The sequence below is a fragment of the Brachybacterium sp. AOP43-C2-M15 genome, from assembly GCF_052446295.1.
Lineage (GTDB): Bacteria > Actinomycetota > Actinomycetes > Actinomycetales > Dermabacteraceae > Brachybacterium.
On sequence record NZ_JBQSWB010000013.1, the window covers coordinates 1 to 56,114 of the forward strand.

Below are 56,114 nucleotides of genomic sequence, written 5' to 3' on the forward strand. Positions count from 1 at the left end.
ACTCCCGAGCCGGCCGCTCTCGCGGCTTGACTCAGAACATAGGGACACCCCCCCGCCTGACGCGACCGCCCCCAGCCCACGCGACTGCCCCCGCCTGACGGAACCACCCCCGCCCCACGCGACTGCCCCCGCCCCACGCGACTGCCCCCACCTGACGCGGGCGGGGCAGAGTTGGGGGAATCCAGCCCTCATTCCCCCACCTTTGCCCCGCTGACGCAGTGGACAGGTGCCGACAGGGGCTCCAGGGGACAGGTGCCGACAGGACGTCCAGTGGGCGGGAGCCGACCACGGGCTCGGTGCGGACGGCGGGACCCCACGCGCGGAAGCCGGCTCTCTCGCCCCACGAGACCCCGCCTCCGGGCCCACGAGACCCCCACCCCACGCGAGCGGGGCGGAGTTGGGGGTATCGGCCGTCCATTACCCCAACTCTGCCCCGCTCACGAATGGAGGGGAGGCGGCGGGACGGTCGCGGCTCAGCCCATGAAGATGCCGTTGCCGGGCCCGATCGGCAGGTCGAAGAAGAAGAAGATCGCCAGGATCGTGGTCCACACGATCCAGAACGGGATCACGAACGGCAGCATGCGGGCCATCAGCGTGCCCAGGCCGGCCTCGGGCTCGTACTTCCGCAGCATGCCCAGCAGCACGATCATGTACGGGTTCATCGGGGTGATGACCTGGGTGGCGGAGTCGCCCACGCGGAAGGCGGCCTGGGTGAAGGCGGGCTCGTAGCCGATCAGCGCGAACATCGGCACGAACACGGCGCCCATGATCGCCCACATGCCGGAGCCGGAGATGATGAACAGGTTCAGGACGCTGGCGAGCATGATGAAGCCGATGATGGCGCCGAAGCCGGTCAGGCCCGCGCCTTCGAGGGCGTCTGCGCCGGTCACGGCGATCCAGGTGCCGATGCCGGACCAGTTGAACAGAGAGATGAAGTTGCCCAGGATGAAGGCCAGCACGATGAACGGCAGCATCTCCTTGAGCGCGTCGGACATCATCTGCACCGCGTCGCGGGTGCTGCGCAGGGTGCCGACGATCGCGCCGTAGACGACGCCGACCACCATGAAGTACGCGACCACGATGAACACGATCGAGTCCAGCAGCGGGGACTCGGGCAGGAAGCCGCCCTCCTCGTTGCGCCAGGGGGAGGTCGGGACCAGCGCCGCGGCCAGGATCACGGCGGTGAGCACCGCGGCGGCGAGCACCGCGAACAGCAGTCCCTTGTTCTCCTTCGGGCTGAGAGCCGCGCGCATCTGCTCGGCGCTCTCGGCGGAGTCCTCGGCGCCCTCGACGGCGATCTCGTCCACGGGCACGTTCTGACGCCGCAGGCGGGGCTCGATGAGCCGGTCGATGATGAAGCCGGCCACGAAGCCCAGGATGATCGACGAGACGATGTTGAACCACCAGTTCGACACCGGGTTCACGGAGCTGAACTCGTAGCCGGGCAGCGCGTCCATCACCGAGGTGGTGATGCCGGCGAACAGGGCGTCGAGCGAGGTGGGGAAGATGTTGGTGGAGTAGCCGGCGCCGGCTGCGGCGAAGCCGCCCAGCAGACCGGCGACGGGATGGCGCCCGGCGGCCTTGAACACCAGGGCGGCCAGCGGCGGCACCACCACGAAGGCGGAGTCGGCCATGATCGAGGAGATCACGCCCACGAAGCCCACCACGTAGGGGAGCATCCAGGCCGGCGAGGAGCCGAACAGCTTGCGGATCCCGGCCGCGAGCAGCCCGGAGTGCTGGGCGATGCCGATCGCCAGCAGGATCGGCATGACCGTCACCAGCGGCGGGAACCCGATGTAGTTCACGCCGAGGTTGGTGGTCAGCCAGGCCATGCCCTCACCGGTGAACAGGCCCTTGATCACGGTGGGCTCGTCGGAGCCGGGGACGGAGACGACCACGCCGCTCCACTCCATCCCGGTCGAGACCACACCGGTGATCAGGAACAGGACGATGAACAGCATGAACGGCTCGGGCAGCTTGTTGCCCGCCCATTCGACCCAGTTCAGGGCCCTGTCCGTGAGGCCGGTCTTGGCAGGCTCGGTGGTCGCTGAGCTCATGGGGACTCCAGGGGGCGAAGGTGTCGGTCAGGAAAAGGGGCGGGGCCACGGAGAGGGCCGGGGAAGGGGCCGGGGGCGAGGACGGGGTCGGCGAACGGTGCGGGGCCGGGTGAGAGCCGGATACGGGCCGTGCCGCCCGGCGAGAGGTCCGAGGGCGCCGACCCGGCTGGTCAGTCGAAGAACCCGGGGACGTCGATCGCGCCGCCGGAGGCCTCGAACTCCTCGCCGACCGCGGTCGCGAGGGCCGGGTCGTGGAGGGTGTCCAGGACGGTCGCGGCGAGACCGTAGGCCCCGTCGGACGCGGCGGACTTCGCGTCCTCCGAGACGGCCCACTGCGCGAACTCGCGGGTGTGGAGGGCCACCTCGGGCGGGGCGATGCGGATCACCGGGTGGATGCCGGGCACACGGTAGCTGACGTTCCCGAAGTCGGTGGAGGCCGCGAGGGAGGGCGAGACGACGCCGTGGGGCAGCGGGTCGCGGCCCCGTCGGCGCTGCGACGCGACCCAGCGGCCGGTGAGCGCCTCATTGGTGCGCACCGGCAGCGACGGGGGGTGCTCGTCCCAGCGGACGGTGACGCCCACGCCGGCCATCAGCGCGGCGCCGCGGGCGACGTCCTCGACCCGCAGCGAGAGGTCCTTGAGGGTCTCGGGCCGCTGGGAGCGGACGTACAGGTCCAGCCGCGCGTGGTCGGGGACCACGCTCGCCCGGTCCCCGCCCTCGCGGATCACCGCGTGGATGCGGTCGGTGGACGGGGTCTGCTGGCGCATCAGGCCGACGCCCTGGTACATGAGGCTCGCCGCGTCCAGCGCGTTGCGGCCCATGAAGGGCTGGGCGGAGGCGTGGGCGGTGTGGCCGTGGAACTCGACGGTGAGGGTGCGCCGCCCGAGCCAGGTCTGGTCGGCGAGGTCATAGCCGTAGGGGTGCACCATCACCGCGGCGTCGAGGCCCTCGAACGCGCCCTCGCGGGCCATGTACTCCTTGCCGGTGTGGCCCTCCTCGGCGGGGGTCCCGAGGAACACGACCCGCCCGGGCACGGCCGACGGGTCCGCCTCGGCGAGCGCGGCGAGCGCGAGGAAGGCCCCCAGCCCCATCACGGCGATGACGTTGTGGCCGCAGCCGTGGCCGACGACGGGCAGGGAGTCGTACTCGGCGAGGATCGCGAGGGCGGGGGCACCCTCCGCCCCGCCGTCGGTGCCAGCGTCGGCGCTGGACTCCCCGTCGGCGCCGACACTGGAGTCGGCACTGGAGTCGGCGCTGGCACCGGAGCCGCCGATCTCGGCGCGGATCGCGGTGTCCAGGCCGTGGACTCCCACCTGGGCCTCGATGCCATGGGCGGCGAGGACGTCGGCGATCGCGCGGGCGGAGCGGTGCTCCTCGAAGGCGACCTCAGGGTGCTCGGCGAGGTCGAGCATCAGCTCGATCATCTCGGGGGCGTCCGCGGCCACCAGCTCCTCGAGCCGGTCGTGGAGGGCGGGAGCGGCGCCGTCGAAGGAGGAGCCGGGGTGGGAGGAGGTCCGCATCGCCGCCTCGCGCTCCTCGTCGAGCTGGCGGAGGTAGGCGGTGGAGACCTCGGAATGCTGCGCGTCGGAGCGCGGGGGCTGCTGGGAAGACATGCAGGGAAGGATAGGCGGGAGTCCCGGAGGCGCTCCACCGGGCCCGTGTCGTCACCCGATCGTGAGGTCCCTCGCCCTCGGGACCCGCCCGGTGGTCCTCGCGGGCCACCGTCCCCGGGGGAGGGCGTAGCCTCGTCCCCGCCCCCGCACGTGCCCCGGGGCCACGCGCCCGGGGTCCTCCGATCCCCGGGCACCGTCCCCGCATTCGTCCGGGCGTTCGTCCGGGCGCCGCCCCCGCGGACCCCGGCACCTGCCACCCTCTCCCTCTCGTGAGAAGAATCCCCATGTCACAGCTCAGCGATCTGGTCGATCCCTCGGCCGTCCTCCTCGACGCCGCCGCGCAGGACTGGCGCGAGGCGATCCGGCGCTCCGGGGACCTGCTGGTCTCCACCGGCGCCACCACGCCCGCCTACACCGACGCGATGATCCGCACCGTCGAGGAGCACGGCCCCTACATCGTCATCGCGCCGGGCTTCGCGCTCGCGCACTCCCGGCCCGACGACTCCGTGCTGCGCACGGCGCTGTCCTTCGTGCGCCTGGCCGAACCGATCGCCTTCGGGAACGAGGCCAACGACCCGGTCACCCTGGTCATGGCCCTGGCCGCCGCGGACAGCTCCGCGCACCAGGCGGCGCTCGCCGCGCTCGCCGGGGTGCTCGCCGACCCCGACGGCCGCCGCGCCCTGGACACCGCGGCGACCCCGCAGCAGGTGCTCGCCGCGCTCGGGGCCGACGACGCGACGCCCGGCACCGCAGCCACGGGAGCCGCTGCCGGCTCCGCGACCCCCGAGGACACCCCGGCCTCCGACGACTCCACCGACCCCGACGCCGTGCCCTCCAAGAACCTGATCCTCACCGTCTGCGGGAACGGCCTGGGCACCAGCCTGTTCCTCAAGAACACCGCCGAGCAGGTCCTGGACCGCTGGGGCTGGTCGCCGTACCTCGACATCCAGGCCACCGACACGATCTCCGCCAAGGGCCGTGCCAAGGACGCCGACGTCATCCTCACCTCCGGCGCCATCGCCGACACCCTGGGCGAGGTGGGCGTGCGCGTCGAGGTGATCGAGAACTTCACCTCCCAGGCCGAGATCGACGCCGTCCTGCGGCGCGTCTACGCCGTCTGACCTGACCCTCGACGTCCACCGCCCCGGGATGCCGGACCGCGCCCTCCCGCACCGCGCCCGCTCACACCGCACCTCCCCGCACCACGCCTGCTCACACCACGTCTCCCCACACCACGGAGCAAGACCATGAACGTGCTCGTCACGATCGCCCAGTTCCTCGTCAACGAGATCCTCAGCGTCCCCGCCTATCTCATCGGCATCATCACCGCGATCGGCCTGATCGCGCTGCGCAAGTCCGTCGGCCAGGTGGCCGGCGGCTCGCTCAAGGCCGTCCTCGGCTTCCTGCTCATCGGCGCCGGCGCGACCCTCGTCAGCGCCTCCCTCACCCCGCTGGGCGTCATGATCCAGGGCGCCCTCGGAGCCCAGGGCGTCGTCCCCACCAACGAGGCCATCGCCGGCATCGCCCAGGAGGAGTTCGGCGCCCAGGTGGCGTGGCTGATGATCCTCGGCTTCGTCGTCGCGATCCTGCTGGCCCGTTTCTCGCCGCTGCGCTACGTCTTCCTCACGGGCCATCACCTGCTGTTCATGGCCACTCTGATCACGGTGGTGATGGCCTCGGCAGGCATGCCCACCGTGGTCGTGGTGGTGCTCGGCGCGGTGCTGCTGGGCATCCTCATGGTCTCCCTGCCCGCTCTCGCCCAGCCCTGGACCCGCCGCATCTCGGGCGACGACTCGATCGCGATCGGGCACTTCGGCACCGCGGGCTACATCGCCGCCGGCGCCGTCGGCCGCCTCGTGGACCCCAGGGGCCGCAGCCGCTCCACCGAGGACCTCAAGGTCCCCGAATCCCTGCGGTTCCTGCGCGACTCGATGGTCGCCACCGCCCTGTCGATGGTGCTGATGTACCTCGTGGTCGCCGTCGTGTACCTGCTGCGGGCCGGGGAGGCGACCGCCTTCGAGGCGTTCGAGGACGGTGCGAGCGACGTCGGCAACTACCTCATGCAGTCCGTGACCCAGGGCCTCCAGTTCGGCATCGCCGTGGCCGTGATCCTCTTCGGCGTGCGCACGATCCTCGGCGAGCTGGTGCCCGCCTTCCAGGGCATCGCCGCCAAGGTCGTCCCCGGCGCGATCCCCGCTCTCGACGCGCCGATCGTCTTCCCGTACGCGCAGAACGCCGTGCTCATCGGCTTCCTCTCGAGCTTCGCGGGCGGTCTCGTGGGCCTGCTGGTGCTCGGCGTGTGGCTCGGGCCGGTGCTGGGCCTGGCGCTGATCCTGCCCGGGCTCGTGCCGCACTTCTTCACCGGCGGTGCGGCGGGCGTCTACGGCAATGCCACCGGCGGCCGCCGCGGCGCCGTCGCCGGCGGCTTCGTCAACGGCCTGCTGGTCACCTTCCTGCCGGCGCTGCTGCTGAAGGTGCTGGGCTCCTTCGGCTCGGCGAACACCACCTTCGGGGACACGGACTTCGGCTGGTTCGGCATCCTCATCGGCTACTCGGCCCGCACCGGGGTGCTGCCCGGCATCGCCCTGCTGATCGTCGTCGGCGCCCTGATCCTGGGCGGCGCGATCCTCATGCAGCGCCGCGTGGTCGACGCCGGCTGGGATCCCGCGCCGGCGCGCGCCGCGGTCGGGGCCACCACCGGGGCCACGGCCGCAGATGCCGCCGGGGGCGGGACAGGGCCCGGGAGCGGAGCGCCCGACGGAGCATCTGCCGGCACACCGGCCGACGGCACCTCCGCCGCGTCCCGGGCCGCCGGCGACCCCGACCGCCGCCCGCGGGTCGCGCCGCCCGTCGGCGCGCCGACTCCCCCGCCCCCGCCCGGCGACTGAGCGCTCGCGCCGGCGGCGGATGGACCGACCTGCCCCGCCGCTGACCAGCCGCCCCGGGGCGCACTGGCGGAACGCCCTCTGACCGCGGGCGCCGAGCGAGTATCATCCCTGCACGATGTGCGGCCGCTCACCCCGTCGGCCGTCCCCTCCCCGGGCTCCGCACGGGCGTGTGACCCGCGGACCGTGCACCGCACCGGGCGTGCCCCAGCCCTACCCTCAGCCCTGCACCACCCAGCCGCCACTCGTCGGCGCATCCCCTCGGAGGCGACACCTTGAGCGCACCATCCTCCTCCCCTGCCGCAACGGGGGCGAAAGCGGACCGCGGAGCCTTCTCGGGCCGCACGGCCTTCATCTTCGCGGCCATCGGCTCCGCAGTCGGCCTCGGCAACATCTGGCGCTTCCCCGCCGTGGCCTACGAGAACGGCGGCGGCGCCTTCATCCTGCCGTACCTGGTCGCCCTGCTGACCGCCGGCATCCCGCTGCTGTTCCTGGACTACGCGATCGGGCACCGCTGGCGCGGCTCCGCCCCCGCGGCGTGGCGCCGGTTCCGTCGGTGGACCGAGTTCATCGGCTGGTGGCAGGTGCTGATCGCCCTGATCATCGCCCTGTACTACGCGCTGATCCTGGCCTGGGCCACGAACTACACGATCTTCTCGTTCGACCAGCGCTGGGGTGACGACGCGGCCGGGTTCTTCGGCGAGTACACCCAGGCTCTCGGCGGTCAGGACGCCACCATCTCCTTCGACGTGGTCCCCGCCGTGCTGATCTCCCTGATCGCCGTCTGGGCGGCGATCATCGTGGTGATGGCGCTCGGCGTGCAGAGGGGAATCGCCGCCAGCTCGGTCATCTTCATCCCGCTGCTGGTGATCATGTTCGTGATCCTGGTGGTGCGCTCGCTGTTCCTGCCCGGCGCGATCGACGGCCTCGACGCCTTCTTCAAGCCGCACTGGGGCGCGCTGCTGGACCCGGGCGTGTGGATCGCCGCCTACGGCCAGATCTTCTTCTCGCTCTCGGTGGCGTTCGGCATCATGCTCACCTACGCCTCCTACCTGAAGAAGAAGACCGACCTCACCGGCTCCGGCCTGGTGGTGGGCTTCGCGAACTCGGGCTTCGAGATCCTCTGCGGCATCGGCGTGTTCTCGGCCCTCGGCTTCATGGCGCAGGCGCAGGGCGTCGCGATCGACGAGGTGGTCACCGCCGGGGTGGGCCTCGCGTTCATCGCCTTCCCGACCATCATCAGCGAGGCGCCCGCCGGGGCTCTGATCGGCGTGCTGTTCTTCGGCTCGCTGGTGCTGGCGGGCTTCACCTCGCTCGTCTCCATCGTCGAGGTCATCATCGCCGCGATCCAGGACAAGTTCGGCCTCGCCCGCATCCCCTCGACGCTGTGGGTCTGCATCCCCCTCGCCGTGGTCTCCACCGCGCTGTTCTCCACCACCATGGGACTTCCCCTGCTGGACGTGATGGACAAGTGGGTCAACGAGTACGGCATCGTCGCCGCGGCGGCGGTGTCGACGATCATCGTCACCTATGTGCTGCGGGGCCTGCCCACCCTCCGCGACCATCTCAATCACCGCGGCTCCTTCAAGATCGGGCTGGTGTGGTTCGCGTGCGTGGGCGTGATCGCCCCGGTGGTGCTCGGCGTCTCGCTCACCCTCAGCACCCTCGAGCTGCTGCGGGCAGAGGGCACCTACGAGGACTACCCCGGCTGGTTCGTGCTCGTCTTCGGCTGGCTGATGGCGATCGGCCTGGTGGTGGTCGCGATCGGACTGTCCCTGATCCCGTGGCCGGCCGGTTCGAACATGCACAAGAACGACTCCGACGGCGACCCGATCGCCCCGGAGGTCGAGGCCGGTCTGGGCCTCGTCCCCAGCCCCGAGGCCTCCACCCCGCACGAGCTGCGGTCATGACGCCTCCGCTCTCACCCCCGACCCTGCTCGTCAAGGAGTGACCATGTCCTTCTCCGCCATCGCCATGATGGTCATCGCGATCGTCACCGTCTGGGGCGGCCTCGTCGCCGCCATCATCAACATCGCCCGCCACCCCGAGGCCTCGGACGACTGACCCGCCCGACCCTCCCGCACGGGTGACCGGCGCCGGACGGGACGGAGCCTGCCGGCCCCGTGGCGATGGCTGCGGGGGCGGCGCCGCGGCGCACCGGATCCCTCGCGGAGGCGGAACGGCTCGGTCCGCGCGCGCCGCCGAGGTGCTCGGCCCCGGCACGACAGCCGTGCGCCGAGGCGGCCGCGCTCGAGGACGCCGGATCGCCGGGATGCGCTATCCTCCCCTCATGCATCTGCGCATCGACTATCCGCACGGCTCTGAGGCGAGCCATGCCGTCGTGCGCCCGCAGCTGTCGTGATGCAGCCGCACTGACACTGCCGCGCTGCCCCACCGGCAGTGACTTACCGGCAGCGACGCAGCACCGCTCCCCCAGAGCCCCCGGCGAGGACCACCAGGTCCTCGCCTTTTCCGTATCCACGGCGAGGGGACCGGCAGCTCCTCTCGCCCCACCGAGAGGACTCCCATGGTCACCCCGACGAACGGCCCGCACGCCACCTCGAGGGCCACACCCGCCACCCCGAACGCCACGCCCGCCACGCCCGCCACGCACGCCACCTCGGATGCCACGCCCGCCACCCCGAAGGCGACGCCCGAGGAGGTCCTGTCCGTGCTCGAGCGCACGACGGACCAGATCATCGGCCGCGAGGACCTGCTGGACCGGCTGCGGGAGGACCGTCCGCTGCGCATCAAGTTCGGCGTCGATCTGACCGCCCCCGACCTCCACCTGGGCCATGCCGTGAACCTGTGGATGATGCGCGCCCTGCAGGACCTCGGGCACACCGTGATCTTCCTGCTCGGCGACACGACCAGCCGCATCGGAGATCCCACCGGCCGCAGCACCGTGCGCCCCGTGCTCACCGAGGAGCAGATCCGGGACAACGCCGACTCGTTCCTCGCGCAGGTCACCCGCGTGCTGCGCGATGACCCCGAGCTGCTGCGGATCCGCCGCAACTCCGAGTGGTTCGACGGGATGGGCGTGCCCGGGCTGCTGAAGGAGCTCAGTCTGGTCACCCACGCCCACCTGATCTCCCGCGACATGTTCCGCGCCCGGATCGCCGCGGGCAGCGAGATCGCGATGCACGAGCTGATCTACCCGGTGCTGCAGGGCTTCGACAGCGTCGCCCTGGAGTCGGACCTGACGATCGTGGGCACCGATCAGCTGTTCAACGAGGCGATGGGCAGGGAGATGCAGGTCAAGCACGGGCAGCGACCGCAGACGGTCATCACCTCGACGGTCACCCCCGGGCTGGACGGCGGGTCCAAGCAGTCGAAGTCCCTGGGCAATTACGTCGGGCTGTGCGCTCCGGCACCGGAGAAGTTCGGACGGCTGATGACCCTGCGCGACGAGCTCATCGGGACCTGGGCGCGCGTGTACACGGACCTGCCGCTCGGGCAGGTGGACGAGCTGGGGCGCCGAGCGGCCGTCGGGGGTGCGGAGGCCCGCGATGCGAAGCTCGAACTCGCCGAGGCGGTGGTGCGCCGGCACGACGGCGAGGACGCCGCCCGACGCAGTCGCGAGGAGTTCGTGCGGGTGTTCTCGGCCGGTCGGATGCCGCAGGAGATGACGCCGCTCCCGCTCGCCGCGGCATCGCTCAGCGCTCTGGAGCTGGTCACCTCCGCACGCCCGGACCTCTCCCGCAGCGAGGCCCGGCGCCTCCTGCGGGGCGGTGGGGTGGAGCTCGACGGCCGACGGCTCACCGATCCCGACCTCTCCGTGGACCCCGCCACCGGCCAGGTGCTGCGCGCCGGGCGTCGTCGGTGGTTCCGGGTCAGGTCAACGTGAGCATGGGGCCCGGGTACGCAGGGCCGAGCCCGAGTGCGACCTGCGCCCGAGTGTGACCTGCGCCCGGTGAGTTCGCGCCGACCTGGGCGGTCAGGTACGCTGTCCACTGCTCTTGTTGAGCGCTGGAGGATTCGCCTAGCGGCCTATGGCGCACGCCTGGAACGCGTGTTGGGTTAACGCCCTCAGGGGTTCAAATCCCCTATCCTCCGCCACAGGAAACGCCCCTGATCTGCAGTCATGCAGGTCAGGGGCGTTCTGCACCGCCCGCTGCGCGACCCCTCGCCGACGCCCGGGGAGCCACGCCCGCAGGGACCAGGCCCGCACGCGGCGAGGAGCACACGGCGGAGAACACGCGGCGGATCGCAGGTTCCGGACCGGCCCCGCACTCGTGACCGCATCGGAATCTCCTCCCTCCTCGAGCGATCGGTGCACGTCAGGCCGTCGGGGACGCGCTCGGCCGGTGCCGGTGCGGACGGCGCGGACCCTTCGACCCCGCTCTCCCCCTCCCTCCGTGCTGCCTGCGCGGATATCCTTCCCGGAGCAATGGTGGGTGACGACGAGGGGGACAGGGATGTCGAGCTCAGGGTGGGGCGGTCCCGGCAACGGGCAGCAGGGGGAGCCGTGGCAGGACGGCAGCCCGCACAACGGCACGCCGCAGAACGGGAATCCCCCGGGCGGGCAGCCGCAGGGAGCACCGGGCGGGGATCCGTCGATCGGCCAGCCCCAGAACGGCCAGTTCCAGGGCGGTCAGTTCCAGAACGGCCAGCCCCAGAACGGACAGTTCCAGAACGGCCAGCCCCAGAACGGACAGTTCCCGGGCAACCAGGTCCAGGGCGGTCACCCGAACCCGGGCTACGGCAGCCCCGCCGGACCGGGCCCGCAGGGCGCTCCGCAGGGACCGGGCTACGGCGGTCCGCACGGCGCGGGCGCTCCGGGTGGAGCACAGGGGCCCGCCTTCGGGAGTCCGCAGGGCCCCGGATTCGGCGGCCCGCACAGCCCCGGCGGTCCGCAGGGCCCCGGAGGTCCGCAGGGCCCCGGAGGCTACGCCCAGCAGCCGAAGCCGAAGCGCCCCTGGGCACTGATCGCAGTCGCCCTCAGCTGCGTGTTCGCCCTCGTGCTCGTGATCGGCGGCGGGATCACGTATCTGGTGCTCAGCCAGGGCGATGAGGACCCGCCGGTCGCCACGGACACCCCCTCGCCGACGGATCCGGAGACCGAGCCCACGACGGATCCGGAGTCGGAGACGCCGAGCGAGGAGGAGCCCACCACCCCCTCCGAGTCGGAGAGCTCCGGCTTCACGGTCATCTCCCCGATCGATGAGCCGCCCGGCGATGCCGACGACATGTGGGCCGTCCTCGAGGACAACCCGCTCACCGAGGGGTCGCTGCCGGGGGTGGCCACCTGCGAGCTGCCGGAGACCCCGGTGGATCCCAGCGCCGACGAGCTGCAGGCCGTGCTCGACGCCGCCGGCGGCTGCCTGAACCGGGTGTGGTCCACGGCGAGCTCGGACCGCGATCTTCCCTGGTCGAGCCCGAGCGTCGTCGTGTACGAGCACCCGGACGTCCCCTCCAGCGCCACCTGCGATGCGGAGTCCTTCGAACCGGACTTCCCGCGGATGTGCAACCTCGACGGCACGATCTACTGGCCCGAGGGCTATGGGACGGCCCTCGACTTCACCGACCCGGCGAACGCCCCGGGTGCCTACCTGTGGGACCTCGCCTTCATCTACATGAACACGGTGACGTGGAACAGCTCCGTGGCCTTCTACTACGGGCACATGCGCGACCTGCTCGACGAGGACGGCGACACGGAGCGCTTCGAGGAGTCCTGGCGACGCTACAGCCTGCAGATGCAGTGCCTGGCGTCGGCCGCCTCGATGCAGGTGCCGACCGACGCCGAGCCCAGCCCGGCGATGCGCGAGGCGCTGACCGATCCGTCGGCCTGGACCGAGGGGGAGCCGCCGTACGACATCAGCCCCGAAGCCCGCACCCGATGGCTCGAGGCGGGCTTCGAATCCGGCGGCGACCTGTCCGCGTGCAACACCTGGACGGTCGACGCCGACCAGGTGACCTGACCGCCTCGACCGGCACGGGCGGGGACCGCCCCCGCGAGGCCGGTCCGGTCCTACCCTGGCTCCATGGCCGGAACGCCCCACCGCCCCTCCTCCGCCCTCTACACCGCCCGCGTGGACAACCACGGCGGCACCTCGGGAGAGGTGCGCGTGCACGACGGGCCGACCGCCTCGCCCCTGCCCACCGGCGGCCCCTTCGCCACCGACGACGGGTACAACCCCGAGCAGTTCCTCGCCATGGCCTGGAGCACCTGCCTCGGCGAGACCCTCGCGGTGGTGCTCGCCGAGCACGGGCGGGACGACCTCGGCCAGGTGAGCGTCGAGGTCGAGCTGCACCGCGATCCCGCGGGCGGCTACCGCTTCGTGCCCCGCGCCCTGGTGAGCATCGAGGCGATGTCCGAGGAGGAGGCCCGGCCCCTGATCGAGGCCGCTCATGCCCGCTGCCCCGTCTCGAAGCTGCTCGAGGGGCAGGGCGGCGCCTCCGTGACGCACCGCATAACGCACTGACCAGCTCGCTGAGTAGGCTTGCCTCACCCCGCCCGTCGGACGATGCGCCCACCGCGCGCCCGTCGGCCCACCCCTCCCCTCCGAGAGCCGATGATCGAGTTCCGCAGCGTCTCCAAGACCTTCGTCCAGGGCCGCTCCTCGGTGACCGCGCTGGACGGCATCGACCTGACCGTCGCGGAGAACGAGATGTTCGGCGTCGTGGGCGAGAGCGGCTCCGGGAAGTCGACCCTGCTGCGCCTGATCAACCGCCTCGAGGCCCCCACCGCCGGGACCGTGCTGGTGGACGGCGAGGACCAGGGCGCCCTGTCGTCCCGGCAGCAGCGCCGGCGCCGGCAGCGCATCGGCATGGTCTTCCAGCAGTTCAACCTGCTCGCCAACTCGACCGTGCTCCAGAACGTCACGCTGCCGCTGCGTCTGCAGGGCGCTCGCGGCCGGGACACGGCCCTGCAGATGCTCGAGTTCGTGAGGATGGCCGGCCACCAGGGCACCCATCCCGCCCGTCTCTCGGGCGGGGAGAAGCAGCGGGTCGCGATCGCGCGGGCCCTCGTGACCCGGCCGCGGATCCTGCTGTGCGACGAGCCGACCTCGGCCCTGGACTCCGGGCACACCGAGGAGGTCATGGCCGTCCTGCAGGACGTCCGACGCGAGTTCAGCACCACGATCGTGCTGGTCAGCCACGAGCTCGACGTCGTCAAGGCTTCCTGCGACCGCGCCGCGGTGCTCGAGGGCGGGCGCCTCGCCGCGCTCACCGACGTCACTCCCCCGCCGCCGCGCGAGCGCACGGGCACCTACGCCGAGCGCGCCGCGGAGCACCTGTCATGACCGGGCACACCGCATGAACGGGCACACCGCATGAACGACCTGCTGGAGCGCCTGTCCGAGTACCGCGCCGAGATCCTCACCTCGGTCCTCGAGACCGGGTACATGATCGGCAACTCGCTGTTGGCAGCGGTGCTCGTCGGCCTCCCCCTGGGGACGATGCTCTACCTCGCCCGACCCGGCGGGCCCTATGAGCGGCGCTGGCTGCACGCCGCGCTGAACGCCTACGTCAACGTGGTGCGCTCGGTGCCCTTCCTGCTGTTCGTGGTGGCGCTCATCCCGTTCACGCGCTGGCTGGTGGGGACCTCCTTCGGCACCACGGCCGCCTCCGTGCCGCTCGCCTTCGTGGCCGCGGCGCTCTACGCGCGCTTCTCCGAGCAGACGCTGCTGGACGTGCCCGAGACCACGATCGAGCTCGCCCGCTCCCTCGGCGCGAGCCCTCTCCAGCTCGTCACCCGCTTCCTCTACTCCGAGGCGCGCTCCGGGCTGGTGCTGAGCCTGACCACGGTGACGATCTCGATGGTCAGCTACTCCACGATCATGGGCGTGGTCGGGGGCGGCGGCGTGGGCGACTTCGCGATCCGGTACGGCTATCAGACCTACGAGTACGACCTCATGTACACCACGATCCTGCTGATGATCGTGGTCGTGATGCTCATCCAGGGGGCGGGGACCCTCCTCGCCCGCACCCTCGACAAACGCGCGCGCTGACCCTCCGCCTCCACGTCACCGACCAGGAACGAGACACACCATGACCCCGTCCACCCTCCCCTCCGCCCACCACCCGAGCCGCCGCGCCGTCGGCCTGGGGGCCCTGGCCGGCACCGCCGTGCTGGGCCTGGCCGCCTGCGGCGTGGGCGGCGGGTCCGACGAGAGCGCCGACGCCGACGAGGACAGGACCATCACGGTCGCCTCCCACCTCCCGCCGATGACGGACGTGGTGACCACCGCCGCGGAGGTCGCCGCCGAGGAGGGGTACACGATCGAGCTGGTGCAGGTCAGCGACAACGTGCAGTACAACCGGCTGCTGGCCGACGGCGAGGTCGACGCGAACTTCGCCCAGCACGAGCCGTTCATGACCACGTTCAACGAGGAGAACGGCACCGACCTCGTGAAGCTCGAGTCGATCTACGACGCGAAGGTGGGCTACTACTCCAAGGAGCACGCCGGCGCCGACGAGATCCCCGAGGGCGCGAAGGTCGCGATCCCGAACGACGTCTCCAACGAGGGCCGGGCCCTCGCGATCCTCCACGAGCACGGGCTGCTCACCCTGCCCGAGGACGCGGGCTTCGAGGGGCGCATCGGCGACATCGTCGAGAACCCCCTGGACCTCGAGTTCGTGCAGGTGGACCTGTTGAACCTGGCCGCCGCCTACGACGAGGACGGCATCGCGCTGGTCTACAACTACCCCACCTATATCTCGAAGGTGGGGCTCACCCCGGCCGACGCCCTGCTGCTCGAGGAGACCGTGGACCAGCGCTTCGCGATCTCGCTGGTCGCCCGCGAGGAGGACCAGGACTCGGAGAAGATCCAGGTGCTGCGCCGCGCGATGACCAGCGATGCGGTGCGCAGCTTCCTCGAGGAGGAGCACAGCGACACGCTGATCCCCTCGTTCTGAGCCGCGGCACCCGGCGCCCGCCCGCGCCCGCGCACATGTGCGCTGCCGGCGCGGGCGAGGCGGGCGGGCGACCCCGTCGCGAGGCGGGACGGCGCGGGACGGATCGCCTCAGCGCCACGGTCACCCCAGCGTCGCGGGACGCTCCCAGCCCTCGCCGCGCACGTGCTCGTCGAGGAAGCCGAGGAAGGTCTCGTACCAGACCTGCGCGTTCCCCCGCCCCTGGATCCAGTGCCCCTCGTCGGGGAAGTACAGGTAGCGGTGCCGGGTGCGGCCCTCGTCGTCGCGCGGCGTGGCCGAGAACTCGTGCAGGTCGTACCAGAGCGCGTGGCCCTGGGCGATCGGCACCCGGTAGTCGCGGTCCCCGTGGATCACGAGCATCGGCGCCACGATGTCGCGCGCGAAGTCCTTGGGGTTGTACCGCGAGTTCTGCTCCCGCATGGGCCGCTCCCAGGCGGCGTTGTCGGTGGTGTGCCCCATCGACTCGGTGTCCCACAGCGAGGCATGGGTGACGATGCAGCGGAAGCGGTCACCGGTGTGCCCGGCCACCCAGTTGGCCATGTAGCCGCCGTAGGAGCCGCCGGCGAAGGCGGTCCGCTCGGCGTCGATGTCCTCACGGCCGACGGTCGCGTCGGTGAGGGCCATGATGTCGGTGTACGGCGCGCCGCCCAGCTCGTGCTGGCCGCGGTCGATCATCGACTGCCCGTAGCCCGTGGAGATCGCGGGGTCGGGCAGCAGCACGGCGTAGCCGGCCGCGACGAAGGGGCCGGGGTTCCAGCGGTAGGTCCAGGCGTTCCAGGACCCCCACGGACCGCCGTGGGCGAAGACCACCAGCGGGTGCGGCCCCTCCCCGTCGGGCAGGCGCAGCCAGGCGCGCAGGTCGGTGCCGTCCTCGGCGGTGGCGGTGACCTCGGTGAGGGTGCCCGTCTGCGCGACGGCGTCCGCGGGGTTCGGCAGCTGCTCGACCACGCCGGTGGCGGGGTCGATGGACACCGGATGCGGGGCGAGGGCGATCCCGGAGGCGACGGCGATGATCGCGCCGCCCGCGACGGAGGCGCCGGAGAAGGCGAGCTCCTGGTCGGGGCCGCCGGCGAGGCGGTCGGGGGCGGCGGCGTCCACGGGTCCGGCCCACACGGAGCCGCGGCCCTGGTCGTCGCTCGTGGCGACCAGGGTGCTGTCGTCGAGCCACACCGGATCGACCCAGTGGTCGAGCTCGGGCCACACCTCGGTGGAGGCGCCGGTGGCGAGGTCCAGCAGCTCCACCCCGACGGACAGGGTGGCCTCCTGGGTCCAGTGGCGGCCCCGGCCGATCAGCGCACGGGTGCCGTCCGCGCTGAACTCGCCCGGGGAGTAGGAGATCTCGGCGCTGCCCTCGCGCAGCAGGCGCGGCGGCTGGTCGCCGACGAGGTCGAGGAGGTAGAGGTTCTCCGCGGTGAGCAGCTCTCCGCGCGAGTCGGCCATCGCGACCAGGGCACGGGTGCCCTCGCGGTCCACGGTCCAGGACTCCAGGCGCCCGGGAGGCATCGCGATGTGGCGCACGTGCAGGAGCTGCGTGGGCGGCGTGTCGTCCTCGTCGCCCGCACCGTCGCTGGCGCCGTCGGCCGCGCCCGGAGCGGCGGCGGGCTCGGCCCAGGCGAGGTCGTCGGGCAGCGCGGCGATGGCGAGCACGGGACGGGTCGGGCCCAGGTCGTGGTCCCAGAAGCGGGTGGGGAATCCGGCGTGCAGCGCGGCGGTGACCTTGGCCTTCTTGCGCTCCTTGGAGAGCGTGACGTGCTCGGCCTCGTCGGACGCCTGGGAGTGGACCTCGATCTCGGTGATCAGGTGCCGGCCGGCGACGGTCAGTCCGCCGAAGCCACCGGGACGGGAGGCGAGCTCGCGCGCCTCGCCGCGCACGGGAAGGGCCCAGAGCTGGGCGTCGTCGGCCTCCTCGCCGTCCTCGCCCACGCGCTGGGCGGTGAAGTAGGTGGTGCCGTCCTCGGCCGCGGCGACGGCGCCGACGGAGGCGCTGCCGCGGGTGAGCGGGATCAGGCGATCGCCCTCGATCTCGAGCAGGCTGCTGCGGTAGGAGGTGCCCTTCGCGTCCGGTGAGGACACCTTCGCGAGGACCCTGCCCCCGTCCGTGGTCTCCAGTCCGGCGAGCCGGGTCGCGTCCAACAGGGCTTCGATGCTCTCGCGTGTCATGGGACACCATCCTGCCACTGATCGCACCTGCCCCCGGCCCCAGGGAGCTCGGACGCTCTCCGGGCAGGTCCTCGTCGCGACCGGAGGCGGCGCCAGGAGCGGCCCCGACCGACGCCCGGGCAGACCGCCCATCCGCGGCATTGCGCGCATTCCGGGCAGGTCAGGCAGCTCTGAAAGATGGGTGAAAGCGCGACCTCCCACCATCTCCGGTTCGTGAACAGACCCGGAGGGAACTTCTCTATGCACCGTGCGACCGCACCACCGATCGAGGCCTCGCCCGCAGGCATCACCGCGGACGGCATCGTCCATGCGCTGGGCCGGCTCGGCGCCGGCGCGCTCGATCTGGCCGGGCACATGGGCCCCTACGCCCCGATCGCCGTCGCCGGGACCGTCGTATGGCTGATCTGGCTGATCCGTGCGGTGCTGTCCTGGACGACGCCCGCGATCGAGAGCGACTTCCGGACCACCACCTCGGTGATCGTGCCGTCCTACCACGAGGACGTCGACATCCTGATGGACTGCCTGAGCACCTGGAGACAGCAGGACCCCACCGAGATCATCATCGTGCTCGACGTCGCGGACACCGAGGCGCATGCACGCATCACCGCCCTCGGGGACTCCCGCATCCATCCGGTGCTCTTCGACCACGTCGGCAAGCGCAGCGCGCTGGGCGTCGGGATCCGTGCCGCGACGGGCGAGGTCCTGGTCCTGGTGGACTCGGACACGCGATGGACCCCGGGGCTGCTGGAGAACGTCCAGAAGCCGTTCGTCGACCCCGACGTGGGAGGCGTGAGCACGCAGCAGAACGTGTACCAGCGCACCACGAGCCTGTGGCGCCGGATCGCGGACTGGCTGGTCGACCTGCGCTATCACGACTACGTGCCCGCCCAGGGCCGGTTCGGCGCGGTGGCCTGCCTGTCGGGCCGCACCGCGGCGTACCGGGCGAGCGCGGTCAAGCCCGTCGTCACCGACATGGAGGACGAGTTCTTCCTCGGCCGGCGCTGCATCGCCGGCGACGACGGCCGACTCACCTGGCTGGTGCTGGCCTCCGGCTACCGCACGGTGCATCAGCGCTCGGCCAAGGCGCTGTCGATGTTCCCCTCCACGTTCACGGCCTTCGTCAAGCAGCGGGTGCGCTGGAGCCGGAACTCCTACCGCTGCTACCTCACCGCGGCGTTCAAGGGATGGCTGTGGCGCGTCCCCATGATCACGAAGATCACCGTGCTGCAGATCCTGCTGACCCCGGTCACGATGGGCATGACCATCGCCTACCTGCTGTTCAGCCGCGTGGACCTCACGCAGGTCGGCATCGTCGCCCCTCTGCTGTGGCTGATCCTGACCCGCGGCGTCCGCGGCATCTCCCATCTTCGCCGGCACCCGCAGGAGATCCTCCTCCTCCCCGTGGTCGTCCTGGTGGTCATCTTCATCGCGCTGCCGATCAAGGTCTTCGCCCTGGTGACCATGAACAAGCAGGGCTGGCTGACGCGGAGCGCGAACGCGTTCGGCGGCGACGGCCAGACCTCCGGGACGCTCGAGGCGGCCGATGCGCCCGCCGCGCCCCTCCGACCCGCCGCGCCTGCGCCTGCAACTGCACCTGCACCTGCACCTGCACCTGCACCTGCACCTGCACCGAGGGTGTCCATCGAGACCGCCCCACCTGACGAGGACGTCGAGCCGGCCCTCGCCGCGAGCGGCCGACGGACCGAGAACATCGAGCGCGCCGAGCACATCGAGCACATCGAGCACGCGGAGCACGACGGTCACGCGGAGCATCGCTCCCCGGCGCGGGTCGAGGTGGCGTCATGACCGCCGCGCGACCGAGAGCCCTGCTGAGCTCGATGTCCCTGCTGAGGTCGGTGTCCCTGCTGATCATCACGTCCGTGCTGGCCTCCGCGGCCCTGCTGCCCGGGGCGCGGCCGGCTCTCGCGGAGGGGTCCGACGGCCCGCCCGTCGCCTCCGGGGACGGCGTCGAGTACCCCGGGGACCCGGCCCGTGAGTCCGCCGAGGCCCGCGCCGAGGAACGACGGCTCACGGACGTCGCCACGATGGTGGACTCCACGCGGTGGGCGTTCCCCACGGGCGCCGCGCCCCTGACGCTGCCCTCGGGTGACAGCTCGACCGTCGTCCTGCTCGCCCGTGAGGCGCCCTACACCCTCGAGGAGCTCGCCGACCTGGTGCCCGAGGCCGTCGAGCGCGAGGCCGACGGCGCCTATCTGATCTCCTCGCACCTCGTCGTCGACCGCGGCGCGACCCTGCGCATCCATGACGACAGCGGGCTGGTCGTCCGTCTGGAGAGCACCTCCGAGAGCTTCGCCTCGATCGTCTCCCTCGGCGGCGTGCTGGACATCGCCGGCGCAGAGGAGGAGCCGGTGGAGATCTCGGGCTGGGACAGCTCCCGTCGCACGGCGGACGACGACACCTCCGACGGCCGTGCCTACATCCGCGCCCTGGCAGGGTCCGTCGACGCCCGTGACGTCGACCTCCGGAGCCTCGGCTTCTGGTCCGGGCCGACCGGCGGCCTCGCCCTGACCGGCTCCGACTCGCCCAGGATCGAGACCGCCTCCGGCGAGGTGATCGCCGACCCCGAGGAAGCGAGCGCCGTCGAGCCCGATCCGAGCTCCCCTGTCCTGCTCCCGGACCCCGACGAGGAGAAGGAGGACCGCACGGTCTCCGCCTCGCTCGAGCGCGTCTCCGCACGCGGTGCCGCGATCGGGGTGTTCGCCGCGAACACCGCGCAGCTGCGGATCAGCGACTCGGACTTCTCCCACAATCTGCTGGACGGGGTGGTGCTGCACCGCTTCGTCACCGCGGCGCAGCTGACGGAGGTCACTGCGCATTCCAACGGCGGGGACGGGATCCGTGCGGGGCGCGGGACCACCGACGTGTCGATCGACGGCGCGGAGGTCTCCGGCAATCGCGGGAACGGCATCACCCTCGACGGCGCGGCCCTGGCGGACGGCCCCGGCGCCACCGGCATCGCGACGGGCGTCTTCGGCGGGCATGCCGTCACCGGCAGCTCCGTCGCGGGCAACGGCCGCTACGGGATCCAGGTGACCGGCGGGGCGGGGATGGTGCTGCGCGACAACTCCGTCTCCCGCCACACCAGCGGCATCGTCGTCAACGGCACCGCCTCCGAGACGGAGGTCTCCGGCAACCGCGTGCGCTTCAGCACGCAGCACGGCATCAGCCTCCGTGACGACGTCACCGACGCCCTGATCCGCGGGAACACGGTCAGCGGCGCGGACACGGCGATCTACACGCGCGGCTCGTCGGGGGAGATCGCCGGGAACACCATCTCCCGCACCACCAATCACGGCATCACCGTCATCGACCAGTCGGACACGACGACGGTCTCCCGCAACTCGATCGCGGGATCCGGCCCCGCCGCCATCGACTCCTCCCGCTCCGGGACCAGCGTGGTGCTGATCGCGAACTCCGCCGCGCAGTGGGAGGTCACCAAGCCGCTGCCGGTGATCCTCCAGCGCATCTTCCAGCCCCTGACGGTGCTCTGGCTGACCATCGCCGTCCTCCTGGCGGCCACCGCCGGCGCGACCGTGCGGCGCGGCCCCGGCCGTGGGCCGAGGACCCACCCGTACGCGGACCACACCCCGCTCCTGCAGCTCAGCGCCGGGGTGGTCCCGGAAACGTACAGCGCGGCGCGGCCCGGGCCGGCCCCGTCCCCCGCCGCGCACGGGAGGCGCCGACGCCCCGGGGCGGCCGCCGGCCCCGTCGGCCCCGTCGACACCCCGGACACCCCGGACACCCCGGAATCCGCCGACACCGCACGCACCGCAACCCGAGGAGGGCTGCACCCATGACCACGCACACAGCACACGGCCCGCGGCGCATCGTCGCCCTGCTCGCGATCCTCGGCGCCCTGGTCCTCGCGGCGATGATCGGGGGCGGGCTGCTCGGCGGGCCCTCGCAGGATCCCGCCCCCACCGCCGAGAGCGGCCCCTCGCACGGCGGCCGCTCCGACGACGGCGGGGAGGACCCCGGCCCCACCGGCTCCCCCGAGGACCCGGACCCGTCCCCTGCCGAGGGGCCCGGCGCGAGCGACTCCCCCGTCCCCAACAGCGTCGAGCGGACCGCCGAGTGCCCGGAGGCGACGACCACCGTCGAGGACGCCGGCACGCTGCGGACCGCGCTCGAGAGCGCCCGGCCCGGCGACGTCATCCGCCTCGCCCCGGGCACCTACGAGGGAGAGTTCACCGCCCGGACGGCGGGCACCGAGGACGCCCCCATCACGCTCTGCGGCGGTCAGGACGCCGTCCTGGACGGCGGGGATCCCGACGGGGGATACACGCTCCACCTCGACGGGGCGTCGCACTGGCACGTCCTCGGCTTCCGTGTCACCGGCGGGCAGAAGGGCGTGATGGTCGACGACACCGAGCACTCGGTGATCGAGGGCCTCACCGTCTCCGACATCGGCGACGAGGCGATCCATCTGCGCACGCACAGCTCGCACAACATCGTCGTGGGCAACCACGTCTCCGGCACGGGGCTGCGGGAGCCGAAGTTCGGCGAGGGCATCTACATCGGCTCGGCCGAGAGCAACTGGGAGGACCTCACCGACGGCGAGCCCGACACGTCCGACGAGAACCTCATCGAGGACAACCGCATCGAGGGCGTCACCGCCGAGGCCGTCGACATCAAGGAAGGCACCACCGGCGGCATCCTCCGCAACAACTCCTTCGACGGCTCGGCGATCACCGGGGACGGCCACGCCGATTCCTGGGTCGACGTGAAGGGGAACGACTGGATCATCGAGGGGAACACCGGCACGGCGTCCCCGGCCGACGGGTTCCAGACCCACGAGATCCTCGACGGCTGGGGCACCGGCAACGTCTTCCGCCACAACACGGCCGACCTGGCCGACATGACCGACGACGGCCACGGGTTCTCCCTCACCCCGGAGCTCGAGAACGTCGTCGAGTGCAGCAACGAGGTCTCCGGCACCGACCAGGAGCTCGCCAACACCCCCTGCGTCGAGGACGCGAGCACCCCATGAACGACGCAGCTGCCCCTGAACGACGCACGCACCGCACGAACGACGCAGCTACCGCGATGAACGACGCAGTTGCCGCGATGAACACCGAACGGACGAAGGAGAACCCAGTGCACACTGACGACACCCCTGCAGGCCCCCTGCCCCGGATCACCGTGATCGGCACCGGATACCTCGGCGCGACCCACGCGGTCTGCATGGCCCACCTGGGCTTCGAGGTCCTCGGGGTCGACGTGGACGCCGCGAAGATCGAGGCGCTCGTCGACGGCCGGCTGCCGTTCCACGAGCCGGGCCTGTCCGAGGCCCTCGAGGCGGCCCTGTCGTCCGGACGGCTGCGCTTCACCACCGACTTCGCACAGGCCGCGGAGTTCGGCGACGTCCACTTCCTCTGCGTCGGCACCCCGCAGCAGGAGGGATCCGAGGCGGCGGATCTGCGGTTCGTCGACGGGGCCGCCGCCGAGCTGGCGGCCCGGATCACCCGCCCCGCCCTCATCGTCGGCAAGTCCACCGTCCCGGTGGGCACCGCCGCGCGGCTGCGCGGGCTCGTGCGCAGCCTCTCGCCCGCGGGGGAGGATCTCGACCTCGCCTGGAACCCCGAGTTCCTGCGCGAGGGGTTCGCCGTCCAGGACACGCTGCACCCGGACCGGCTCGTGATCGGCGTGGCCTCGTCACGGGCCGAGCGGATCCTGCGGCAGGTCTACCGCCCGCTCCTCGCGAAGGACATCCCCCTGATCGTGGCGGACCTGCCCACGTCCGAGCTGGTGAAGGTGGCGGCCAACTCGTTCCTGGCCACAAAGATCTCGTACATCAACGCCATGGCCGAGGTGTGCGAGACGGTCGATGCCGACGTCGGCGTCCTCGCCCGTGCCCTCTCGCTCGACGAGAGGATCGGCGGGCGGTTCCTCCGCCCGGGCCTGGGGTTCGGAGGCGGGTGCCTGCCCAAGGACATCCGCGCGTTCCAGCACCGCGCCCGGGAGATCGGGGCGGGGTCGGCCGTGCGCTTCCTGGAGGACATGGACGAGATCAACGCCCGGCGCCGCACGCGGACCGTCGAGATGGTGCGGGAGCTGGCCGGGGGCTCGCTGCTCGGCGTCCGGGTCGCCGCGCTCGGCGCCGCCTTCAAGCCGGACTCCGACGACGTGCGGGACTCGCCGGCCCTCGAGGTCGCCCACCGGATGCAGCGTGAGGGCGCCGAGGTGCGGGTCTACGATCCGGAGGCGGCGGAGAACGCCCAGCGGGTGCACCCGGATCTGCATCTCGTGCCCTCGCTCGGCGACGCGGTGCTGGGAGCGCACGTCACGGTGCTGCTCACGGAGTGGGACGAGTTCGTCGCCGCACCGCCGGAGCAGATCGGTCGCCTGGTCGCCGAGCGACGGATCCTCGACGCCCGGCAGGCCCTGGACGAGCGGCGCTACGCCGAGGCCGGGTGGGAGTTCCGGACCCTCGGCCGCCCCGTCGCCCCGGCGAGCATCGAGATCGCGGGCCGCCGCGCCGGGGGCGGGCCGACGGTCGACAGGGAGCGCGGCGATCGCGAGGTGTGGGCGGCCGCCGCGGCCTCCTCCGATCGGGAGGCCCAGCCGGCCCGGCTGTGATGCGGGTCCGGCTGTGATGCGGGTCCGGCTGTGATGCCGGTCCGGCTGTGATGCGGGTCCGGCTGTGATCAGCTGCCGGATCCGACCAGCTCCACCAGCTCCGCGCGGACCTCCGGGAGCAGCGGGTATCCCACGCGGCGGTAGAAGGAGAGCGCCTGGGAGTAGTACCAGGCGGCGCGCATCGGCTCCGCCAGCGCCATCGCCGCATCCGCCGTCCGCTTGGCGGCCCGCGCGGCGAAGCCCCAGCACCCGCAGCGTCGCGCGATGCTGAGCGCCTCCCTGGCGTGCAGCCGCGCGGCCTCCGGCTCGCCCCACATCAGCTGGGCCTTGGCCATCGCGGCGTGGGCGAACGCGGCCATCGGCAGGCGCCCGTCCTCGTGGGCGGCGTTGATCGCGCGGTGGAACCGTTCGAAGCATTCGTCGTGGCCGCCGTCGCGCAGGGAGCTGGCGAGCTCCACGAGGACGGGTCCCCGGTCGGCCCGCGTGCCGGGCCGGGAGGCGAGCCACAGGGAGCGACGGGCCGCCGTCGCCGCCGCGTCGGGGTCGCCGAGGCGCCGGTCCACCTGGCTGCGCACCCGCCACCACATCGCTGCGGCCTCCATCGCGGGGACCGACGTCGTGGAGTCGGGCGGGCGGGGGACCTCGCGCAGGATCCGCGCGGCCTGCTCGGCCCGCCCCGAGTGCGTCAGCAGCAGGGCTCGCACCAGGCGGAGCCTCTGATCCGTGCCCGTCGTGCGCTCCTCGAGCTCCAGCGCCTCGTCCAGGTAGTGCTCGGCGCGGGAGAGGTCGCCGGTGACACCGATGACCGCGGCGAGATCGGCGAGCGTGTGCGCGACCTCGTCCTCCCGGGAGCGGGCCCGGTGCACGGCCTCGATCTGGCCGAGCAGCTCGAGCGCCTCGTCGAGCCTCCCCTTCATCGCGAGCGACCGCGCCAGGCGCCTCCTGCCCCGTAGGGTCTCCTCCGGGGTGAGGGAGCTCGCCAGCTCCCGTCGGAGCGCCCCCTCGTCCATGTCGCGGGCGGCGACGGTCGCCGCCGCGTCGTCCTCCTGCCGGGCGGCGGGCTGCTCGAGCACCATCGCCCGCGCGGCCAGGAGCGCACGCCCCGGGTCGAGGTCGAGCGCCGCGAGGGCCGCGCGAGCCGCCTCGAACACCCCGATGGCCTCGGAGCGCCGCCCGACCCGGTTCAGCGCGGTCATCCACAGCACCTGGAGGCTCTCCCGGGTCCGGTGCTCACCGGCCACGGGCGCGAGCACGTCGAGCGCGGCCTCGTGCTCGCCGCGGTCGAGGAGGTGCGTGAACCGGGTCTCCTGCGCCAGCAGGTACATGTCCTCGAGCCGATACCGCTCGGCGACCACGTCGGGGTGCTCGACGTCGGGGAACGGCTCCCCCGCCCACAGCCCGACGACGTGCTCCAGCCGCTGGAGCAGCTCGGTGTCGGCCCTGCCGCGGAAGTGATCGGCGAGGACGCCGCCGATGGCGCGCTCGAAGCGCCACACGTCGACGGTCTCCGGCGGGACGTCGAGGCGGTATCCGTCGGGCCCGCTCTCGATAGCGCCGGGCGCGAGCCTGCTGCGGAGCCGGTGGATATGCAGGTGGAGACGGGATTCGGCGCTGGAGTTGGGATCATCCGGCCACAGGGCCTCGGTGAGAGCGTCGGGCGACGTCCACTGCGGGGCGCGGAGCGTCAGCAGCGCGAGCAGAAGGCGCTGCAGGTTCCCTACGACCTGGCGGGGTTCGTGATCGACGGCGATCTCGAACCTCCCGATGACGTTGATCGCCATTGGCGGCACTCTAGTCGCCTCGGTGGACGCGAGGAAGCCCTCGTCCCGGCGGGCATCGGCGAGGAAGACAGTCATCCGGTGCGTTCCGTTCCTCTCTGTCGACGGGCATCACTGACGGCCCCGCACGCTGTCGGTGGGGGCGGGGCCGGCCAGGGCCCTGCGGTCCGTCGGGGACCGCCCGTCGGGAACCACGAGGAGCCGAGCCGTTCTCGGACCACGCACGGCCGGGGGTCGGTCGGGACCGCGCCGCGGCCGCGGCACCGCGGCCTCGGCTCTGGCCGGGCTGCAGGCTCCCGGGGACCGCTTTCATGTCGCTTTCATCCGCGTATGCCCGCCATCGCGCACGTCACCTTGCCGAGCGCGACCCCGATAGTTTAGTATTGAACTATCTTGACGCCGCGGCAGGCGCACCACATCGCAGAAGGACGGTCCCATGCAGTTCGGAATCTTCACCATCGCCGACATCACCCCGGACCCGACCACCGGGCGGGTGCCCACCGAGAACGAGCGCCTGCGCTCGATGGTGGAGCAGGCCACGCTCGCCGAGCAGGTGGGCCTGGACGTCTTCGCGATCGGCGAGCACCACAACCCGCCGTTCGTGACCTCCTCCCCCACCACCACGCTCGCGTACATCGGCGCGCAGACGCAGGACATCATCCTCTCGACCGCGACCACGCTGATCACCACCAACGACCCGGTGAAGATCGCCGAGGACTACGCGATGCTGCAGCACCTCACCGGGGGTCGTGTCGACCTGGTGATGGGCCGCGGCAACACCGGCCCCGTCTATCCCTGGTTCGGGCAGGACATCCGCAAGGGCATCGAGATCGCGATCGAGAACTACGACCTGCTGCGCCGCCTGTGGACCGAGGACGTCGTGGACTGGGAGGGGCAGTTCCGCACCCCGCTGCAGCAGTTCACCTCCACCCCGCGCCCGCTGGACGGCGTGGCGCCGTTCGTGTGGCACGGATCGATCCGCTCCCCGCAGATCGCCGAGCAGGCCGCCTATTACGGCGACGGCTTCCTGCACAACAACATCTTCTGGCCGATGTCCCACACCAAGCAGATGGTCCAGCTGTACCGCGAGCGCTACGAGCACTACGGGCACGGGAAGGCCCACCAGGCCTACGTGGGCCTCGGCGGGCAGGCGTTCCTGCGCAAGAGCTCCCAGGACGCCTGGAACGAGTTCCGGCCCTACTTCGACAACGCCCCGGTCTACGGCGGCGGGCCCTCGATGGAGGACTTCACCGCACAGACCCCGCTGACCGTCGGCTCCCCCGACCAGGTGATCGAGCGCTACCTGACCATGGCCGATCACGTGGGCGACTACCAGCGCCAGATGTTCCTCATGGATCACGCGGGCCTCCCGCAGAAGACGGTCCTGGAGCAGATCGAGCTGCTGGGCACCGAGGTGGTCCCGGTGCTGCGCCGCGAGCTCGATGCGCGACGGCCGGCGGACGTCCCCGAGGCCCCGACGCACGCCGCCCGCGTGGCCGCCGCGGACGCCGAGCGCGGCGCCTTCGACGACACCTACCGCTTCGAGACCGGCGACAACTGGACCGGCCTGCGCGCCGAGGACGCCCGCCGCTGAGCGATCCCAGCCCCGGAGCCCCCATCCCCTGGCCCCGAGCCCCGGGCGCCGGTCCCCGGCGCAAGGGCCCGGCGCCGGTCCCGGGCCCAGGCCCCGGGCGCGGGCCCTCGGCCCAGGTCCCGGGCACGGGTCCCTGAGCGCTACGAAGTTGGGCGAATAGATCTCCCTTTCCCCTGATTCTGTAGCGCTCTTCCCCCTCGGGCCCCCCTCGGGCCCCACACGGTAGCGCTCGTCCCCCTCGGATCGCTCCCCGCCCCACCCCATCGCACAGCCGAGAGGATTCCTCATGACCCACCCGATCCGCCTGCTCGCCCTCACCGCCGGGCTCTCCACCCCGAGCTCCACCCGCATGCTCACCGATCAGCTCACGCGCGAGGCCGCCGCCGCCCTGGGCACCGACGGCACCGAGGTCGAGGTGAGCACCGTGGAGCTGCGCGAGTACGCCCACGACCTCACCGACGCCCTGCTGACCCGCTTCCCCAGCGAGCGCCTCGCGCTGCTGATCGAGCAGGTGCGGTCGGCCGACGCGGTGATCGCGGTGACCCCGGTCTTCAACGTCGGCCCCTCGGGCCTGTTCAAGACCTTCGTCGACGCCCTGGACACCGAGCTGTGGCGCGGCAAGCCCGTGCTGCTCGGCGCGACCGCCGGCACCGCCCGCCACTCGCTGGCGATCGACTACGCGATCCGGCCGATGTTCGGCTACCTCAAGGCGGAGATCGTCCCGACGGCGGTGTTCGCCGCCTCCGCGGACTTCGGCGCGGACACCGACGGCCAGGCCGACGAGCAGCCGCTGGCGGCACGGGTGCGCCGTGCGGCGAGCGAGCTCGCGACCATGGTGCGGGCGGGTCTCGGGGCATCCGGCGCGGTGGCCCGCGAGGGGGCCGACACCGCGCCCTCGGCAGACGGGAGCGCCGCGGCCGACGCGGCACGCGCCGACGGCGACGTCCCTGCCGACTCCCGTGCGTCGGCCACGGCGGGGAATGGAGGAGCTCCGCGCCCTGCGCTGGACGCGGAGTTCTCCGACTTCGTGCCGATGGGAGCACTGCTCGGCCGAGGCTGAGGCCCCTCCCCGGCACCCTCGGGCCCGGCTCACCACGCCCCCGCGTCACGACATCGCGACATCGCGACACCGCGACACCGCGACACCGCGACACCGCGACACCGTCGACGCTATGCGCCGAGCAGCTCGGTCATCCTCGCGTAGAACGGGGCGGGATCGCTCGAGAGCGACGTCTTGACCATGGCGGTCCAGTCATCGACGATCACTTCGATCGACCCTGCGGCCAGGCCGTCGAGGGAGGCGCGGGGTACGTCGCGGGCGTCGATCTTCGGTCCGTCGTAGCCGGCGGCGATGTCCGTGTCGGCGGCGCCGAGGAGAACTCCCTGGACGAAGGTCCCCTGGCCGGCGAGCTCGAGCCGGACGCCGTTGGTCATGTTCCAGGCCGCCGCCTTCGCCGCGGAGTACGCGCCGGTGCCCGGCGCGGCGAACCATGACAGGGCAGAGAGGACGTTCACGACCGCCCCTCCCCCGTTGGCCGCGAGGACCGGGCCGAACCGACGGATCACCTCGAGCGTCCCCCAGAAGTGCGTGTCCATCTCGCGGCGGATCTCGGACGCGTCACCCGTGACCAGGGAGGCACCGGTAGCGATGCCCGCGTTGTTGACCACGAGGGACACCTCCGACGCGACCGACGCGGCGGCGGCGATGGACTCGCTGTCGAGCAGGTCGAGGTGCAACGGCACCACCCGGTCGTCCTGGAAGGAGAGCCTCTCGGGGCGGCGCGCGGTCGCGTATACCGTGCTCGCGCCGCGCTCGAGCAGTTCGAGCACGAACTGGCGGCCGATGCCGCGGTTCGCTCCGGTCACGAGGGCGGTCTGATCCGTGATGTCCATGGGCTCCAGCTTTCGTCGATGCTCATTGCGTGGGTCGACGGGCCTCGCTCGGCCCGCCGTCGGCTACGCTAGAACTTGACGTTGGCGTCAACGTCAAGAGGTGTCGGCGAGCTCGGCGGGAAGAGAGGTGAAGACCATGCGCATCGGAGAGGTCGCACGCAGAGCAGGGGTGAGCACCAGGGCGCTGCGCTACTACGAGGAACAGGGACTGCTCGCCTCGGAGCGCACGCACAGCGGTCAGCGCATCTACCCCGAGGCCGCGGTCGAGCGCGTTCGACTCATCCAGCAGCTCTTCACCGCAGGCCTGCCCAGTCGCACGATCGTGCAGCTCATGCCGTGCATCGAGGCCGGGCACGCTACCCCCGAGGTGTTCGAGCTGATGGCTGCCGAGCGCGCACGGATCACCCGCGGGATGGCGGACCTCGCCGCGGCGCGCGACGCGCTCGACCGCATGATCGAGATCGCGAACCATCCGACTCCCGAACATTGCCCCGGCCTCCGGGAACCGGCCTGGTCGCCGTACGCTGCTCCCGACGCGACTTCGTCGCAGGCTCTTGCCAAGACCGCGCACACCGGATGATCTCCGCAGCCCGCGACTCGGGCGGCCGCGTTCTGGCCAGGCGTTCCTCTCGCGCCTACCGTGGAGCGATGTCGATGCTTCCACGAGCGGAGTTCCTCGCCGGCCTGCCGCGGAAGCGAATGATCTCCAGCGCGCTGATCCACGACCCATCTGGCCGAGTCCTCTGCGTCAACCCCGCCTACAAAGAGACCTGGCATCTGCCTGGGGGTACGGTCGAGGCAGGTGAGTCGCCCGCGGAGGCGTGCGCTCGCGAGTGTCAGGAAGAGCTCGGTGTCGTCAACAGAGTGGGCAGGCTTCTGGCCGTCGGCCACATTCCCCCAGGGCCCGACGATCCGCATGGAGCGATGGCCTTCGTGTACGACGTCTCCCTCAAGACGTGGCCGTCCCGCTTCGACCTCCCCGAGGACGAGCTGGAGGACGCAGCATGGCTGACCAGCACGCAGCGTCACGAGCGGTTGAGTGCCCTCGCGCTCCTCCTCGCGTCGGGCGGGCTCGAGGCCATCGAGGCGGGAGAGGTCATCGAGCTCGACCGACTGCCGTGAGTGCACCCGGACACCGTCTCCGGGCTCGACGCTAAGGAAGATCCCGGCAGAAGACGTGCATGACGACGGGCTGCCCCTCCTCTGACGTCTCTGCAAGGACCTGCAGGTCGCGGAGATGCACGAAGCCTGCTTTCTCGGCGACACGGGAGGAGGCGGTGTTGCGTGAGTCCGTACGGATCACTGCCCGATGGCCGACTCCCCGCTCCTGGATCACCGCGCAGATGAGCTCGACGGCGCGGACGGCGACTCCGTGCCCGCGGACCCATGGAGCGACGCCGTACGCGATGTTGACATCCCCTGTGTCCAGGCCGTCTGTCACCTCGGGATCGAAATCGACGGTGCCGACGCAGCGGCCGTCGGCCCATATCCCGAAGGCCCGCTTGGCCCTGCTCTGCTCGGCATCTCGGACCAGCTGGGAGATGTACTCCGCTGTCCCCGCGACGGTGCTCTTCTCCTCGCTGAGACAGCGGATCGTCGCGTCGTCCTCAGCGTCGACGAGGGCGGCTGCGTCCTCGAGGCGGAGCGGCTCGATCGAGATCTGCATGCCGGGACCGTACGCCGCGCCGGTACTGGCGTGCGAACGGTTAAGCACCGCCGGAAAGGGTCGCTGCACGTTCTCCGCGTGACACCTCCCCGACGACCCTGAGTTCCCCACCCCCCCCCGGAGAGCCATGCCCGTCACGATCCGCTCCTACGCCGCCGACGACGAGGACAGCTGGCTGCGGTGCCGGGCCCTGCCCTTCCTCGGCACCTGCTATGACGACGACCTGTGGACGAATCGGCCGACGAGTCCTGCCGTCCAGCTCGTGGGGACCCCGACGCGACTGTCGTAGGCGTGCTGGACATCGAGATCGCGAGTGATCTGGCCACGATCGACACCGTGGCCGTGCAGCCGGACAACCAGGGAAACGGCATCGCCTCCGCGCTCCTCACCCGGGCTCAGGCAGCGCCTCCCCGCTCCGTGACCACGCTCGACGCCTGGACCCGGGAGGACGAACCGGCATTTGCCTGGTACCCCTCCCAGTGCTTCACCGAGTCCGGCCACTACCTGCACATCTACAAGAGCTGGGGAGGACCCCTCCGACGGATGGACGAGCCCGGCCCCGCTCTAGACCCCGATCACCGCGTTCTGCCACGCATCGATCGAGGACGAGGCCTTTCTCCGCGCCCGGTTCTCACGGACCTATGGGTGCCGGCGCTTCAGTCGGCCCGTCGCCCGGGGCTGAACAGCGCACCCCGCCTCTCACCCACGGCGACCTCGTCGAGCTCGACCACTTGATCGGGAATCGCCAGACGGACCACGCCGAGCATCGTGATCGTGGGAGCGGCGCCCGCGGCGCCGAGACTGCCGGCGAGCGCGCCGTCGTGATCCATCAGCGCGTCCACGTCGATCGCGTGGGCATTCAGTCGCACCAGGTGCGCGAGCGGCATGTCGTCCTCGCGGAGCACTCGCTCGAGGTTGTCCGCAGCCAGCGCGAGCTGCACTGCGAGCCGGCGCAGCGCCCCCCAAACAGTCGACCTCGAGGCGCTCTGGCAACTCGGCACCGACGCCGTGGCGCTCGCGCCGGAGGCCGTCCGCTGTGCGCTGTCCACGCGCGGGGACCCTGGCCTCGCGCTACCGGCCCTGACCTCATCGCACGGCTGCCCCACGGAGTCCGGCGACGGCGGCAGCAGAGGTCGCCTCCTTGATCCACCGCGGAGGACGCGGTCCAATGAACCATAACGACGATGACGACGAAGGTGCTCAGCGTGTCGGTCCCGGTGGCCGATCAGGATTCCGCCCTCGAGTTCTACACGACGGTGCTCGGCTGCGAGCTGCGGACGGACGTCGAGGTGTGGCCGGGTGCCCGGCTGGTCGAGGTGGTGCCGCCCGGATCGAGCGTCGGACTGGTGCTGCTCCCGCCGGACAGCGAGATTCCCCTTGCGATCCGGCTCGGGACTCCGGACGCCCAGCAGGCGCACCAGGCGATCCGCGAGGCGGGGGTGACCCTGCACAACGACGAGCTGGTGCAGCTGGAGGGCGTTCCGCCGATGTTCTCGTTCACCGATCCCGACGGCAACGGCCTGGTCTACCTCCAGGACGACGACTGAGGCGGCGCCGACGTCCCGGTCCGCAGCTCATCGCCGGGAACCGCCGTCGTTCAGCCGAGCATTCCTCCCCCGCTCCCGGTCGAACGTAGGGTCTGTCAGGATGCCTCAGTGAGTGACGAGCGGCTTCTGACGATCAGCACCTTCGCCCGAGCAGTCGGCGTCCCCGGAAGCGCCTTGCGCTTCTACGCCGGCAAGGGAGTTCTCGAGCCTGCCGAAGTCGACTCCACGACCGGGTACCGCTACTACGCACCCTCCCAGATCGATGCGGGAGTCCTGGTGGGAAGGCTACGAGCTGCGGGGGTCCCGGTCCCCGCGATGAAGGAGATCCTGCACGCAGAATCGCCCGAGCGAGCCCGGCTGATCGACGAGATCCTCGCGAACCACAGCGCCCGGTCACGCCGACGCGAGCAGGACCTGACCGCGCTTCGCGAGAGCCTCCTTGACGCAGCGCAGTCAGGTCGGAGTGCTCGAGCAGCGCTCGAGGGGCCCGTGCTCGCGTCGGCCATCGGTCAGGTCATCGCTGCGACCTCCGAGGCGGCGGACGATGTCTCCGGCCTCGTGTGGTCCGTGCGGAACGGGCAGCTCGAGCTCATCGCCACCGATCGGTACTGGCTGGCCCACCGATGGCTCCGCCCTCGTGGCAGCGAGGGTGCGGCGAGAGCGATGACGACACCTGCAGCGGCGACCGCCATAGCGGCATCCTGCGCACGTCGCGCCGAGGTGGAGGTCGAGATCGCGGGAGACCGGCTTCGCCTTCTCGGCTCCGACGGGGAGGTCCTGGACGAATCGCCGTCGATCGAGCGCGCCGTGCCCGATCTCAGCCTGCTCATCTCGACCCAGCCTCCCGTCCGTGCGGTCGCGGGGTTCGCCTCGCTGGCGCTCGACGAACTGCTCCGCGGTCCCGCCGCCGACGGACACGCCGCCATCGACACCCGCCACGGCGAGGTGGTCGGCGGCGACCAGAGCATTCCGGGATGGGTCGCCACAGCGACAGGCGCCGCCGGGCCATTGCGGATCCAGATGCAATCGACACTGCTGGCGGCGGCCGTGTCGATCTGCCAAGGCCCCGAGATCGTCATCGGTCTCGTCGACGAGACCACTCCCGTCCGTGTCCACTCTCCCCTCCAGGACACCATGACCTGTCTCGTGATGCCGATGCGCCCTTGACCTTCGAGCAGCGTGAAGCCTCACGGTGGCGGCATGTCGACTCCCTCTCCCGCATCCCGCGGACTCCCAGCCCAGTTCCACCTCTGGTGGGTCGTCTCAACCCTCTCGGCGGGCGGCGACTCCATGCTCGCCTTCGCGCTCATCTGGACGGCGACGGGCCACGGCCCCGCGGCTGTCGCGATCGTCAGCACGCTCGCCGTCGTGCCCCGCATCCTGCTCATGCTCTTCGGTGGGGCGCTCGGCGACGAGCACGGGCCACGCCGGCTCCTCATCGCCACGACGGCCATGCAGCTCGCGGCTCTGGCAGTGCTGGCAGGTCTGTCGATCCTCTCCTCCGGTGTGGTCTTCTTGGCAGTCGCTGCGGGTGCGGGCGCCGTCATCTCAGCCTTCCAGCAGCCTGCCGCGGTTGTGCTGCCTCGGCTCCTGATCACCCACGACGACCAGTTCGCGCGGGCCCTGGCCCGCATCTCCGGCAGCCTGCACGCTGCTCGAATCCTCGGTGTCGGCGTCGGAGGTCTCACGATCGCCGCCCTCCCGCTGGTCGCGATCTTCGGGGTCAACGCAGCCGTGGTCGGCCTGTCTCTCGTGGTGCTCTGCTCGATCCACCCCCGATCGGACCGCGGCACGGCATCAGCAACCGCCAGCGGCGCCGGCATCTGGACTGCGCTGGCGACGGGTATCCAGTCTGTTCGCGCGCTGCGCATCTGGCCCCTGCTGGCCGCTGTGGCCCTGGTAAGCGCAGCCGTGCTTCCCACGGTCGCGGTCATCATGCCGAGCATGGCGCGTTCCCACGGCTGGACCGCCGCCCAAGCGAGTCTCCTCGAAGCCGGCTGGGCTACGGGAACCCTCGTCATGACGCTGCTGATCTCGTACACCGGCTCGATCTCCAAGGAGGCGATCCCCATGGTGGGAGGACCCGCACTGATCTGCGCTGCTCTGGCGACGCTGGCCCTGCCGGCCTCGGTGCCGATTGCCGTCGCACTGTCCGTCCTCACCGGAGTGGGGACCGCTGCGTTCACCACCCACATCGCGCCCACACTGCTCCGCATGGCACCCCCGGACCAGCTGACTCGATTCCAGTCGCTCATGGCCATCGTCCAGCTCGCTCCGCCCGCACTGCTGAACAGTCCTCTGGCGGCCCTGTCAGGCACAGGACGCAGCTCCTCGGCCGTAATCATCGCCGCCGGCATGGCCGGGGCCGCGGCCGTCGCCGCAGTTCATGGACTACGTCGCCAGACAGCCGTAGCCACTCCCGACGAGCAAACCACGGCGCCGGCGTGAGCACTCCGACCGCCGCTCTCTCGAGCAGGTGTCGGCGGCAATCCGGTCATATTGCCGAGGGACGGAAACATTCCGTCGAGATACATGGCTCCTCAGAGTTGAGTGTGGGCTCGCCGATGGCGCGAGTAACGGTGGTACAGAAGCCATCAACGGGATCATCGAACTCGGCCGCCGCATCGCCCGCGGCTTCCGCAACTTCGAGCACTACCGCCTCCGCATGCTCCTCATCACCGGAGGCCTCGACGCCTCACCCCACACTCAACTCTGAAGAGCCGGTATACGGTTGTCGCCGTCGTGAAGTGGCGCTCACGCACTGAGCACGCCCCTCCCGCGGACGATGTTCGGCCGGATTCTCCGAGCACGAACGATTCGAGCTCAGAGGCGAGTGCGCACAACGTCCAAACTAGACGTTGAGGGTCACGGCGTCCCGGCCTTTGCAGCGGCGGCCTCGGGCTCATTCATCGGTTTGCTCGACAATGGGCGCGCTGACGGCTACGGCGGTCCAGCCTCGATCTTCCGTGCTGAGTGGGGCGATAGCCAGGGTGACCCCACGAACACCGCCTCCGCCACCCTTGCCCTCGGCCCCTGCCTTCCTTCTCAGCCCGCCGAGCCCGGAGACTCAGGCGAGTCGGCGATCTGCGCCGAGGGCGGAGAGGCCGGCGACGACGGCGTCGGGGCGGAGTCCGGGCTCGGAGCCGACTGTGCAGACGGGGCGGACTGCGCAGACGGAGCCGAAGCCGTCGAGGGAACGGACTGCGCCAAGTGCACGACGGGCGCGGGGGCCGACGGAGCCTTCTGCGGGGCCGAGGCGGCGATGGAGCCCTCCCCCTTCGGGGAGCCGGAGCTGCGCCTAGCGGCCTTCGGCGACGTCGGGGACTGGGCGGTCGGGGCGGAGACGGCGCTCTGGGCCGTGGTCGGCGGTGAGGCCTCCGCACGGACGTTCGCCGACCCGCCCGAGCCCAGCGACTCCGCCGGCGGGATCTGCGTCGCGGAGGAGCCGCCGGTCGAGAGGCCCTGGGCGGCCCTGGCGACGGCGACCCCGGCGGAGGCCTCGGAGCTCTCGGCCACGACCCCGGGCTGCTCCGCGGGTGCCCCGAGCCCTCCGGTCATCAGCGCGTACGCGACGCCGGGCACCAGCACAGCGGCGCTGGTCCCGGCCGCCACGGTCCAGATCGTCCTGTTCTGCATGCTCTGCTCCTCGCTCGGGGCGCTCGTGTGCCGTCCCGGTCGCTGTCTCGGTGATGAGGACAGTCCACCGCGGCTCGATGAGACCTCGATCAGACGGGAATGAGAGGCCCTTCATGGAGGAGCCGGCCGGTCCCCGCGCCCGGTCACCGGACCGGGAGGACCCGTGGCTCCTCAGCCGCGTGGCGCCGTCTGGCCCGTGCCGTCCACGTCGCTGGACCAGCCGCTCAGCGCCGCGGTCTCGTACCGGGCGAACCACGCCTCGAGCTCGGAGGTGAGGTCGCGGAGGAGGGTCCGGTGCTCGGGAGACTCGGAGAGGTCGTGCTCCTCGAGCGGGTCCGCCTCCAGGTCGTAGAGCTCGGTGGGCCCCTCGCGACGCAGCACGAGCTTCCATCGCTCGGTGCGGAGCATGCGGTGCGCGCCGTACTCGTCGTGGATCACGATCGGCGTGTCAGCCTGCGCGTCCTCCTCGCCCAGCAGTCTCGGCACGAGGGAGCGCCCGGCGCGCAGCGGGTCCTCACGGGGCGTCGCGCCGGTGAGCTCCGCGATGGTGTCGAAGAGGTCGACGGCGGAGGCGGGGCGCTCGTCCACGGTGCCCGCGGTGATCCGTCCGGGCCAGCGGATGATGAACGGGACCGTGATCGAGGGCTCCCAGAGGTTCAGCGGCCGGGTGCCGTTGCCCTTGCCCCAGATCCCGTGATGGCCGCACGAGAAGCCGTTGTCCGAGGTGAAGATGACGATCGTGTCGTCGAGCAGGCCGCGGTCCTCGAGGTGGGCGAGCAGCGTCTCGATGCTCCGGTCCACCCCGCTGATCGCCGCGCAGTACCCGGCGAGCGCCCCGTGCCGGTCGGCCACGGCGCGGGGGAAGCTCTCGCGCACGAACCACGGATGCGCCGGGCCGCGGGGAACGGAGGGGAAGTCCGTGTCCGCGTAGAGGTCGAGCATGTCCTGCGGATGATTGCCGTCGAACCAGGGATCATGGGGCGCGGTCCAGGTGACCTGCAGGAAGAACGGCTTCTCGGGGTCGTCCTCCGCGCGGCGCAGGAAGTCGAGGCCCTGGCGGGTGATCGCGTCGGTGAGGTACTCGGGCTCGGTCGTCGGCTCGGCGGGCTCGACGGGCCGGCCCGTCGACGCATCGTGCGCCCAGATCGGAGCGCCGACGTAGGGTCCGCCCCCGAGCTGGTGCGCCCACCAGTAGTCGTATCCCGCAGCCGGCCGGTCCGAGGAGCCGACATGCCATTTGCCGACCATCCCGCAGCGGTAGCCACTGCGGGAGAGCATCGCGCCGAGCGAGTCCGCGCCTTCGGCGCGCTCGAGGAAGTCCGGATCGTGCGGCGGGCGCGGGGAGTCGGCGCGCGCCAGGCCCTCGGGGCGGATCCAGTCGTGCACCCCGTGGGCGGACGGCATCCGCCCGGTCAGGAGGCTGGCGCGCGCCGGGGAGCAGACCGGGGAGGCGCAGAAGAAGCGGTCGAGGGTGGTGCCCTCCCGTTGGAGCCGGTCGAGGGTCGGGGAGTGCAGCTCCGGCATCCTCGACCCCAGCGCCCAGGCGCCCTGGTCATCGGTGACCAGGAGGAGGACGTTCGGTCGAGGTGCGTCCGGTCGGCGGGCGCCCTGCGAGCTCGGCGAGGGCTCCATCGCGGCCTCCTCGGGATCGATGCGGTCGTGCAGACACCGTAGCGGGGACCGCACGGCGCGGAGGGGCCGACGAGTGGACGTGGGCGCACTCGGATCGCGCGGGATCCGGTGCCGTACGCTGAGGCAACCGCTTCCCGGCGAAGATCGGGGCCGGCGCACACCAGAGATCCTCCGTCCGACGGCGCTCACCCGAGGGCACGCCCCCGACGCCGATTCCGCCGCCGCCGACGGCCCCGCCGACGACAGCTCCGCATCCGACCACAGGAGGACCACCGATGATCCGACCAGGGCTCTGCTCGGTCACCTTCCGCGACCTCGACGTCGGGTCCGTCGTCGAGCATGCCACCGCCGCCGGGCTGGAGTGCATCGAATGGGCCGGGGACGCGCACGTCCCACCTGGGGACACCGCCGCCGCCGAGCACGCCCGCACCACCACCGAGCATGCCGGTCTCGCCGTCGCCTCCTACGGCTCCTACCTGCGTTTCGAGGGCACCAGCGCGGAGCACCGCGCCGAGGCGGACGGTGTGCTCGCCGCCGCCCGAGCCCTGGGCGCCCCGCGGGTCCGGGTGTGGGCGGGCAGCACCGGCTCCGCCGAGGCGACCGCCGAGGACCGCGCCCGGGTCGTGCACCGCCTGCAGGACTTCGCGGACCGCGCGGCCGCCGACGGCATCGACGTGGGCCTCGAGTTCCACGGCCGCACGCTCACCGACGAGATCGGCTCGACCCTGCGCCTGCTGGACGAGATCGACCGCGAGAACGTGCTCTCCTACTGGCAGCCGCACCAGGGGATGCCCGCCGACGACGCGCTCGAGACGCTGCGCGAGGTCCTCCCTCGCGCCTCGACGATCCACGTCTTCTCCTGGTGGCCGCTCGCCGAGCGCCTGCCGCTGTCCGAGCGCGGCGACCTGTGGGAGGGGGCCTTCGCGCTGCTCGCGGCCGAGGGCTCGGACCGGGACGCGCTGCTCGAGTTCGTCCCCGGCGACGACCCGTCCCTGCTGCGCCGCGACGCGGACTCCCTGCGCGCGCTGATCGCCGCCGGCGAGGACGCCGCTCGATGAGGGCGCTCCTGGCCATGCCCGCAGGGCTGCAGGACCGTATGTTCGACGGGGCCCAGCTCGCGCGGCTGCGCGACCTCGTCGAGATCGACACCGAGCGCACCGTCGACGATCTCGCGGAGGCCTCCGACGACGAGCTGGACGCGGTCGAGGTGCTGATCACGGGCTGGGGATCCCCTGCCGTCGACGCCGCGGCACTCTCCCGGCTGCCGCGCCTGCGCGCGATCGTCCACACCGCCGGGACGGTGCGGCACGTGGTCACCGAGGCGGTCTGGGAGCGCGGCGACGTGCTGGTGACCTCGGCGACCGAGGCGAATGCAGTGCCGGTGGCCGAGTTCGCGCTCGCCCAGATCCTGCTGGCCGGGAAACGGGCCCTGGCCCAGGAGCACCGCTACCGCCGGGAGCGCCGCGTCGGCGGCGCCGCGGCTGCCGAGCCCGGGATCGGGAACCACGGCGGGGTGGTGGGCCTCGTCGGCGCCTCCCGCATCGGCACCCTGGTCGCCGAGCATCTGCGCCGCTTCGACCTCGAGGTGCTGATCACCGACCCCGTCGTCGGTGCCGACCGGATCGCCGCGCTGGGCGCGACCGAGGTCGAGCCCGAGGAGCTCTACGCGCGCTCCGACGTGGTGAGCCTGCACGCCCCCGACCTCCCCTCCACCCAGGGCATGGTGACCCGTGAGCTGCTCGCGCTCCTGCGCGACGGCGCCACCTTCGTCAACACCGCCCGCCCTGCCCTGGTGGACATCGACGCCCTGCGCGAGGAGGTGGTCTCCGGGCGCCTCGCCGCGGTGCTCGACGTGCACGACGACCTCACCCCGGACGATCCGCTGTGGGACGCGCCGCTGGCGATCCTCAACCCCGCACATCGCCGGCTCCCAGGGCAGGGAGCTGCACCGGATGGGCGAGGCGGCGCTCGAGGAGCTCCGCCGGCTCGGCGCCGGGGAGGCGCCGCGCTTCCCCGTCGACGGCTCGGTGCGGGACGTCACGGCCTGACCTCAGCGATCGGCCCGTCCCGCGGGCCGTGGCTCGCTATGCTGACCAGGTCGGGACAGCGTTTCCCCTCCTGTCGGACGACCCCGCCCACCACACCCTCGACGATCCCCGCAGCACCCCCTGATGAAGGAGACCCGATGCCCGCCGTGCGCCTCAGCGACGTCGCCCAGGACGCCGGGGTCTCCCTGGCCACCGCCTCCCGCGTGCTCAACGGCTCCTCCCGCGTGCCCGGCAGGGCCGTCGCCGAGAAGGTGCAGGCCTCCGCGGCGAAGCTGGGGTACGTCCCCAACGCGCAGGCGCAGGCCCTCGCCCGCTCCCGCTCGGGGCTGATCGGCCTGGTGGTGCACGACATCGCCGACCCGTACTTCGCGACCATCGCCCGCGAGGTCCAGCAGCAGGTGTTCGCCTCCCGGTCCCAGGTGCTGCTCACCCAGACCGACCGCGAGATCGAGACCGAGATCCGCGCCCTGCGCTCCCTCATCGCCCAGCAGGTCGACGCGCTGGTGCTGGTGGGCTCGCACCGCTACGGCAACGAGTCCGACGCCGCGATCAGCACCCTGCTCGAGGGCTTCGAGCGCAACGGCGGGAAGGTCGTGGGACTCGGCCAGACCCTCGGGGTGGGGCGCACGATCGTGCCCGACAACGCGGCGGCCGCCCATGAGCTCGCCACCGCACTGATCGTCGAGGGGCATCGCCGCTTCGCCGTGGTCGAGGGCATCGCCGGGATCCCGTCGGCCGGGGACCGCACCGGCGGCTTCGTCGCCGCCCTCACCGAGGCGGGCATCGAGCCCGAGCTGAGCACCGCCGCGGACCTCACCCGCGACGGAGGGCTCGAGCTCGCCGCGGCCGTGCAGGAGCACCTCGAGCACTCCCCCGCCGACGACCAGCCGCTGTGCGTGTTCGCCCCGGCGGACGTGATGGCGCTGGGCACCCTCGGCGAGCTGCGCCGCCGCGGCATCGACGTCCCCGGCCGGGTGGCGGTGGCCGGCTTCGGCGGGGTCCCCGGCGCCCTCGACGCGAATCCGTCGCTGACCACCATCGTCCTGCCGCTGGCGGAGATGGCGAGGCAGGCGGTCGACTGGGTGCTCGGCAGCGCCGAGGGCGACTCCGCCGCAGCGGACGAGGCGCCGACCGCGGACGGGCCGGACACGGAGGTGCCGGACGCGCCCGGGACGGACACGGCCGCGACGGACACAGCCGCGACGGACTCGGCCAGGGCGACGCAGGACGCCTCGGCGGACGCCCGCGAGGTGCACGTGCGCGGCGACGTGCTGCTGGCCGAGTCCACCGCGATCCTCCGCAGCGGAGCCTGACCGCCCCGGCAGCCACCTCCTCGGCTCCGCTTCCGCACGACTCCGCCCCCGCACTCCCCGGTCGGGCCCCTGGCGCCGCGGCGGCCCCTGCAACTAAGGTGAGCCTCACCTATTCGATCCGTCGGAGGCTCCCGTGACCGCACCCCGCACCACCCCGACCCGCACCAGCTCGCCGCGGCGCGGCCTCGACGGCGCCCTCGTGAAGGTCTGGGGCGGCAAGGACCTGCGCCTGCGCGTGCTCGAGCGGGAGGACGTCGCCGAGGACTTCGTGCGCCTGCGCATGGACCTGGACGGACTGCTGGAGCGCGACGAGGTCTACCCCACCTACTGGCTGCGCCTGTGGTTCACCACCGCCTCCGGGCGCGGCCATCAGCGCGCCTACACGCTGGTCTCGCCCGATGCCGCGGCCGGCACGGCATGGATCGAGTTCTTCCTCCACGACGGCACCGCCTCGCAGTGGGCGCGCACGGCCCGGCCCGGGGACGAGATCGACGCGACGGTGCTGGGCGGCCGCAACCCCGTCGCCACCTCGCCCGAGCACCTGCTCCTGGTGGGCGACGGCTGCTCCTACCCGGCGATCGCCGACACGCTGCGGCGCAGGCCGGACATCCCCGCGACGGTGCTGCTCGAGCAGGCCTCTCCCGCCGAGGCGGCCTGGACGATCCTTCCCGAGCGCGAGCACCTCACGGTGCGGCGCCTCGAGGCCGACGGCTCGATCGTCGGCGCGGCGCTGACCGCCGCAGCCGCCGCCCCCGAGCGCACCGTGACCGTCGTGGCCCTCGAAGGCGCCCCCACCCGCGCCCTCTCCGGTGCACTGCGCAAGCAGCTCGGGCTGCCGAAGGAGCAGGTGCACGCGCTGGCCTACTGGAAGCGGCGCTGAGCGAGTCGACGTCGAGCCGGGCGGCGCTGGGCGACGTGGCGACGAGCACTGCGGGGCCGGGCCCTGGGCGACGGGCCGGACCGACCGTCAGCGGCTACGGACCAGCTTCACCGAGACGCAGTCCCGGAATCCCGAGCGCTCCGCGAAGCGCACGGGCCGGCGCTCGTACTCCTCGAAGCCGAGCCGCCGGTACAGCCCGAGCGCGGCCTCGTTGGTGTCCTTGATGTCGCGCAGCACGACCTCGGGCGCGGTCTCCTCGTCGAGGATCCTGCGCAGCAGCTGCTTCGCCGCCCCGCGCCCGCGGAGTGCGGGGTCGGTGGTGACGAAGCCGATCTCGACCAGTCCCGGCCGGGCGTCGTCGGCGGCACCGACGAACTGGCTGCGCACGATGAGGAACGTGAGGGTGCCGCGCACGAGGCCGAGAGCGCGGCGCATCGGGGCCCAGCGCGGTGCCAGCGCCTCCTGCGCCCCCTCGGTGACGAAGGCGACGGCGGCGGGCTCACCGTCCAGGAGGGCGACCCGCCAGCGCTCGAGCACCAGCATGTGGGCGAAGGCGGAGGCCAGCCGCTCGGGGTCCCGGGAGAAGGCGGCGAAGTCCTCGGCGAACCCGCGGACGAAGACCGTCGCGAGGCGGTGGCGGTGGGTCTCGCCGAGCTCGTCGGCCCTACGGATCTCGATCATGGCAGGCATCCTCGCACCCTCCGCCGGGTCCGCGCTCCCGGCTCCGGCGGTGGCAGCAGGGGGTGAGCGTCCGGCGTCTCCCGGCCGACGGCGCGATCGTCGAGGCAGTGCTGAGCGCCGCCGGCTCCACGCCCGCGGTGACGGGCACCATGGTCGCGCTCGAGGGCGCTCGCCTACGGGAAGCGGCGCTGAGCGCTCAATCGTACGGCTGCCGGGCGTCGGTCAGCGCTGTTCTCACTTTCCCGCTCAGGCGGTGATGTCCAGCCGTCTGCGGTCCAGCGCATGGCGAGGCGTCTCACCGCGCGAGAGCTGCTGAAGCTCTTCGAGGGTGCTCTCGGCCATCCGGTGCAGCTCATTTCCCTGCGATCCGGCGATATGCGGTGTGAGCCCGACGGTCGGGACGTCCCACAGCGGGTCGTCGGCGGCGAGGTCGTCATGCACATCGAGCACGGCGCTGATCCGGCCGCTGACGAGTTCCTCGCGCAGAGCGTCCTCGTCGACGAGTGCGGGGCGCGCGGTGTTGATGAAGGTGCTGCCGTCCTGCATCAGCGCGAAGTGCTGCCGGGTGATCATTCCTCGGGTCGACGGGACGTCCGGAGCGTGCAGGCTGACGACGTCGCCGGCGCGGAATATCTCCTCGAGCTCCACCTTGCGCGCCCCGAGCGCCGCGATCTCGTCGGCTCCCGCGAACGGGTCGTACATCAGCACCTCGAGGTCGAAGGGCTGCAGGTGCTCCGCAGTGAGCCGCCCGGTCCGCGAAGCACCGATCAGCCCCACCACCGCCCCGTAGTTGCCGGTCTCACCGGTCGCGGTCCAGGCCCCCTCGCGGCCCCGTGCGCGGCGGTAGTCGGCGGACCGAGCCAGCGACCGCTTGCCGGCCAGCAGGATCTGAGCGAGCGTGTACTCGGCGACCGGCACCGCATTGGCCTGCGCGGCGGAGCAGACGATGATGTCCTCGCGATCCCATACGGCCTGGCCGACGAAGGAAGCGACCGTACCGGCGGCGTGCACGATCGCCCGCAGCCGAGGCAGGCGCTCGAGCGCCTCCGCATCGATCCGGGGAGCACCCCACCCGGTCACGAGGATCTCCACCTCGGCCGCCACCGACCTCGGGATGGTGCTGAGGTCCGAGACGACGTCCTCCGCCAGCAGCGAGACCAGCTCGTCCAGGCGCCGGCGCTGATCCGGAGCGAACAGCTCGGCGACGAGGCCGTCGCTCATGGCGAGCAGTGCGGCCGGACGCGCCGGCGGGGCGTGCTGGGCAGGTTGGCTGTGCTGGGCAGGCTGGATGATCACGGTGGCCCTCCGAAGGGGGTGGTGGGGATCAGGACGGGATCGACGGCCCCTCGTCCGAGGGCGGCGCGGTCGTGCCGCGCACGTGGAGCCTCGGGAGGAGCTCGGTGCGTTCGTAGGGGGCATCGGGCGCCTCCAGCCGCCGCACGAGCATCTGCACCGCGCGGTCGCCGAGAGCCAGCTTGTCCGGGCTGACGGCGGTCAGCGCCGGCCGGGTGAGGGTGGACAGCTCATCGTCGTGGGCGGTGATCGACAGGTCCCCGGGAACATCGATCCCGCGACGTCCCGCCTGCTGCATGACCAGGAGCGCCGCCTCGTCGGAATGCACGTGGATGCCTGTCACGCCACGGTCGAAGCACAGATCCAGGAAGGAGTCGACCTGTTGAGCGGGGTTCCTCCCATGGGTGTCGAGCACCCCGAGCGCGGAGTGCTCCGCAGGCAGGTCGAAGAGCTCCTGCGCACGCTGCCAGGCGGCGAGGATCCGCGGGACCGTGGGACTGGTCCGGTCGTGCAGCAGCCCGAGCCGGCGATGTCCGAGCTGATGCAGGTGCGCGAAGGCATCCAGCGCCCCCTGCTGGTGATCGGTGCGCACCGAATCCACGCCGACGAACGTCGGATCCAGATCTCGCGCGTCGCGCTCCATGAGCACGACCGGGACCCGCAGTCCCTTCAATCGCGCGAGCAGTTCCTCGGACGCCTCCCCCGACCGCAGGTCCGGCGCCAGCAGCAGCGCGTCGATCGCACCTTCGTCCGTCAGCCGCGCAAGGCTCTCCAGGCACTCCTCAGCGCGGGGCGCAGCGGCGTCGATGTGCAGGCGAGCCCCGTGGCCATCGGCAGCCGCGCTGGCTCCCCGGAGGATCCGGGGCCAGTAGTAGGTCAGCGAGGGGACGACGACGCCGATGTCCTTCAGCGGCGTGCCGTCTCCCTCGGCAGCGACACGGCCGGGCAGCTGGGCCGACTCGTCACGCGACACCAGGCGGTGGGCACCGCCGCGGACCTGCCGCAGCAGCCCCTCCCCGTCCAGGCTCGCGATGTCGCGTCGCACCGTGATGACGGAGACACCGAGTTCGGAGGCGAGATCAGCGACGCGAGCCTCGCCGCGAGCATTGACACGTTCGAGGATCGACTCGCGCCGTCCGATGGGCAGCGAGCGCGTCTGCGCCATGAGGTCTCCGTTCTGCTGTGCGGTGCGACGAGATGACTTATCGACCAGTGGCGAGCCCCGCGCCCGATCCGGCCGCGCGCCGCGACACCTCGTCGGTATGGACGATCACCTCGACAGAATAAGCGGCACCGCCGACCCACCATAATGCATCATAAGCGATCATCAACGCTCCACTTCCTGCAATGAGAGCATCTTGACAGATCGAACATGATCGTTATTGGATGCTCGGCATCACCTGTGACTGGTCGCGGTGATCGTGCCGGACTTCTCCGCTACGACGTCTCACCGGAGCAATTGGCGCAGGCGTCCGAGTCTGACGGGCCGGCCTCCGCACAGCCCGCTCCACCGTGGAAGGAAGACCGATGACGTTCACCCCCACCCGCCGCAGCATCCTGGGCGCCGCAGCCCTCTCCGTGCCGACCCTTGCCCTGGCCTCGTGCGGGGGCGGTGAGGCGGAGCGCAACGCAGAGGGCAAGATCGAACTGACCATGGCGGCGTGGTCGATCGCCACCACCCCGGAGTTCGACGTCATCGTCGACGGTTTCGAGGCCGCCAACCCCGACGCGACGATCGTTCTCAAGGAGTACAGCGCCGACGACTACGACACGCAGCTGACCACCGACCTCTCGGCGAACTCCGCACCGGACGTCTTCCCGCTCAAGAACCTCGAGCAGTACTTCTATTACCAGTCCAACGGGGCGCTCGCCGACCTCACGGACCAGGCGTCCTCCCTCCGCGAGGACGGCAACATCGAGCTCGACCTGCTGGATCTGGACGGCGGGATCTACGCCCTGCCCTACCGCCAGGATTCCTGGGTCGTCTACTACAACAAGGAGATGTTCGCCGCGGCGGGTATCGACGAGCCGGACGGCAGCTGGACATGGGACGACTTCGCCGACATGGCCGAGGAGCTGACCGGTGCGCTCGAGGGCACCGACTACCAGGCCAAGGGCGCGTACATGCACAACTGGCAGTCCATCGTCCAGTCCTTCGCCCTCGCGCAGACCGACGGTGCGGACCTCGCCTCCGGGGATCTGTCCTACATGGCCCCGTACTACGAGCGGCTGCTGGCGATGCAGGACGCCGGCTCGACCGAGACCTTCTCGACGGTGGACTCGCAGTCGCTGAGCTACCAGGCGCAGTTCGGCACCCAGAAGGCTGCGATGATGCCGATGGGCACCTGGTACATCGGAACCCTGCTCGCCCAGCGCGAGAGCGGCGACGCCGACGAGTTCGAGTGGGGCATGGCGCCGGCTCCGCAGCAGACCAGCGGAGCAGGCCCGATCACCTTCGGCGACCCGACCACGCTGGCGATCAACGCCGAGCTCTCGGGCGAGAAGCTCGAGGCCGCCCAGAGCTTCCTGGACTACATCGTCTCCGAGGACTGCTCGAAGGCTCTCGCGGAGATCGGCATCACCCCGTCGTACTTCTCCGACGACGTGGTCGACACGATCTTCTCCCTCGACGGCATGCCCGACGACGATCTCTCCCGCACCTCCTTCGCCGACACGCAGGTCGAGGCGGAGAACCCGATCGGCGAGTTCACCAACGACATCGTCACCATCCTGGAGGACACCCACTCGGAGATCCTCACCGAGTCCAGCCCGGTCGACGTGGCGCTGACCAAGGCGGAGGAGCAGCTCGACAACGAGGGCCTGACCGCGTGAGTGCCCCCATCGTCCCCCCGCCCCCCGCCGGGACGGCCTCTGAGACGACGCGCAACGGGGTCGGCTCCGCCCGCAGCGCCGGCAGAGCGCTTCGGCGGCGGCGCACCGTCGCCGGCTGGACGTTCATCATGCCGAACTTCCTCGGCTTCGTCCTGCTCACGCTCGGTCCTGTCCTGGCGTTGTTCTACATCGCCTTCACCAAGTGGTCCGCCTTCGGCTCTCCGCAGTTCACGGGCCTGGAGAATTTCGAGCGCCTGATCGGCGACAAGATCTTCTGGACCTCGTTCGGGAACACCCTGTACTACTCGGCGATCCACATCCCGGTGACCTTCGTGGTCTCCCTGAGCCTGGCGCTGCTGCTGAACGAGAAGATGCGAGGGCGGGCGTTCTTCCGCTCAGCGGCGTTCTTCCCGTACTTCACCTCCATCGTCGCGGTCGCGCAGGTCTGGAACATGCTGTTCTCGCCGGAGTTCGGCCCGGTCAACCAGCTGCTGCGTTTCATCGGCCTGGAGAATCCACCGGACTGGGTGGCGTCGAGCACCTGGGCCATGCCTGCGGTGATCATCGTGGGCATCTGGCGCGACGCCGGGTACTTCATGCTGCTGTTCCTCGCAGGGCTGCAGTCCATCAACCCTGAGCTCCACGAGGCCGCCAAGATGGACGGCGCGAACTGGCTGGAGCGCATCTTCAACGTCACCATCCCGGGCCTGCGGCCCACGATGTTCTTCGTGACCGTGATGCTGACGATCAACAGTTTCAAGGTGCTCGACCTGATCCTGGTGATGACCGGCGGCGGGCCCGGCAACTCGACGCTGGTGCTCTCCCAGTACATCTATCGAATGGGCTTCGAGCGCAACGATTTCGGCTACGCGTCGACCATCTCGGTGGTGCTGTTCGCACTCTGCATGATCGTGACCATCATCCAGTTCACCTACAACCGTCGAGCGGAGAAGTGACATGACCCAGCTAGCGTCGCGGCCCGCTGCGGCACCGGGCGGCCCTGCCCAGGGGACTGCTCCGCTGCGCACTTCGCCGATGAGACCACAGGCGGTGATCAGCCGCACGGTGCGCTACGTGCTCCTGTCGGCCATCTCCATCGTGGTGCTCACGCCGTTCGCGTGGATGGCGCTCAGTTCGCTGAAGCGCAACAACGAGGTGTTCACCGCCCCGATCACGTGGTTCCCCGACGAGTGGCAGTGGCACAACTACATCGACATCTGGACCAAGGCCGACATGTCGACCTGGTTGGGGAACACGATCTTCCTGTCGGTGACGGTCACCGCCCTGCAGGTGCTCACCGGATCGTTCGCAGCCTACGGCTTCAGCCGCATCCGCTTCCCTGGACGCGATGCGCTGTTCCTGGTCTACATCGGCACGATCGCGGTGCCGTGGCAGGCGTACATGATCCCCCAGTTCAAGTTCCTCTCCGAGGTGGGGCTCGCCGATACCCGCCTGTCGATCATCCTGCTGCAGGCGTTCAGCGCCTTCGGGGTGTTCCTCATGAAGCAGTTCTACGACACCGTTCCCGAGGAGCTCTCGGAATCCGCTCGCATCGATGGACTCAGCGAGTTCGGCATCTATCGACGGATCATGCTGCCGCTCTCGGTGCCTTCGATCTCCGCCCTGGCGATTCTGACCTTCACCAACACCTGGAACGACTACATGGGTCCGCTGATCTACCTGCGCAGCCCGGACCTGTGGACCATCCAGCTGGGCCTGAAGACCTTCATCGGCCAGTACAACGCGGACCACGCCGCGATCATGACCGGCTCGGTGCTCTCGGTGCTGCCGATCGCCGTGGTGTTCGCCATCGGCCAGAAGTACTTCGTCCAGGGCATCGCCTCGAGCGGGCTGAAGGGCTGAGCGTCGATGTCGCAGCTGCAGACTCCCCTGCAGGCCCGCCGCGCACCTCTGGTGCGCTGGGGTGGTCGGGACGGCTCGGCGAGCGTCAGCAGCCATGCCGCCCACACGTTCAGCGCACTCGGCTCGTACGTCTTCGGAGCGCTGCGCCTGAACATCATGCTGGCGATCGGGGCTCTGCCGCTGGTGCTGCTGCTCCTGCTCGCGGCTGACCCCTTCAGCGCACCACCCGCGCTGCTGGCGGCGGTGTACCTGGCGATGCCGATCGTCACCGTCGCCTTCTGCGCCTTCCGCGACAGCCCGGCCTTCCGGATCGGGCTGTCCGCCCGGGAGGGGGCCGGCGAGGACTCGTGGTGGTCATCCCATCCCGACCAGTCGCTGCTGCAACCGGCGCTGCATGTGCTGCGACGGACCGGACTGCGCACTCTCGGGGCGACCGCACTGCCCATGGCTCTGGCGCTGATCCTGGTGGTGGACGCCCGGTGGGCTCTGGACCACGCCTGGGGCTTCATGCTCTTCCCGGCGTTCCTGCTCGGTGCGGCGCTGGCTCTGAGCACAGCCTTCAACACCGCGGCGCTGATCAGCGAGCGGGCCGATGCGCCCTGGCATGTGCTGCTCCGCATCGCCGCCTTCGGGGTCCTGCGCAGCTGGCCGCTGTCGCTGCTGAACCTCGCGGTGATGGCGATCGCCATGATGGGCCTGATCTGGCAACCTCTGCTGTGCTGGGTGCTCGCCTCATCGCTCGTGCTGTACGTGATCTGGGCCGGCTCCCGCTGGTCGATCCTGCCGACGGTCAGTCCGCGGGCCGGCTGACCCGCAACACCTGACGGGCTCCGACGCGCACGTCCGGCCAAGGGGCCCCCGCGCCCGGCCCCTCACCGCGCCATGGAGAGCTTCGGTGCCGTGCTCAACCCGTCCGACGGTCGCCGGCCGGGAGCCGCAGCTCGGTCACGGTGCCATCAGGCCAGTTGACGCGCATCGCGTCGCCGACGACCTCCACGGCAGCCCCCTCCACCCGGGCCGGACGCCCGCCGAGGTGCACTGCCACCGCGTAGACCGCACCGGCTGGCGCTCCTTCGCCGAGCAGATGCGGCACGGCGAGATGGGGGCCCAGCGGGCTCACGGCACCCTCCCTGTGCACAGCAGGCGCGAGCACGCCGCGCAGCGCGGTCAGGGAGCTGTGCAGGGTGGTGCCGTCGGAACGGGTCAGCTGCAGCCCAGCCGGGCCGGTCTGCGTGGCCGGATCGGGGCCGGACAGCGGCCAGCCCGCGATCGCCAGCGGAAGATCCACATCGGTATCGGCCCGCACTGTCCGTATCTCGAGATCCCCCCGGACCACGCTCGCGACAGTCAGCACAGGGCCCTCGATCACCTCTCCGTCGCGCCCGGAGCCGTGGTCGCCGCCGGTCCCGTCCGTGATCACCCAGTGGCAGCGCTGACGGGAGATGCCCAGACTCGTCAACTCGTCGATCTGCTCCAGCGCGAGAGTCTCGAAACCCGTGCGATGGCTCCACCCGTGCTCGGGATGGACGACCGCGACGGTCTGATCCCGGGGATCCAGGACATCCGGCCCGGTCACGGGAGGGCTGGTGACGGTCGAATAACCGAGGCGGGCGTACAGCGGCGAATCGGTGCGCCGGCTTCCGGGCAGGGCATGGTCGGTGCCGTGGTTGATCACCCGCACGATCCCGTCCTCGCGCGTACGAGAGAGCAGCCAGCCCGGGACGGGAAGGATCTGCGCGGCAGCCTGCCTCCCGCCGGAGCCGCCCCGCTCGACCGGCAACGGCTCCTCGACGGCGGTCCACACCGCGTGGTCCGCCGGCAGTGCGAGGCCGAGGAAGCCCTTCGCCGCCCAGTACGGGGAGCCGGGGCCGGAGTAGCTCTGCGCCATCTCGCCGAATTCATGGAACCACCCCAGGTTCAGCAGGCCCTCGCTGTCGGGCACGCCGCGGTTCAGGAAATGGTCAAGCACGCCGGAGGCCGCGCGGCGCAGCGCCCCGGGGGCGATCCGCGGCTGCGGGCCGTCCGCGAGCCCTTCGAGCGCCGCAGCCCAGGGGGCGGCGGCCACGGCCATCCGGTAGATGAGGCTGCGTCCCTGGATGAGCGGTCCCCCGTCGGCTCCGATGAGCCCCATGGCGTCGACGGCGAAACCGGCGAGCCGCTCCCGGTGACGCTCATCGTCGGCCGGCAGGAGCAGCCCGTCCGCCCGCAGCTCATCGGCGCCGCGCATACGTCGCCAGAGGGTCGGGAACACCGCGAAGGCCCAGGTGCCGTAATGATCGACGGAACGCTCGGCACCATCGGTGAACCAGCCGTCCTTCCGAGCACAGGCTTCGTGGACGCCGAGATCGTGACGCAGGTCGGCGCGCAGCGCCTCGACATCCTCCTCGGCGCCGCGGGCCGGGTCGTATCGGGGGTCCGCACCGCGCAGGAAGGTCAGCACCACGATGCGGAACCACACCCAGTTGATCGGCGGGTACTCGGTGCCGATCACCTCGCGCAGCCAGTCCAGGGTGTGTGCCCGCGTTCGTTCGCTCAGGTGGTCCCAGATCCACGGCCGGGTGAGGTCGAGCCCGAGCGCGATCGATGCGGCCTCGACTCTCGCCTGTCCCGTGGAGGCCGGACGCGGCCATGCAGTGGCGCTGTCGGGATCCACGCCGGCGGTGAGCCCGCGTGCGTACTGCGCGATATGGCCCGAGGGATCCCGGCCGTCCTCCCCTGCGATGAGCAGCGCGGCGATGAGGAACGAGCGGGCGAACCCCTCGAGGCCGTCGGAGGCGGGCCCGGAGCTGCTGAATCGTCCCGGCGGCAGGATCCGGGCGCCGTCGGCGCTGGTGTGGGGGCGCAGGGCCAGCAGCAGCCGGTCGGCGACCCCCTGCCAGTGTTCCCGGACGAGTCCGGTGCACGGGCTGAGGCGATGGTCGCGGTCGGTCATGATCGTCGCTCTCCCGAGGCGGTGCCGGCGGCGGTCACGGTGAGGTACGCACGGCCATGTTCGGATCCCTCGAGGCTCAGCCGGTGAACCGCCCCGCCCCAGGACGCCGCCAGCAGCGGGTCGTCGATCTCACGTCGTTCCAGGGCACCGGTGCCGAGCTCCTCATCCCAGCGCAGCTCGGCGACCGCCCCGGACAGGGCGCGCACTCGCAGCAGGCCGGGCGCGTGCGCGAGGGGATCGCCGGCGATCACGTGGTGGAGCGCGACGGGCGGAGCGTCCTCGTGGCTGCCGCGCGCCTCCAGCTCCCATGCATCGCTGACGCGCACGATGCGGGCGTCCCGGTCCAGGGCCGCGGTGCGTCGCCAGCTGCGCAGCCCGGCGGCGGCGGGGTAGGCGTCGCGGAGCTCCAGATCGAGCACGGAGCCTGAGCACGGGCCGCAGGTTGTGTCGGTGCTGATCGCACCCAGTTCGGGAATCACCTCGACGGCCCGGAATCGGGCCCCCACGCCCTGCTGGTGGCCCCGGATCTCCGGGAGGTTGTGCCAGGAGCTGGTCATGGTCCAGATCTCGTAGCGACGGTCGGTGAACGTCGTGGCTGTGTACGTGGGCTGCCCGAGGTCGATGAGCACCGGCGAGCCGTCGAGGGCGACGAGGTACGACCCCACGTCGAGATGATTGTGTGCCTCATCGTTGTGACCGCCCTTGACCGCGAGCGTCAGCCCGCTGGGGTCGCCGCCGCGTTCGCGGGCCACGAGCAGCTGCACCTCCGACAGCCAGGTGTCGGCGGGCAGCACCGGCCGGGTCCCGTGCCCATCTGCCTCCCTCCAGGTGACATCGCCGCAGGCGACGAGGATCCGTCCGAGCCCCATCTGCGGGCGCACGAGCGCGCGAGCACCCGAGCCACGGTGGGCGAGGGCCTGGGCCGCGACGTCTCCGGCTCCCAGCGCATGCGCCCAACGGTGCAGCACGTCCCAGGGCTGTTCGGACGGGGGCCGCGCCGGACCGTCGGCGACATTGACGAACCATCCCTGCCCCAGGTCCATGCGCTGGGGGAAGCGCAGCAGCTCCCCCACCACCGGCAGCTGCGCGACGGCTTCCCGCCCGAGCACCCCGTCCGAGGCGACGCACAGCAGATCGATCGCCTCGAGCATCCGGCAGGCACCGTTCCAGAAATAGGAGAACCCCTCGTCGATCCCCCCGTCGGCGGGGAAGGACGCCAGATAGCGGTCCACCTGGGCGATCGACAGAGCGAGGATCGCGTCGCGGTCCTCGCGGTCGCCCTCGCCGTCGAGCAGGAGCAGGGCCGCGGCGATCAGATGCTGGTGGATCCAGCCGGTCCAGTTGTGGGCGGCACCATGCAGCCAGTGCCACTCTCGCCGAGCGAGATACGGCTCGAACACGCGGGTCCTGGCCCTGCGGCGGATCAGCGCTCGCAGCCCGGGGACCCGCTCCTCGAGGGCATCACCGAGCGCGAGGTCCGCCCAGGCCAACACGTGCAGGGTCTGCGCGGCGCCGAGGTCGAGGACGGGTGAGTCCTGATCCGGGACCACCCAGCCGCGCAGATCATGCACCTGCTCGTGCGCGACCCAGCACCAGGTCGACAGCTCGCAGAGCAGCATGAGGCCGTCCGCTGCGCGGTCGATCCAGCGGGTCTCGCCGGTGCCGATCGCCGCCAGCACCGCCTCGCCGGTCATGATGCCGAGCCGACGCACGTCGTCCTCGTAGTCCGTGCGGACGCCGTCGCGCCAGTACCGGGCGTACTGGCTGAGGAGAGGGAACGGCAGGGGCTTCGCAGCGGAGCCCCGGGCCGGGCCGGAGAGTGCCTCCCGCAGCTCATCGGGCAGGGCCGCAGCGCCGCCCCCGGGCTCCAGCCGGGGCACGGCGAGCTCGTGCGCCGCCCGGTCGAAGGCCCGCGAGAGGGCGACCGGCAACCCCGCGCGGACTGCCGCGTGGGGACCGGTGCCGTGTTCGTCCTCGCGGTCGATGGTGAGGCCCCACGCCTCGCGCAGTGGAGATGTGCTGGTCATCCGCGGTTCATCTCGCTCAGGCCGACGGCAGCACCAGCTGCTCGAAGCGCTCGGCGATGATCCGCGCGGCCTCGTCGGCCGGGGTGGCCCAGACGTCCTCGTTGAAGATCTCGACCTCGATGTCGCCGGTGTAGCCGGTCGCGGCGATCATCCGCGTGATGGCGGGGAAGTCGATGTACCCGTCGCCCATGTAGCCGCGGGAGAACAGCGGCTCCGCGGCGAGCGGCAGGTTCCAGTCGCACACCTGGTAGCCGAGCAGGCGCCCGCCCTCGCCGGCCCGGGCGATCGCCTGCGCGAGCGCCGGGTCCCACCACACGTGATAGGTGTCCACCACGACGCCCACGGCAGCGCTGCCGGTGCCCTCAGCGATGTCGAGGGCCTGGTCCAGGGTGGCGATCACCGCGCGGTCCGCGGTGAACATCGGGTGCATGGGCTCCAGCGCGAGCGTCACGCCGGCGGACTCCGCGTACGGGGCGAGCTCCGCGATGCCCTCGGCGACCCGTGCCCGGGCGGCGGCGATGTCCTTGTCCTCCTGCGTGATCCCGCCGACCACCATCACGAGGGTGGGGGCGCCGAGCGCGACGGCCTCGTCGATGGCGCGGCGATTGTCCTCGAGCGCCGCGGCGCGCGCGGTCCCCTCGGCGGCGGTGAGGAAGCCGCCCCGGCACAGGCTGCTCACGCGCAGGCCGGCGTCGTCGACGCGACGACGCAGGGCGTCGAGGCCCACCTCCTCGACATCCTGCCGCCACAGGCCCACGGCGTCGACCCCGTGCGAGGCGGTGATCTCGAGGAACTCCTGGAGCGGTGTGGTGCGGAAGCTCCAGCGGTTCAGCGACAGCCGCGGGGTGCCGGTCCCGAGTCGCTGCGAGGGTGGGGTGTTCATGCGGTCTCTCCTGCCTGCTCGTCGGTCTCCTGCTCGTCGGTCTCCTGCTCGTCGATCGCGTACCCGGCCAGGCGCAGCATCGCGTGCCAGCGCTCGGCGGCCAGCGCCGGCTGCTCGAGGTTGCCGGTGGTGGCGGCCAGCTCGACGGTGCGCGAGAGGTGCGGGAGGCTGCGCGCGGAGTGCAGGCCGCCCACCATGGTGAACGCCTCCTGGTGGCCGTTCAGCCAGGCCAGGAAGGCGACCCCGGTCTTGTAGTGGAAGGTGGGGGCGGAGAACACGTGGCGCCCCAGCTCCTCGGCGGCGTCGAGGATGCGGCGGGCCTCGGCGGGATCGCCCGCGTCCAGCGCCTGCACGGCGGCCGACGCCGCCGGGGCGGTGGCGGCGAAGGCGCCGAGCAGCGCGTCGGAGTACTCCCCCGGCACCTGCTCTCCCCCGGTCTCGGCGGTGCCGGTGCCGTCGCCGACGATGAGGTGGGAGAAGTGGAAGTCGTCGCCGGTGAGCATGCGCACGCCCTCCGGGAGCCGCTCGCGCACGGCGATCTCGGCGGCGTCGTCGAGCAGGCTCATCTTCACCCCGCGGATCCGGGAGGGGTCCGCCTCGATGATGCGCAGCAGGGTGTCTGCTGCGTCGGCGCTCCTCGTACTGCCGAAGTAGCCCTCGAGCTGCGGGTCGAAGGCGGTGCCCAGCCAGTGCAGCACGACGGGCTCGCTGGCCGCCTCGAGCACGCGGCGGTAGACCTCCTCGTAGTCCTCGGCGGTCCTCGCGGCGCGGGCGAGGTGGCGGCTGGCCATGAGCACCGCCCCCGCGCCGGTGGCCTCGGTGGCCCGCAGCTGCTCGAGGTAGGCCGCGACGATCTCGTCCAGGCTCAGCTCGTGCTCGCTGCGCTGATCGGTGTTCACCCCGGCGACCACCAGGTCGCTCACGGAGGCGCCGGCGGGGAACACGGCCGCGATCTCCGGATCGGCGAGCGCGGCGCGGGCCGCCTCGGCGGTGCGGGAGATCAGCTCGCGGGTGGCTGCGGGGTCCAGGCCCATGCCGCGCTGGGCGGTGTCCATCGCATCGGCCACCCCGAGCCCGCGCGACCACATGGTGCGGCGGAAGGCGAGGGTCGCGTCCCAGTCGATGTCCGCCGGGGCGCCGGGGGTGTTGTCCCCGTGGGCGCGGGGCACCACGTGCACGGCGGCGTAGACGACCCGGGAGCGCAGCGGGGAGGTCGGCCGCGCGAAGGCGGGCGCCTCGGCGAGCGGGAGGCGGCGCAGCGCGCCGTCCTCGTCCAGCAGGGTCAGCGACAGTTCGCTCACCGCGCTCACACCTCCGTCAGCGGGTCGAGGGCGATCCGCCGGCCCTCGGCGGAGCTGGTCAGGCCCGCCTCCGCGAGCCGCACGCCGCGGGCTCCGGAGAGGAAGTCGTAGGGGTACGAC

The 56,114-nt window shown here is 71.7% G+C and carries 47 protein-coding genes, 1 tRNA gene and 2 pseudogenes (1 of these 50 running past the window's edge); 34 read left to right on the top strand and 16 right to left on the bottom strand.

All coding sequences use genetic code 11. The annotated features are described in order from the left end of the window. Nucleotides 1–473: 473 nt before the first annotated feature. Both ACT3SP_RS14310 and ACT3SP_RS14315 read right to left on the bottom strand, forming a co-directional pair. Nucleotides 474–2,057 (bottom strand): AbgT family transporter, encoded by a 1,584-nt coding sequence (locus ACT3SP_RS14310; RefSeq protein ID WP_444587979.1) that lies wholly within the window; start codon nt 2,055–2,057, stop codon nt 474–476. A 170-nt stretch (nt 2,058–2,227) separates the two neighbouring features. After that, nucleotides 2,228–3,670 carry an amidohydrolase gene (locus ACT3SP_RS14315; RefSeq protein ID WP_444587980.1) on the bottom strand — a complete coding sequence of 481 codons (1,443 nt, stop codon included), beginning with the start codon at nt 3,668–3,670 and terminating at the stop codon, nt 2,228–2,230. Between the two features lie 284 nt (nt 3,671–3,954). On the opposite strand from ACT3SP_RS14315, the gene ACT3SP_RS14320 reads away from it, so the two are divergent. From ACT3SP_RS14320 to ACT3SP_RS14370, 11 genes are all read left to right on the top strand, one after another. Further along, a complete protein-coding gene (locus ACT3SP_RS14320; protein ID WP_444587981.1) occupies nt 3,955–4,791 on the top strand; it encodes a PTS sugar transporter subunit IIA in 837 nt (278 codons plus the stop codon). Nucleotides 4,792–4,917: 126 nt separating this feature from the next. Further along, the gene (locus ACT3SP_RS14325; RefSeq protein ID WP_444587982.1) at nt 4,918–6,558 is read left to right on the top strand and encodes a PTS ascorbate transporter subunit IIC; all 1,641 of its coding nucleotides are present in this window, start codon (nt 4,918–4,920) and stop codon (nt 6,556–6,558) included. Nucleotides 6,559–6,830: 272 nt separating this feature from the next. After that, nucleotides 6,831–8,465, top strand: a complete 1,635-nt coding sequence (locus tag ACT3SP_RS14330) for a sodium-dependent transporter (protein WP_444587983.1) — start codon at nt 6,831–6,833, stop codon at nt 8,463–8,465. A gap of 43 nt (nt 8,466–8,508) precedes the next feature. Further along, a complete protein-coding gene (locus ACT3SP_RS14335; protein WP_444587984.1) occupies nt 8,509–8,619 on the top strand; it encodes a methionine/alanine import family NSS transporter small subunit in 111 nt (36 codons plus the stop codon). 463 nt (nt 8,620–9,082) lie between these two features. Next, entirely contained in the window at nt 9,083–10,402 is a 1,320-nt protein-coding gene (tyrS, locus tag ACT3SP_RS14340) for a tyrosine--tRNA ligase (RefSeq protein ID WP_444587985.1), read from the top strand. A 124-nt stretch (nt 10,403–10,526) separates the two neighbouring features. Then, nucleotides 10,527–10,614, top strand: a tRNA-Ser gene (locus ACT3SP_RS14345). A 359-nt stretch (nt 10,615–10,973) separates the two neighbouring features. Continuing rightward, nucleotides 10,974–12,476: a hypothetical protein gene (locus ACT3SP_RS14350; protein ID WP_444587986.1), complete on the top strand. Its 1,503-nt coding sequence runs from the start codon at nt 10,974–10,976 to the stop codon at nt 12,474–12,476. Nucleotides 12,477–12,539: 63 nt separating this feature from the next. Further along, on the top strand, nt 12,540–12,980 hold the full coding sequence (locus ACT3SP_RS14355; protein WP_444587987.1) for an OsmC family protein: 441 nt from the start codon (nt 12,540–12,542) through the stop codon (nt 12,978–12,980). A gap of 90 nt (nt 12,981–13,070) precedes the next feature. Continuing rightward, nucleotides 13,071–13,802 (top strand): methionine ABC transporter ATP-binding protein, encoded by a 732-nt coding sequence (locus ACT3SP_RS14360; protein WP_444587988.1) that lies wholly within the window; start codon nt 13,071–13,073, stop codon nt 13,800–13,802. Between the two features lie 30 nt (nt 13,803–13,832). Beyond that, nucleotides 13,833–14,510, top strand: coding sequence for a methionine ABC transporter permease (locus ACT3SP_RS14365; protein ID WP_444587989.1), 678 nt, complete (start codon nt 13,833–13,835; stop codon nt 14,508–14,510). 40 nt (nt 14,511–14,550) lie between these two features. Further along, nucleotides 14,551–15,417: a MetQ/NlpA family ABC transporter substrate-binding protein gene (locus ACT3SP_RS14370; protein ID WP_444587990.1), complete on the top strand. Its 867-nt coding sequence runs from the start codon at nt 14,551–14,553 to the stop codon at nt 15,415–15,417. A gap of 120 nt (nt 15,418–15,537) precedes the next feature. On the opposite strand, the gene ACT3SP_RS14375 is transcribed toward ACT3SP_RS14370, so the two are convergent. Beyond that, nucleotides 15,538–17,595, bottom strand: a complete 2,058-nt coding sequence (locus ACT3SP_RS14375) for an alpha/beta fold hydrolase (protein ID WP_444587991.1) — start codon at nt 17,593–17,595, stop codon at nt 15,538–15,540. 240 nt (nt 17,596–17,835) lie between these two features. On the opposite strand from ACT3SP_RS14375, the gene ACT3SP_RS14380 reads away from it, so the two are divergent. The 4 genes from ACT3SP_RS14380 (at nt 17,836) to ACT3SP_RS14395 (ending at nt 24,195) form a co-directional block, all read left to right on the top strand. Further along, nucleotides 17,836–19,401 carry a glycosyltransferase gene (locus ACT3SP_RS14380; protein ID WP_444587992.1) on the top strand — a complete coding sequence of 522 codons (1,566 nt, stop codon included), beginning with the start codon at nt 17,836–17,838 and terminating at the stop codon, nt 19,399–19,401. Further along, nucleotides 19,398–21,413: a right-handed parallel beta-helix repeat-containing protein gene (locus tag ACT3SP_RS14385; RefSeq protein ID WP_444587993.1), complete on the top strand. Its 2,016-nt coding sequence runs from the start codon at nt 19,398–19,400 to the stop codon at nt 21,411–21,413. The genes ACT3SP_RS14380 and ACT3SP_RS14385 overlap by 4 nt, the downstream gene beginning before the upstream one ends. Beyond that, the gene (locus ACT3SP_RS14390; protein WP_444587994.1) at nt 21,410–22,606 is read left to right on the top strand and encodes a hypothetical protein; all 1,197 of its coding nucleotides are present in this window, start codon (nt 21,410–21,412) and stop codon (nt 22,604–22,606) included. Before ACT3SP_RS14385 ends, ACT3SP_RS14390 begins: the two co-directional genes overlap by 4 nt. A 77-nt stretch (nt 22,607–22,683) precedes the next feature. Further along, nucleotides 22,684–24,195: a UDP-glucose dehydrogenase family protein gene (locus ACT3SP_RS14395; RefSeq protein WP_444588062.1), complete on the top strand. Its 1,512-nt coding sequence runs from the start codon at nt 22,684–22,686 to the stop codon at nt 24,193–24,195. Between the two features lie 68 nt (nt 24,196–24,263). Here the strand turns inward: ACT3SP_RS14395 and ACT3SP_RS14400 are convergent, their stop codons facing one another. Then, the gene (locus tag ACT3SP_RS14400; RefSeq protein WP_444587995.1) at nt 24,264–26,051 is read right to left on the bottom strand and encodes a BTAD domain-containing putative transcriptional regulator; all 1,788 of its coding nucleotides are present in this window, start codon (nt 26,049–26,051) and stop codon (nt 24,264–24,266) included. Between the two features lie 358 nt (nt 26,052–26,409). On the opposite strand from ACT3SP_RS14400, the gene ACT3SP_RS14405 reads away from it, so the two are divergent. Together ACT3SP_RS14405 and ACT3SP_RS14410 are read left to right on the top strand one after the other, a co-directional pair. After that, nucleotides 26,410–27,567 carry an LLM class flavin-dependent oxidoreductase gene (locus ACT3SP_RS14405; protein ID WP_444587996.1) on the top strand — a complete coding sequence of 386 codons (1,158 nt, stop codon included), beginning with the start codon at nt 26,410–26,412 and terminating at the stop codon, nt 27,565–27,567. 286 nt (nt 27,568–27,853) lie between these two features. After that, nucleotides 27,854–28,627, top strand: a complete 774-nt coding sequence (locus tag ACT3SP_RS14410) for a CE1759 family FMN reductase (protein WP_444587997.1) — start codon at nt 27,854–27,856, stop codon at nt 28,625–28,627. Nucleotides 28,628–28,737: 110 nt separating this feature from the next. Here ACT3SP_RS14410 and ACT3SP_RS14415 read toward each other — a convergent pair whose 3' ends face one another. Then, complete coding sequence (locus ACT3SP_RS14415) at nt 28,738–29,460, bottom strand: SDR family oxidoreductase (protein ID WP_444587998.1); 723 nt, start codon at nt 29,458–29,460, stop codon at nt 28,738–28,740. A gap of 136 nt (nt 29,461–29,596) precedes the next feature. Here ACT3SP_RS14415 and ACT3SP_RS14420 point away from each other — a divergent pair, with 136 nt between their 5' ends. Beyond that, nucleotides 29,597–30,040, top strand: coding sequence for a MerR family transcriptional regulator (locus ACT3SP_RS14420; RefSeq protein ID WP_444587999.1), 444 nt, complete (start codon nt 29,597–29,599; stop codon nt 30,038–30,040). Nucleotides 30,041–30,159: 119 nt separating this feature from the next. Next, entirely contained in the window at nt 30,160–30,582 is a 423-nt protein-coding gene (locus ACT3SP_RS14425; protein WP_444588063.1) for an NUDIX domain-containing protein, read from the top strand. Nucleotides 30,583–30,613: 31 nt separating this feature from the next. On the opposite strand, the gene ACT3SP_RS14430 is transcribed toward ACT3SP_RS14425, so the two are convergent. Continuing rightward, nucleotides 30,614–31,126: a GNAT family N-acetyltransferase gene (locus ACT3SP_RS14430; protein WP_444588000.1), complete on the bottom strand. Its 513-nt coding sequence runs from the start codon at nt 31,124–31,126 to the stop codon at nt 30,614–30,616. 127 nt (nt 31,127–31,253) lie between these two features. On the opposite strand from ACT3SP_RS14430, the gene ACT3SP_RS14435 reads away from it, so the two are divergent. Beyond that, a complete protein-coding gene (locus ACT3SP_RS14435) occupies nt 31,254–31,415 on the top strand; it encodes a hypothetical protein (protein WP_444588001.1) in 162 nt (53 codons plus the stop codon). A gap of 2 nt (nt 31,416–31,417) precedes the next feature. Further along, a complete protein-coding gene (locus tag ACT3SP_RS14440; protein WP_444588002.1) occupies nt 31,418–31,861 on the top strand; it encodes a GNAT family N-acetyltransferase in 444 nt (147 codons plus the stop codon). Here the strand turns inward: ACT3SP_RS14440 and ACT3SP_RS14445 are convergent. After that, nucleotides 31,783–32,175, bottom strand: a complete 393-nt coding sequence (locus ACT3SP_RS14445; protein ID WP_444588003.1) for a hypothetical protein — start codon at nt 32,173–32,175, stop codon at nt 31,783–31,785. The two genes, ACT3SP_RS14440 and ACT3SP_RS14445, sit on opposite strands and share 79 nt — an antisense overlap. Nucleotides 32,176–32,310: 135 nt before the next feature. Here ACT3SP_RS14445 and ACT3SP_RS14450 point away from each other — a divergent pair, with 135 nt between their 5' ends. From ACT3SP_RS14450 to ACT3SP_RS14475, 6 genes and pseudogenes are all read left to right on the top strand, one after another. Then, nucleotides 32,311–32,673, top strand: a complete 363-nt coding sequence (locus ACT3SP_RS14450; RefSeq protein ID WP_444588004.1) for a VOC family protein — start codon at nt 32,311–32,313, stop codon at nt 32,671–32,673. 108 nt (nt 32,674–32,781) lie between these two features. Next, nucleotides 32,782–32,997: pseudogene (locus tag ACT3SP_RS14455) on the top strand (MerR family transcriptional regulator); the annotation flags it as partial. Between the two features lie 396 nt (nt 32,998–33,393). Continuing rightward, nucleotides 33,394–33,840 (top strand): hypothetical protein, encoded by a 447-nt coding sequence (locus ACT3SP_RS14460; RefSeq protein WP_444588065.1) that lies wholly within the window; start codon nt 33,394–33,396, stop codon nt 33,838–33,840. Between the two features lie 33 nt (nt 33,841–33,873). Then, on the top strand, nt 33,874–35,121 hold the full coding sequence (locus ACT3SP_RS14465) for an MFS transporter (protein ID WP_444588005.1): 1,248 nt from the start codon (nt 33,874–33,876) through the stop codon (nt 35,119–35,121). A gap of 115 nt (nt 35,122–35,236) precedes the next feature. Continuing rightward, nucleotides 35,237–35,389: pseudogene (locus tag ACT3SP_RS14470) on the top strand (transposase); the annotation flags it as partial. A 546-nt stretch (nt 35,390–35,935) separates the two neighbouring features. Next, nucleotides 35,936–36,412 (top strand): hypothetical protein, encoded by a 477-nt coding sequence (locus tag ACT3SP_RS14475; protein ID WP_444588006.1) that lies wholly within the window; start codon nt 35,936–35,938, stop codon nt 36,410–36,412. A gap of 68 nt (nt 36,413–36,480) precedes the next feature. On the opposite strand, the gene ACT3SP_RS14480 is transcribed toward ACT3SP_RS14475, so the two are convergent. Further along, on the bottom strand, nt 36,481–37,941 hold the full coding sequence (locus ACT3SP_RS14480) for a sulfatase-like hydrolase/transferase (RefSeq protein WP_444588007.1): 1,461 nt from the start codon (nt 37,939–37,941) through the stop codon (nt 36,481–36,483). A gap of 275 nt (nt 37,942–38,216) precedes the next feature. On the opposite strand from ACT3SP_RS14480, the gene ACT3SP_RS14485 reads away from it, so the two are divergent. The 3 genes from ACT3SP_RS14485 to ACT3SP_RS14495 all read left to right on the top strand — a co-directional run bounded on the left by ACT3SP_RS14485 (nt 38,217) and on the right by ACT3SP_RS14495 (nt 42,182). After that, nucleotides 38,217–38,999 carry a sugar phosphate isomerase/epimerase family protein gene (locus ACT3SP_RS14485; protein WP_444588008.1) on the top strand — a complete coding sequence of 261 codons (783 nt, stop codon included), beginning with the start codon at nt 38,217–38,219 and terminating at the stop codon, nt 38,997–38,999. Next, nucleotides 38,996–41,302 (top strand): NAD(P)-dependent oxidoreductase, encoded by a 2,307-nt coding sequence (locus ACT3SP_RS14490; RefSeq protein ID WP_444588009.1) that lies wholly within the window; start codon nt 38,996–38,998, stop codon nt 41,300–41,302. Before ACT3SP_RS14485 ends, ACT3SP_RS14490 begins: the two co-directional genes overlap by 4 nt. 133 nt (nt 41,303–41,435) lie before the next feature. Further along, on the top strand, nt 41,436–42,182 hold the full coding sequence (locus ACT3SP_RS14495; protein ID WP_444588010.1) for a siderophore-interacting protein: 747 nt from the start codon (nt 41,436–41,438) through the stop codon (nt 42,180–42,182). Nucleotides 42,183–42,269: 87 nt separating this feature from the next. Here ACT3SP_RS14495 and ACT3SP_RS14500 read toward each other — a convergent pair whose 3' ends face one another. The 3 genes from ACT3SP_RS14500 to ACT3SP_RS14510 form a co-directional block, all read right to left on the bottom strand. After that, nucleotides 42,270–42,863, bottom strand: a complete 594-nt coding sequence (locus ACT3SP_RS14500) for a GNAT family N-acetyltransferase (protein ID WP_444588011.1) — start codon at nt 42,861–42,863, stop codon at nt 42,270–42,272. A gap of 246 nt (nt 42,864–43,109) precedes the next feature. After that, on the bottom strand, nt 43,110–44,159 hold the full coding sequence (locus tag ACT3SP_RS14505; RefSeq protein WP_444588012.1) for a hydroxyacid dehydrogenase: 1,050 nt from the start codon (nt 44,157–44,159) through the stop codon (nt 43,110–43,112). Nucleotides 44,160–44,187: 28 nt separating this feature from the next. After that, entirely contained in the window at nt 44,188–45,321 is a 1,134-nt protein-coding gene (locus ACT3SP_RS14510) for a substrate-binding domain-containing protein (protein ID WP_444588013.1), read from the bottom strand. 362 nt (nt 45,322–45,683) lie between these two features. Here ACT3SP_RS14510 and ACT3SP_RS14515 point away from each other — a divergent pair, with 362 nt between their 5' ends. The 4 genes from ACT3SP_RS14515 to ACT3SP_RS14530 all read left to right on the top strand — a co-directional run bounded on the left by ACT3SP_RS14515 (nt 45,684) and on the right by ACT3SP_RS14530 (nt 49,661). Continuing rightward, nucleotides 45,684–46,988 carry an ABC transporter substrate-binding protein gene (locus tag ACT3SP_RS14515; protein ID WP_444588014.1) on the top strand — a complete coding sequence of 435 codons (1,305 nt, stop codon included), beginning with the start codon at nt 45,684–45,686 and terminating at the stop codon, nt 46,986–46,988. A 128-nt stretch (nt 46,989–47,116) separates the two neighbouring features. Further along, nucleotides 47,117–47,944 carry a carbohydrate ABC transporter permease gene (locus tag ACT3SP_RS14520; protein ID WP_015776866.1) on the top strand — a complete coding sequence of 276 codons (828 nt, stop codon included), beginning with the start codon at nt 47,117–47,119 and terminating at the stop codon, nt 47,942–47,944. 79 nt (nt 47,945–48,023) lie between these two features. Then, nucleotides 48,024–48,851: a carbohydrate ABC transporter permease gene (locus ACT3SP_RS14525; RefSeq protein WP_444588015.1), complete on the top strand. Its 828-nt coding sequence runs from the start codon at nt 48,024–48,026 to the stop codon at nt 48,849–48,851. Nucleotides 48,852–48,857: 6 nt separating this feature from the next. Then, complete coding sequence (locus tag ACT3SP_RS14530) at nt 48,858–49,661, top strand: hypothetical protein (RefSeq protein WP_444588016.1); 804 nt, start codon at nt 48,858–48,860, stop codon at nt 49,659–49,661. A 94-nt stretch (nt 49,662–49,755) separates the two neighbouring features. Here ACT3SP_RS14530 and ACT3SP_RS14535 read toward each other — a convergent pair whose 3' ends face one another. The 5 genes in view from ACT3SP_RS14535 to ACT3SP_RS14555 are tightly spaced (at most 16 nt apart) and all read right to left on the bottom strand, a layout consistent with a single transcriptional unit that may run on beyond the window. After that, nucleotides 49,756–51,783: a DUF2264 domain-containing protein gene (locus ACT3SP_RS14535; protein ID WP_444588017.1), complete on the bottom strand. Its 2,028-nt coding sequence runs from the start codon at nt 51,781–51,783 to the stop codon at nt 49,756–49,758. Beyond that, entirely contained in the window at nt 51,780–53,810 is a 2,031-nt protein-coding gene (locus ACT3SP_RS14540; protein ID WP_444588018.1) for a heparinase II/III domain-containing protein, read from the bottom strand. The genes ACT3SP_RS14535 and ACT3SP_RS14540 overlap by 4 nt, the downstream gene beginning before the upstream one ends. A gap of 16 nt (nt 53,811–53,826) precedes the next feature. Next, the gene (locus ACT3SP_RS14545) at nt 53,827–54,693 is read right to left on the bottom strand and encodes a sugar phosphate isomerase/epimerase family protein (RefSeq protein WP_444588019.1); all 867 of its coding nucleotides are present in this window, start codon (nt 54,691–54,693) and stop codon (nt 53,827–53,829) included. Then, nucleotides 54,690–55,994 (bottom strand): DUF993 family protein, encoded by a 1,305-nt coding sequence (locus ACT3SP_RS14550; RefSeq protein WP_444588020.1) that lies wholly within the window; start codon nt 55,992–55,994, stop codon nt 54,690–54,692. The genes ACT3SP_RS14545 and ACT3SP_RS14550 overlap by 4 nt, the downstream gene beginning before the upstream one ends. Nucleotides 55,995–55,999: 5 nt before the next feature. Then, nucleotides 56,000–56,114, bottom strand: the 3' end of a protein-coding gene (locus tag ACT3SP_RS14555; RefSeq protein WP_444588021.1) for a Gfo/Idh/MocA family protein. Its footprint extends 1,061 nt past the window's final position; the window shows 115 of its 1,176 coding nt (coding positions 1,062–1,176); the start codon falls outside the window, past its right edge — the gene reads right to left on this strand; it ends in the stop codon at nt 56,000–56,002.

Excerpts from the sequence above, each read along its gene's own strand:
- ACT3SP_RS14310 (WP_444587979.1), bottom strand. The coding sequence starts at position 2,057 with ATGAGCTCAGCGACCACCGAGCCTGCCAAGACCGGCCTCACGGACAGG.
- ACT3SP_RS14315 (WP_444587980.1), bottom strand. The coding sequence starts at position 3,670 with ATGTCTTCCCAGCAGCCCCCGCGCTCCGACGCGCAGCATTCCGAGGTC.
- ACT3SP_RS14320 (WP_444587981.1), top strand. The coding sequence starts at position 3,955 with ATGTCACAGCTCAGCGATCTGGTCGATCCCTCGGCCGTCCTCCTCGAC.
- ACT3SP_RS14325 (WP_444587982.1), top strand. The coding sequence starts at position 4,918 with ATGAACGTGCTCGTCACGATCGCCCAGTTCCTCGTCAACGAGATCCTC.
- ACT3SP_RS14335 (WP_444587984.1), top strand. The coding sequence starts at position 8,509 with ATGTCCTTCTCCGCCATCGCCATGATGGTCATCGCGATCGTCACCGTC.
- tyrS (WP_444587985.1), top strand. The coding sequence starts at position 9,083 with ATGGTCACCCCGACGAACGGCCCGCACGCCACCTCGAGGGCCACACCC.
- ACT3SP_RS14350 (WP_444587986.1), top strand. The coding sequence starts at position 10,974 with ATGTCGAGCTCAGGGTGGGGCGGTCCCGGCAACGGGCAGCAGGGGGAG.
- ACT3SP_RS14355 (WP_444587987.1), top strand. The coding sequence starts at position 12,540 with ATGGCCGGAACGCCCCACCGCCCCTCCTCCGCCCTCTACACCGCCCGC.
- ACT3SP_RS14360 (WP_444587988.1), top strand. The coding sequence starts at position 13,071 with ATGATCGAGTTCCGCAGCGTCTCCAAGACCTTCGTCCAGGGCCGCTCC.
- ACT3SP_RS14365 (WP_444587989.1), top strand. The coding sequence starts at position 13,833 with ATGAACGACCTGCTGGAGCGCCTGTCCGAGTACCGCGCCGAGATCCTC.
- ACT3SP_RS14370 (WP_444587990.1), top strand. The coding sequence starts at position 14,551 with ATGACCCCGTCCACCCTCCCCTCCGCCCACCACCCGAGCCGCCGCGCC.
- ACT3SP_RS14375 (WP_444587991.1), bottom strand. The coding sequence starts at position 17,595 with ATGACACGCGAGAGCATCGAAGCCCTGTTGGACGCGACCCGGCTCGCC.
- ACT3SP_RS14380 (WP_444587992.1), top strand. The coding sequence starts at position 17,836 with ATGCACCGTGCGACCGCACCACCGATCGAGGCCTCGCCCGCAGGCATC.
- ACT3SP_RS14385 (WP_444587993.1), top strand. The coding sequence starts at position 19,398 with ATGACCGCCGCGCGACCGAGAGCCCTGCTGAGCTCGATGTCCCTGCTG.
- ACT3SP_RS14390 (WP_444587994.1), top strand. The coding sequence starts at position 21,410 with ATGACCACGCACACAGCACACGGCCCGCGGCGCATCGTCGCCCTGCTC.
- ACT3SP_RS14395 (WP_444588062.1), top strand. The coding sequence starts at position 22,684 with ATGAACACCGAACGGACGAAGGAGAACCCAGTGCACACTGACGACACC.
- ACT3SP_RS14400 (WP_444587995.1), bottom strand. The coding sequence starts at position 26,051 with ATGACTGTCTTCCTCGCCGATGCCCGCCGGGACGAGGGCTTCCTCGCG.
- ACT3SP_RS14405 (WP_444587996.1), top strand. The coding sequence starts at position 26,410 with ATGCAGTTCGGAATCTTCACCATCGCCGACATCACCCCGGACCCGACC.
- ACT3SP_RS14410 (WP_444587997.1), top strand. The coding sequence starts at position 27,854 with ATGACCCACCCGATCCGCCTGCTCGCCCTCACCGCCGGGCTCTCCACC.
- ACT3SP_RS14415 (WP_444587998.1), bottom strand. The coding sequence starts at position 29,460 with ATGGACATCACGGATCAGACCGCCCTCGTGACCGGAGCGAACCGCGGC.
- ACT3SP_RS14420 (WP_444587999.1), top strand. The coding sequence starts at position 29,597 with ATGCGCATCGGAGAGGTCGCACGCAGAGCAGGGGTGAGCACCAGGGCG.
- ACT3SP_RS14425 (WP_444588063.1), top strand. The coding sequence starts at position 30,160 with ATGATCTCCAGCGCGCTGATCCACGACCCATCTGGCCGAGTCCTCTGC.
- ACT3SP_RS14430 (WP_444588000.1), bottom strand. The coding sequence starts at position 31,126 with ATGCAGATCTCGATCGAGCCGCTCCGCCTCGAGGACGCAGCCGCCCTC.
- ACT3SP_RS14435 (WP_444588001.1), top strand. The coding sequence starts at position 31,254 with ATGCCCGTCACGATCCGCTCCTACGCCGCCGACGACGAGGACAGCTGG.
- ACT3SP_RS14450 (WP_444588004.1), top strand. The coding sequence starts at position 32,311 with ATGACGACGAAGGTGCTCAGCGTGTCGGTCCCGGTGGCCGATCAGGAT.
- ACT3SP_RS14465 (WP_444588005.1), top strand. The coding sequence starts at position 33,874 with ATGTCGACTCCCTCTCCCGCATCCCGCGGACTCCCAGCCCAGTTCCAC.
- ACT3SP_RS14475 (WP_444588006.1), top strand. The coding sequence starts at position 35,936 with ATGGAGCCCTCCCCCTTCGGGGAGCCGGAGCTGCGCCTAGCGGCCTTC.
- ACT3SP_RS14480 (WP_444588007.1), bottom strand. The coding sequence starts at position 37,941 with ATGGAGCCCTCGCCGAGCTCGCAGGGCGCCCGCCGACCGGACGCACCT.
- ACT3SP_RS14485 (WP_444588008.1), top strand. The coding sequence starts at position 38,217 with ATGATCCGACCAGGGCTCTGCTCGGTCACCTTCCGCGACCTCGACGTC.
- ACT3SP_RS14490 (WP_444588009.1), top strand. The coding sequence starts at position 38,996 with ATGAGGGCGCTCCTGGCCATGCCCGCAGGGCTGCAGGACCGTATGTTC.
- ACT3SP_RS14500 (WP_444588011.1), bottom strand. The coding sequence starts at position 42,863 with ATGATCGAGATCCGTAGGGCCGACGAGCTCGGCGAGACCCACCGCCAC.
- ACT3SP_RS14510 (WP_444588013.1), bottom strand. The coding sequence starts at position 45,321 with ATGGCGCAGACGCGCTCGCTGCCCATCGGACGGCGCGAGTCGATCCTC.
- ACT3SP_RS14515 (WP_444588014.1), top strand. The coding sequence starts at position 45,684 with ATGACGTTCACCCCCACCCGCCGCAGCATCCTGGGCGCCGCAGCCCTC.
- ACT3SP_RS14520 (WP_015776866.1), top strand. The coding sequence starts at position 47,117 with ATGCCGAACTTCCTCGGCTTCGTCCTGCTCACGCTCGGTCCTGTCCTG.
- ACT3SP_RS14525 (WP_444588015.1), top strand. The coding sequence starts at position 48,024 with ATGAGACCACAGGCGGTGATCAGCCGCACGGTGCGCTACGTGCTCCTG.
- ACT3SP_RS14530 (WP_444588016.1), top strand. The coding sequence starts at position 48,858 with ATGTCGCAGCTGCAGACTCCCCTGCAGGCCCGCCGCGCACCTCTGGTG.
- ACT3SP_RS14535 (WP_444588017.1), bottom strand. The coding sequence starts at position 51,783 with ATGACCGACCGCGACCATCGCCTCAGCCCGTGCACCGGACTCGTCCGG.
- ACT3SP_RS14540 (WP_444588018.1), bottom strand. The coding sequence starts at position 53,810 with ATGACCAGCACATCTCCACTGCGCGAGGCGTGGGGCCTCACCATCGAC.
- ACT3SP_RS14545 (WP_444588019.1), bottom strand. The coding sequence starts at position 54,693 with ATGAACACCCCACCCTCGCAGCGACTCGGGACCGGCACCCCGCGGCTG.